Annotated in this window: 36 protein-coding genes (1 of these 36 running past the window's edge); 13 read left to right on the plus strand and 23 right to left on the minus strand. The window is 71.3% G+C overall.

The features are described from left to right. A protein-coding gene (locus tag AC5L36_RS30710) for a hypothetical protein (RefSeq protein WP_441219880.1) crosses the window boundary here: on the plus strand, positions 1-360 show its 3' portion. Its footprint begins 345 nt before the window's first position; 360 of the gene's 705 nt are visible here — the last part of the coding sequence; the start codon falls outside the window, past its left edge; it ends in the stop codon at positions 358-360. Here the strand turns inward: AC5L36_RS30710 and AC5L36_RS30715 are convergent. The 4 genes from AC5L36_RS30715 to AC5L36_RS30730 all read right to left on the minus strand — a co-directional run bounded on the left by AC5L36_RS30715 (position 333) and on the right by AC5L36_RS30730 (position 4,518). Continuing rightward, entirely contained in the window at positions 333-929 is a 597-nt protein-coding gene (locus AC5L36_RS30715; protein ID WP_441219881.1) for a GTP-binding protein, read from the minus strand. The two genes, AC5L36_RS30710 and AC5L36_RS30715, sit on opposite strands and share 28 nt — an antisense overlap. Next, positions 910-1,317, minus strand: a complete 408-nt coding sequence (locus tag AC5L36_RS30720) for a DUF742 domain-containing protein (RefSeq protein WP_441219986.1) — start codon at positions 1,315-1,317, stop codon at positions 910-912. Before AC5L36_RS30720 ends, AC5L36_RS30715 begins: the two co-directional genes overlap by 20 nt. 79 nt (positions 1,318-1,396) lie before the next feature. Next, positions 1,397-1,819: a roadblock/LC7 domain-containing protein gene (locus AC5L36_RS30725; RefSeq protein ID WP_441219882.1), complete on the minus strand. Its 423-nt coding sequence runs from the start codon at positions 1,817-1,819 to the stop codon at positions 1,397-1,399. Beyond that, positions 1,819-4,518 (minus strand): sensor histidine kinase, encoded by a 2,700-nt coding sequence (locus AC5L36_RS30730; RefSeq protein WP_441219883.1) that lies wholly within the window; start codon positions 4,516-4,518, stop codon positions 1,819-1,821. The genes AC5L36_RS30725 and AC5L36_RS30730 overlap by 1 nt, the downstream gene beginning before the upstream one ends. 174 nt (positions 4,519-4,692) lie before the next feature. On the opposite strand from AC5L36_RS30730, the gene AC5L36_RS30735 reads away from it, so the two are divergent. The 9 genes from AC5L36_RS30735 to AC5L36_RS30775 all read left to right on the plus strand — a co-directional run bounded on the left by AC5L36_RS30735 (position 4,693) and on the right by AC5L36_RS30775 (position 14,639). Beyond that, a complete protein-coding gene (locus tag AC5L36_RS30735) occupies positions 4,693-5,292 on the plus strand; it encodes a hypothetical protein (RefSeq protein ID WP_441219884.1) in 600 nt (199 codons plus the stop codon). Beyond that, complete coding sequence (locus AC5L36_RS30740) at positions 5,289-6,251, plus strand: hypothetical protein (protein WP_441219885.1); 963 nt, start codon at positions 5,289-5,291, stop codon at positions 6,249-6,251. The genes AC5L36_RS30735 and AC5L36_RS30740 overlap by 4 nt, the downstream gene beginning before the upstream one ends. 254 nt (positions 6,252-6,505) lie before the next feature. Further along, on the plus strand, positions 6,506-8,095 hold the full coding sequence (locus AC5L36_RS30745; protein ID WP_441219886.1) for a DUF4331 domain-containing protein: 1,590 nt from the start codon (positions 6,506-6,508) through the stop codon (positions 8,093-8,095). Between the two features lie 58 nt (positions 8,096-8,153). Further along, positions 8,154-9,443 carry a tetratricopeptide repeat protein gene (locus AC5L36_RS30750; RefSeq protein WP_441219887.1) on the plus strand — a complete coding sequence of 430 codons (1,290 nt, stop codon included), beginning with the start codon at positions 8,154-8,156 and terminating at the stop codon, positions 9,441-9,443. Continuing rightward, complete coding sequence (locus AC5L36_RS30755) at positions 9,440-10,816, plus strand: hypothetical protein (RefSeq protein WP_441219888.1); 1,377 nt, start codon at positions 9,440-9,442, stop codon at positions 10,814-10,816. The genes AC5L36_RS30750 and AC5L36_RS30755 overlap by 4 nt, the downstream gene beginning before the upstream one ends. 295 nt (positions 10,817-11,111) lie before the next feature. Further along, a complete protein-coding gene (locus tag AC5L36_RS30760) occupies positions 11,112-11,498 on the plus strand; it encodes a VOC family protein (RefSeq protein WP_441219889.1) in 387 nt (128 codons plus the stop codon). 48 nt (positions 11,499-11,546) lie between these two features. After that, positions 11,547-13,007: a flavin-containing monooxygenase gene (locus AC5L36_RS30765; RefSeq protein WP_441219890.1), complete on the plus strand. Its 1,461-nt coding sequence runs from the start codon at positions 11,547-11,549 to the stop codon at positions 13,005-13,007. Beyond that, complete coding sequence (locus AC5L36_RS30770) at positions 13,000-13,854, plus strand: SDR family oxidoreductase (RefSeq protein ID WP_441219891.1); 855 nt, start codon at positions 13,000-13,002, stop codon at positions 13,852-13,854. The genes AC5L36_RS30765 and AC5L36_RS30770 overlap by 8 nt, the downstream gene beginning before the upstream one ends. Continuing rightward, entirely contained in the window at positions 13,851-14,639 is a 789-nt protein-coding gene (locus AC5L36_RS30775; protein WP_441219892.1) for an alpha/beta fold hydrolase, read from the plus strand. The genes AC5L36_RS30770 and AC5L36_RS30775 overlap by 4 nt, the downstream gene beginning before the upstream one ends. Before the next feature lie 483 nt (positions 14,640-15,122). On the opposite strand, the gene AC5L36_RS30780 is transcribed toward AC5L36_RS30775, so the two are convergent. The 12 genes from AC5L36_RS30780 to AC5L36_RS30835 form a co-directional block, all read right to left on the minus strand. Next, positions 15,123-17,786 carry an EAL domain-containing protein gene (locus AC5L36_RS30780; RefSeq protein ID WP_441219893.1) on the minus strand — a complete coding sequence of 888 codons (2,664 nt, stop codon included), beginning with the start codon at positions 17,784-17,786 and terminating at the stop codon, positions 15,123-15,125. 122 nt (positions 17,787-17,908) lie between these two features. Continuing rightward, positions 17,909-19,678 (minus strand): glycoside hydrolase family 6 protein, encoded by a 1,770-nt coding sequence (locus tag AC5L36_RS30785; protein WP_441219894.1) that lies wholly within the window; start codon positions 19,676-19,678, stop codon positions 17,909-17,911. A gap of 1,333 nt (positions 19,679-21,011) precedes the next feature. Continuing rightward, a complete protein-coding gene (locus tag AC5L36_RS30790) occupies positions 21,012-21,800 on the minus strand; it encodes a class I SAM-dependent methyltransferase (protein ID WP_441219895.1) in 789 nt (262 codons plus the stop codon). A gap of 6 nt (positions 21,801-21,806) precedes the next feature. After that, the gene (locus AC5L36_RS30795) at positions 21,807-22,535 is read right to left on the minus strand and encodes an ABC transporter ATP-binding protein (protein ID WP_441219896.1); all 729 of its coding nucleotides are present in this window, start codon (positions 22,533-22,535) and stop codon (positions 21,807-21,809) included. After that, positions 22,535-23,251: an ABC transporter ATP-binding protein gene (locus AC5L36_RS30800; protein ID WP_441219897.1), complete on the minus strand. Its 717-nt coding sequence runs from the start codon at positions 23,249-23,251 to the stop codon at positions 22,535-22,537. Before AC5L36_RS30800 ends, AC5L36_RS30795 begins: the two co-directional genes overlap by 1 nt. Continuing rightward, positions 23,233-24,150 carry a branched-chain amino acid ABC transporter permease gene (locus tag AC5L36_RS30805; protein WP_441219898.1) on the minus strand — a complete coding sequence of 306 codons (918 nt, stop codon included), beginning with the start codon at positions 24,148-24,150 and terminating at the stop codon, positions 23,233-23,235. Before AC5L36_RS30805 ends, AC5L36_RS30800 begins: the two co-directional genes overlap by 19 nt. Then, on the minus strand, positions 24,147-25,013 hold the full coding sequence (locus AC5L36_RS30810) for a branched-chain amino acid ABC transporter permease (RefSeq protein ID WP_441219899.1): 867 nt from the start codon (positions 25,011-25,013) through the stop codon (positions 24,147-24,149). The genes AC5L36_RS30805 and AC5L36_RS30810 overlap by 4 nt, the downstream gene beginning before the upstream one ends. Positions 25,014-25,020: 7 nt before the next feature. Next, a complete protein-coding gene (locus tag AC5L36_RS30815) occupies positions 25,021-26,196 on the minus strand; it encodes an ABC transporter substrate-binding protein (protein ID WP_441219900.1) in 1,176 nt (391 codons plus the stop codon). Positions 26,197-26,219: 23 nt separating this feature from the next. Further along, positions 26,220-26,624 carry a roadblock/LC7 domain-containing protein gene (locus AC5L36_RS30820; RefSeq protein ID WP_441219901.1) on the minus strand — a complete coding sequence of 135 codons (405 nt, stop codon included), beginning with the start codon at positions 26,622-26,624 and terminating at the stop codon, positions 26,220-26,222. Continuing rightward, positions 26,621-29,212 (minus strand): sensor histidine kinase, encoded by a 2,592-nt coding sequence (locus AC5L36_RS30825; RefSeq protein WP_441219902.1) that lies wholly within the window; start codon positions 29,210-29,212, stop codon positions 26,621-26,623. Before AC5L36_RS30825 ends, AC5L36_RS30820 begins: the two co-directional genes overlap by 4 nt. Before the next feature lie 277 nt (positions 29,213-29,489). Next, positions 29,490-29,897 (minus strand): helix-turn-helix transcriptional regulator, encoded by a 408-nt coding sequence (locus AC5L36_RS30830; protein ID WP_441219903.1) that lies wholly within the window; start codon positions 29,895-29,897, stop codon positions 29,490-29,492. Positions 29,898-30,048: 151 nt separating this feature from the next. Continuing rightward, positions 30,049-31,317 (minus strand): cytochrome P450, encoded by a 1,269-nt coding sequence (locus AC5L36_RS30835; protein ID WP_441219904.1) that lies wholly within the window; start codon positions 31,315-31,317, stop codon positions 30,049-30,051. Between the two features lie 177 nt (positions 31,318-31,494). On the opposite strand from AC5L36_RS30835, the gene AC5L36_RS30840 reads away from it, so the two are divergent. After that, on the plus strand, positions 31,495-32,679 hold the full coding sequence (locus AC5L36_RS30840) for a hypothetical protein (protein WP_441219905.1): 1,185 nt from the start codon (positions 31,495-31,497) through the stop codon (positions 32,677-32,679). A gap of 18 nt (positions 32,680-32,697) precedes the next feature. Here AC5L36_RS30840 and AC5L36_RS30845 read toward each other — a convergent pair whose 3' ends face one another. Together AC5L36_RS30845 and AC5L36_RS30850 are read right to left on the minus strand one after the other, a co-directional pair. Then, the gene (locus AC5L36_RS30845) at positions 32,698-34,368 is read right to left on the minus strand and encodes an alpha-amylase family protein (protein ID WP_441219906.1); all 1,671 of its coding nucleotides are present in this window, start codon (positions 34,366-34,368) and stop codon (positions 32,698-32,700) included. Beyond that, positions 34,365-35,333, minus strand: a complete 969-nt coding sequence (locus AC5L36_RS30850; RefSeq protein ID WP_441219907.1) for a TIGR03885 family FMN-dependent LLM class oxidoreductase — start codon at positions 35,331-35,333, stop codon at positions 34,365-34,367. Before AC5L36_RS30850 ends, AC5L36_RS30845 begins: the two co-directional genes overlap by 4 nt. A gap of 97 nt (positions 35,334-35,430) precedes the next feature. Between AC5L36_RS30850 and pgi the strand changes: the two genes are divergently transcribed. Next, positions 35,431-37,077: a glucose-6-phosphate isomerase gene (gene pgi / locus AC5L36_RS30855; protein ID WP_441219908.1), complete on the plus strand. Its 1,647-nt coding sequence runs from the start codon at positions 35,431-35,433 to the stop codon at positions 37,075-37,077. Positions 37,078-37,187: 110 nt separating this feature from the next. Here pgi and AC5L36_RS30860 read toward each other — a convergent pair whose 3' ends face one another. The 5 genes from AC5L36_RS30860 to AC5L36_RS30880 form a co-directional block, all read right to left on the minus strand. Then, positions 37,188-38,429: an MFS transporter gene (locus AC5L36_RS30860; RefSeq protein WP_441219909.1), complete on the minus strand. Its 1,242-nt coding sequence runs from the start codon at positions 38,427-38,429 to the stop codon at positions 37,188-37,190. Between the two features lie 592 nt (positions 38,430-39,021). Then, positions 39,022-40,092 (minus strand): rhamnose ABC transporter substrate-binding protein, encoded by a 1,071-nt coding sequence (gene rhaS / locus AC5L36_RS30865; RefSeq protein WP_441219910.1) that lies wholly within the window; start codon positions 40,090-40,092, stop codon positions 39,022-39,024. Between the two features lie 40 nt (positions 40,093-40,132). Then, positions 40,133-41,119, minus strand: coding sequence for an ABC transporter permease (locus AC5L36_RS30870; protein ID WP_441219911.1), 987 nt, complete (start codon positions 41,117-41,119; stop codon positions 40,133-40,135). Further along, entirely contained in the window at positions 41,112-42,155 is a 1,044-nt protein-coding gene (locus tag AC5L36_RS30875) for an ABC transporter permease (protein ID WP_441219912.1), read from the minus strand. The genes AC5L36_RS30870 and AC5L36_RS30875 overlap by 8 nt, the downstream gene beginning before the upstream one ends. Next, positions 42,152-43,675: a sugar ABC transporter ATP-binding protein gene (locus tag AC5L36_RS30880; RefSeq protein WP_441219913.1), complete on the minus strand. Its 1,524-nt coding sequence runs from the start codon at positions 43,673-43,675 to the stop codon at positions 42,152-42,154. Before AC5L36_RS30880 ends, AC5L36_RS30875 begins: the two co-directional genes overlap by 4 nt. A gap of 210 nt (positions 43,676-43,885) precedes the next feature. Here AC5L36_RS30880 and AC5L36_RS30885 point away from each other — a divergent pair. Next, positions 43,886-44,099 (plus strand): LacI family DNA-binding transcriptional regulator (locus AC5L36_RS30885; protein WP_494909376.1); only part of this gene is annotated, 214 nt, incomplete at its 3' end.

Genomic DNA, 44,099 nt, shown 5'->3' on the forward strand with positions numbered 1-44,099 from the left:
TCCTGGCACGCGGTCATCTTCTTCGTCGCGTCCTCCGGCGTGAGCCGCACGGTGCTGGTGGCGTACGGCGCCAGCCTGCCCCTGCTCGTCCACTGTGGCGCGTACCTGCTGTGCCTGGGCTTCGCGCTGGTGGCGGGCGGCATCATGCGGCGGGTCGAGAGCCCGCTGACGCCGCGCGTACACAGTGGGAGCCTCGGCCTCACCGGGCTGCTGCTCGCGTCCGCGCACGCGGAGACGCCGGCCCACGCGCCGGTCGCGGTCACCGCGCTGGTCCTCGGTGCGACCTGCGTGGGAGAGCTGGCCTACCGCCGTCGCAGCCTCTCGCGACGGAGTCAGGCCGGCACGGGGTGGCCGTGGTAGCCGGCCACGTGCTCGACGAGCGCGATCAGCACCAGCTTGCCGGACTGCCGCTCGCGCACGTCGCAGAGCACCACCGGCACGTCACGGTCGAGGTCGAGCGCCTGCCGCACCGCGTCCGCGGTGTAGCGGCGGGCGCCGTCGAAGCAGTTGACGCCCACGACGAACGGGATGCCGTGCCGCTCGAAGTAGTCGACGGAGGGAAAGCTGTCGGCCAGCCGGCGGGTGTCGGCGAGCACCACGGCGCCGAGCGCGCCGTACGCCAGCTCGTCCCAGAGAAACCAGAAGCGGTCCTGCCCGGGTGTGCCGAAGAGGTACACCTGGAGATCCTCGTTGATGGTGATGCGACCGAAGTCCATCGCGACCGTGGTGGTGCGCTTGCCCTCGACGCCCGCCAGGTTGTCGGTGCCGATGCTGGCGTGGGTGATTACCTCCTCGGTGTGCAAAGGTCGGATCTCGCTCACCGCACCCACCAAAGTGGACTTGCCAGCGCCGAACCCGCCCGCGATGAGTATCTTCAGCGCGAGCGGGATCCGCCGATCGGCGTCGAGGTCAGAGTGCCCGTAGTCCATTCACCACCGCCTGGAGGACGTCGTCTTCGGGGAAGTGGGCCGCCGTGGACGGCTCGTGCATCGCGATGAGACCGGCCGCGAGGAGGTCGCCGAGCAGCACCCGGACGACCCCGAGGACCAGGTTGAGCCCGGCGGCCAGCTCGGCCACCGACACGGGATCCTCGGCCATCGCGAGGATCGCGCGGTGTTCGGGTTGCAGGTAGGCGGCGTCCGGCGAACCCGCGGCACCCGGTGCCGCGAGGACGAACGCCATCAGGTCGAACCCACCGGTCACCGGCCGCACCCGGCCACCGGTCACCGTGTACGGACGGACTACCGGCCCGGCATCTTCGTCGAGCCAGTCGTGCTGGGCCTCGGGGGCCGGCGACGTCCGATCCGAGGAGCGCAGCGGCGAGGACGGACGGAGGCGGCCGTCCCCGGGGCCAACGCGCGCGGCCCGCGCGTCAGCCGGCTCAGCCCCGGAGGCCTCACCCCGCATCGGAGGGCACCGTCGGGTGGCGCATGGGTGTGCTCATGTTTTGCCCCACCCGCGCGACCAGCATCGCCATCTCATATGCGATCAAGCCAATGTCCGAGTCGATGCCGGCCAGCAGCGCCAGGCACGCACCGCGCCCGGCGGCCGTGACGAAGAGGTACGCCCCCTCCATCTCGACCACGGTCTGCCGCACCGGCCCGGTCTCGAAGTGGCGGCTCGCACCCTTGGCCAGGCTCTGGAAGCCGGCGGCCATGGCGGAGAGGTGCTCGGCGTCTTCTCGGGTCAGGCCGTGCGACGAGCCCATCAGCAGCCCGTCGGCGGAGAGCACCACGGCGTGGTGCGCGGACGGCACCCGCTCGATGAGATCGTCGAGCAGCCAGTTGAGTCTGGCGGCCGGGCTGGTCGTCGACACCACTACTTGTCTCCTTCCGGCTCGGCGGGCGGCTCACCATTGTCGCCTGCCGGCCCGACGTCGTCCGCGGCCAGCTTGCCGTGCCCGTTGGCGTCCGCGGGTGGCTTGTCGCCGACCGGGAACGCCTCCGCGCCGGCGACTCCGGGCTTGCGGGTGGGCAGTCCGTCGCCGGTCTTGCGGCGCGGCAGCCCGCCGCCCGTGGACCTGCGGGCGGGAGGTCCCTCCGCACCGGCCCGCCGGGAGGGTGGGGCGTCGGTGGCCCGCTTGCGGCGGGGCAGGCCGTCGACCACCTCGGGCGCCTCGCCGGTGGCCGCCGCGGGCGGGGGGACGACCGCGCCCGGCGGTGGCGACGCGGTGCCCCGGGCGAGCGGCACGGGCCCGGCCGGAGCGTCTGCGCCACCCCTCCGCGCCAGCGGCACGGCACCGGGCGGCCGGCTCGGCGGTATCGCGTCGGCGTCGCGGCGGCCGCGGGCGGTGCCGGCCTGGAGGGCGGCCATGGTGGCGCGGGCCTGCTCGGCGGTGCGCGGCGGCGGCTCCGCGTCGGCCCGGTCGAGCGTGAGCGGGCCGGCCGGCTCGCCGCGCAGCTGCGGCGCCAGGCTCGCCTGGCGCACGCGCTTGGGCAGCCCATCCGGCCCCGCCGTGAGCGACGCGTCGGTGGGCTCCTCCGGCTCGATGACGGGAGCGGGCACCAGCACCGGGCGGGCCACCGCCTCCAGCGAGCGGCGCGGCCCCGAGTCGATGCTGGCGAGCGCTCGGGCCCGGCGCACCCGGCGGGTCTCGGCACCGGCCGGGCCGGCCGGCAGCGCGGCCGGCTCGTCGCGCGGGGTGACGAGGTCGGGCGGAACGAGCACGACGGCGGTGACCCCACCGTACGGCGAGCTGCGCAGCTGGATCTTCACACCGTGGCGCGCGCCGAGCTGGGCCACCACGAACAGGCCCAGCCGAGCGCTGTTGGCCGGATCGAAGTCGGGCGGCCGGCTCAGCTTGCGATTGGCCTCGCCGATCGCCTCTGGCGTCATGCCGAGCCCGCGGTCTTCGATCTCGACCGCGTACCCATTGGGCACCGAAGCGCCGGTGACCTGCACCTTCGTCTCCGGCGGCGAGTACGACGTCGCGTTTTCGATCAGCTCGGCGAGCAGGTGGATCAGGTCGCCGACCGCGCGGCCGGCGATGTCGGCGGGCTCGGCCTTGGTGATCGCGACCCGGGAGTAATCCTCCACTTCGGACACCGCACCGCGGATCACGTCCATCACGCCGACCGGGTTTCGCCAGCCGCGGCCCGGCGCGGAGCCGGCGAGGATGACGAGGTCTTCGGCGTGCCGCCGCATGCGGGTGGCGAGATGGTCGACGCGGAAGAGGTTTTCCAGCTCGTCCGGGTCGGTGCTCCGGCGCTCCATCGAGTCGAGCAGCGCCAGCTGGCGATGCAGGAGCGCCTGGCTGCGCCGGGCGATGTTGAGGAACACCTCGTTGAAGCCCTGCCGCAGCGTCGACTCGTCGACCGCGGCCTGCACGGCGGTGCGCTGCGCCTCGGTGAACGCCCGGCCGAGCTGGCCGATCTCGTCGCTGCCGTACTCCAGCGGGGGCGCCTCCTCGGCGACGTCGACCTCCTCGCCGCGCCGCAGCCGGGCGACAACCCCGGGCAGCCGCCGGTCGGCCAGGTCGATCGCGCTCTCCCGCAGGCTGCTGAGGCGCCGGATCAGCGACCGGCCCACGCGCAGGGAGATCAGCAGCGACAGGGCGATCGCGGCGAGGCCGAGGAGGCCGGCGAGCGCCAGGCGGAGCAGCACACCGACGGCGACCGGCGTGGCCCGCTCGGCGAGCGCGTCGGCGCTGGAGAGCTCGAACTCGCGCAGCTGGCGCACGGCCGGCTCGTACGCGCTCTGCCAGGACGCGGCGGTGATCGGCAGGGCCTGACCGTCGCGCCCCTGTGCGATCACGCGGTCTTCGAGCCCGCGGAGCCGGGTGAACGCCTCGCCCTCGGTCATCCGCTGGTAGGCGACCCGCTCGGCGTCCGGCAGCGCGGGCAGGGCCTGGGCGAACAGAAAGCGGTGGGCGCCGATGATCTGCACCAGCTGGGCATGCTCGCCGCCGGAGAACCTGCCGGCCGCGAACGCACCCGCCAGCAGCGCGTCGGACTGCCCGAGCACCTCGCGGGCCCGGCCCAACGCGGTGATCGCGCGGGCCTCGCGGTTGAGGTCGTCGTCGTCGACGTCCGCGATGATCTCGAAGACCCGGAACCCGCCGTCGATCACACCGCTGTACAGCCCGAGCGCGCCGGCCTGGTCCATTTCCCGCCGGTCGATGAAGCCGCGGCCGGTGGGCAGCAGGTCGAGCGAAGTGAAGAGCTGGTCGAGGTGGCTGCGGAGCCGGCCCTCGGCGGTGTCGTGCAGGTCGGGGCTGCCGGCCCGGCGGCGAAACTCGGCCACCGCGGCGTCGGTGCGATTGCGCTGCTCGCCGAGCGCCGGCAGCTCGCCCTTGCCGGCGAGGTAGACGAGTGAGAGCCGCCGCTCGCGCTGTAGCTCGGCCACCATGCTTTCGCCCGGCCTGCCCACCTCGTCGAGGAGCTTTTGCGCCCCGAGCAGGGCCAATGCGGGGCCGACCGTGAGCGTCGTGGTGAATATCCAGAGCGCCAAAAGGGCGGCGAGGGGCACGGTGACCAGGGCGATAATCTTCGCGCGGATCGACCAGTTGCCTGTATTCATGAGACCTCGCCCGACGGGGGTACGGTACGGCAGCCTTGGGCAGGATACATTGCCCCCGCAAGTATCAAGGTGCCCCTTCTCGCGCGAAATGAGCACCGAAGATCAACGCTAATCGCGCCGAGATTTTGCCGGCTCGGGGATTGTTGATCATGGTTGAGCGGGAACTACACACCCATGTCAGCCACGCAGATCGTTGTCACCCTCATCGTCGTGCTCGCGGTGCTGGCCGCCGCGGGTGCCGGCTGGATGTTGTACCGCCGGTGGTCGCTGCGTCACCGGTTCGGCCCCGAGTACGACCGCCTCGTCGCACAGCGCGAGGGCAGGTCGGCCGCCGAGCGCGAGCTGCGCGAGCGCGAGCGCCGGCACGCCGAACTGGACCGCAGGCCGCTCAGCCCCGAGTCCCGCGCCCGCTACGCCGCGGAGTGGGAAGAAATCCAGATCCGTTTCGTCGAGTCGCCGGTCGAGGCCGTGAGCGCCGCCGAGGACCTCGTGGGCCGCATGGCCACCGAGCGCGGCTACCCCGCGGGCGACTTCGAGGAGCAAGCCGCATACCTGTCCGTCGAGCACTCGCGCTCGCTCGACCACTACCGCCAGGCGCACTCGGTGCGCGAGGCCGTCGACCGCGGCGAGAGCGACACCGAGCAGCTGCGCGAGGCGCTCGTGCACTACCGCGAGATGGTCACCGAGCTGCTCGGCCGCGAGGCCGTGCCCACCGCTCGCCGGCCCGCCGAGGAGGCCGCGCCGACGGCCGACGGTTACGAGAACAACCGGTGAGAGAGGGACACACGATGGCCAACCAGCAGACCCCCGAGCGGGTCACCTCCGATCCGGTTCCCGTGCCGCCGCCCACCGACGAGGACCGCGACCGGGACGGCGTTGTCGACGAGGACCGCGACCGGGACGGCGTCGACGAGCACGACCGGAACGGCGTGGTCGACGACCGCGACCGGGACGACGCGCGGCGGGACGCGGCCGAGGACGTCACCGACCGGGTGCCCGAGGACGCGATCGACGACCGCGGCACGTTCGAAGACCCGGTGCTCACCGGCGAGCGAAACGACCCGGACGACCTGACCGCCGTCGACACCCGTTCGTCCCACTTCGACGAGCCGGCGCCGCAGGAGACCGCGTTCGGCGCGGCCACCGTCGGCGGTGCGGTCGCCGCGGCGGCGCAGGCGGGCCCGTCCCGCGAGGTCCGCGACACCGACCCCGGCGCCGAGGGCGCCGTCGATGACCGCGACTTCGGCACCGACCCCGACGCTGTTCGGGACGGCCGCGACGACCGCGACACGGACACGACCCGCGATGACCTCCGCGGCGACACGACCGCGCTCGACGCGGACCGTGCGGCCGAGGAGCGGGCCTACCAGGACACGGCGGAGCGGCCGGTCGACGGCGCGGCCGACCTCCCGGAGATCGCGCCGGCCGTGGACACCCCGGCGGCGCCCAGCGCGGCGCCCGCCGTCGAGGAGCCGGTCGCCGGGCTGTGGGGCGAGGGGACCGCCCAGGGCTACCGCGACCGGTGGCGCGAGGTGCAGCTCCGCTTCATCGATGACCCGGCCGGTGCCGCCCGCGAGGCGAACCAGCTGGTCGAGGAGGCCGTCGGTGCGCTCACCGCCGAGCTGTCCCGGCAGAAGGAGTCGCTCAGCGGCTGGTCCGGTGAGGACACCGAGGAGCTGCGTTCCGTCGTCCGCCGCCACCGCGACTTCCTGGACCGCCTGCTCGGGCTTTGACAACGCTATTCGCATCCCGCGGGCCCGCGGATTGCTCAATGCGAGCTATCTGACAGCGACCCGTCCGGCACACATCGGGGTTCCGAACGCCTGGCATCACCTCGCACCGGGCGGAAGGAACCCCGATGTCCATAAGCACCCTAATGAACCTTTTTCAACCTCACCTCTCGGTCCGCCGTGAGCGTAAGCGCCGCGCCGTCCAGGTTGAAAAAAGTTCAATCTCCACGCGGCGCGGCGCCGCCGCACTCGCGGCGATGGCCGTGCTCGGCGGCGCGGGGCTCTACGGCCTCGGGCCGAGCGGCGCCGTGGCCTCCAGCCACCGTGAGGCGCCACTGATCGCGGCCGACCCGGCCGTCGACAACACCGACCTGTACGCGTTCGTCAGCCCCGACCGGCCCGACTACGTCACCTTCGTGGCGAACTGGATCCCGTTCGAGGAGCCCAACGGCGGGCCGAACTTCTACCCGTTCGCGACCGACGCCACCTACAACATCAACGTCGACAGCGACGGCGACGCCAAGGCCGACGCCGTCTTCCGCTGGAAGTTCAAGACCGAGGACCGCCGCGGCACCAAGACGTTCCTCTACAACAACGGCCCGGTGACCTCGCTGGACGACGAGAACCTGCTGGTCCGCCAGACGTACACGATGGAGTCCTCGTTCGGCGGCAAGCCGTTCAAGACCCGGGTGACCCGCGGGCCGGTGGCGCCGTCCCGGGTCGGCCCGGCGTCCATGCCGGACTACGCCAAGCTGCGCGACCAGGCCTCGATCCAGCTGCCCGGCGGCTGGAAGATCTACGCCGGCCAGGCGGACGACCCGTTCTTCCTGGACCTGCGGGTCTTCGACCTGCTGTACGGCGGCGACCTGAGCGAGACCGGCCAGGACACGGTCGCCGGCTACAACGTCAACACGATCGTCCTCCAGGTGCCGTTCAAGGACGTGGCGCTCAACGGCGACGCGAAGCGCAACCCCAACATCGGCGTGTGGACCACCACCGACCGGCCGCGCGTGCGGCTCGCCGGCGGCGGCTCGTCGGGTGACCGCGTGCAGGTCTCCCGCCTCGGCAACCCGCTGGTCAACGAGGTTGTCGTGCCGGCCGGGCTCAAGGACGCGTTCAACGCCTCCCGCCCCGACCAGGACGCCAAGAACCCCACCATCGTCAAGCGGGTGACCAACCCCGAGGTGCCGATGCTGATCGAGAAGATCTACGGCATCCCGGCGCCGGCGACACCCCGCAACGACCTTGTCGAGATCTTCCTGACCGGTATCACCACCAAGGCCGGTGGGCCGATCAAGGCGGACCTCAACTCGCAGCTCAACAACAAGGACGTGAATCCGAAGCGGTTCGTGCCGTCCGAGCAGCTGCGGCTCAACCTGACCGTGCCCGTCACCGCGGAGCCCAACCGGCTCGGCGTGCTCGCCGGCGACCTCCAGGGCTTCCCGAACGGGCGGCGGCTAACCGACGACGTGCTGGACATCGAGATCCAGGCGCTCGAGGGCGCGGCGCAGACCGGCAAGATCGTGGACGCGCTGGCCGCCGGCGACAAGGTCGACGCCAACGACCAGCAGTTCAGCGACACGTTCCCGTACCTCGCGCTGCCCAACGGCGTCGGCGTCAACACCGGTGGCGACGGCGTGAAGCCGGCTGCCGCCGACGGGTCCTCTTCGGACGGTCCGGCCCTGACTCCGGCCGGGTTCGCCAGCAAGGCCGACGACGACATGCCCGCCACCATCGCGGCGGCGGCCGTCGGGGTCGCGGCGAGCGCGGGCCTCGGCCTGCTGGTCCTCGCCTGGCTGTGGCGCCGCCGGGTCCGCCTCGCGGACCAGCGCACCCAGCGGTTCTGACCCTCGTTCCGGACGCGCCGCCCCAGCGCGGCGCGCCCGCTCTCCCTGGAGGCTCCACATGCGACGGACAGTCCTCATCGGCGGCGCGGCGGCGCTCGCCGTCGCGGTGACCGGTGCGGCGGCCGTGTTCGGCCCCACCGGAAACACCCCGGCGACCGCGCCGGCCGCGGCCGCCGCACCTGCCGACCCGATTGTCCGCGCGCAGGAACGCGTCCGGCTCGTCCCGGGCGACTGGCGCGGCTGGGCGGCGCTCGCGGTCGCGTACGTCGAGCGCGGCCGCACCACCGGCGACCCCACCAACTACCCGCGCGCGGACGAGGCGGTCCGCCGGTCGCTGGCCGTACGCGCCACCGGCAACGGCGAGGCGCTCGTCGCGCAGGGCGCGCTGGCCAACGCCCGCCACGAGTTCGCCGCCGCCCGGCGCTTCGCCCTCGACGCCACGAAGATCAACGAACACGACGCGGACGCCTACGCGGTGCTCGCCGACGCGGAGACCCAGCTGGGCAACGTGGCCGCCGCGACCGCCGCGGTACAGCGCCAGCTCGACCTGCGGCCGGGCCTGTCCGCGTACGCCCGCGCCTCCTACGACCTTGAGCTGCGCGGCAAAGTCGCCGAGGCCACCGACCTGATGCGGCGGGCACTCGACGCGGCGTTCAGCCCCTCCGACATCGGCTTCTGCCGGGTGCAGCTCGGCGACCTCGCCTGGCACGCCGGCGACCTCCACGAGGCGACCCGCCAGTACGACGCCGGCCTCGCCGCCGACCCCACATCCGTGACGCTGCGGCGCGGCAAGGCACGCGCCGACTGGGCCGCCGGGCGGCGGGAGGCGGCCCTCGCCGGGTACGCCGACATCACCCACCGCGCGCCAACACCGTCCTATGTGCTCGAGTACGCCGACCTGCTCCGCGCCGCCGGCCGGGCCGCCGAGGCGGACGCCCAGCTCGATCTGGCCGTCGCGGGCCACCGCCTCTTCACCGCCGCGGGTGGCGTCGACGGGCTGACCGGCACCGCGCTCGCCCTGGCCGCCGGCGACCCCGCCACCGCGCTGAAGGAGGCGCGGGGCGAGTGGTCGCGCCGCAGCCACGCCGACGTCGCGGACAACCTCGCCTGGGCGCTGCACCACGCCGGGCGGGACGCCGAAGCCCTGCGGTACGCCCGCGCGGCGGTCCAGAGTGGAGCGAAGTCGGCCACGTACATGTACCACCTGGGTGTGATCGAGCTGGGTCTGGGCCGCACCGGCCCGGCAAAGGCCGACCTGGCCGCGGCGCTGCGCCTCAACCCCCACTTCTCGCCCACCGACGCGCCGCTGGCGCGCACCCTGCTCGCGGGACCGGAGGTCACCCGATGAAACGCCGCTGGCTGCTCGCGCTCGCCGCCGCACCGCTCGCTTTCCTGCTGCTGCCGGCCGCGCCGGCGAGTGCGCACCCGCTCGGCAACTTCTCCGTCAACCAGTACACCGGCCTGACCATGCACCCTGACCGGATCGACGCGACGGCGGTCGTCGACTTCGCCGAGATCCCGACGCTCCAGGCCACGGCGGAACCCACCTGCGCGGACCTCGCACTCTCCGCGGCCGTCGACGGCGAAGCTCTACAGTGGACTCTCAAGTCGAGCGACTTCGCCTACGTCGAGGGCAGCGGGGGCCTCAGGACGAGCCGCCTCACGTGTGAGCTGTCGGCCGCGGTCCGCTTGGAGACCGCGACGGTGACGGTGGAAAACCGGTACGCGCCGGACCGGATCGGCTGGCGCGAGATGACCGCCCGCGGCGAGGGCGTGCGGGTCGAGTCGTCACTGCCGGCCGAGAGCATCAGCGACGAGCTACGCACCTATCCCGCCGACCCGCTGTCGTCCGCGCCGGACGTACGCTCGGCCACCCTGCGGGTCACCCCCGGCGACGGCACGGCGGGCGCCGCACTGAGCCGCCCGGACGACGGCCTGCTCGCCGGCGTCACCGCGGGCGTGGAGCGGCGCTTCCAGGAGCTGGCCGGCGGCCGCCTCACCCCGACCGTCGGGCTGCTCGCCGTGCTGCTGGCACTGCTGCTCGGCGCCGGGCACGCGGCACTGCCCGGGCACGGCAAGACAGTGCTGGCCGCCTACGCCGCGGCCCAGCGCCGCCGGATCCGCGACGCGCTCGCGGTCGGCGCAACCGTGACGCTCACCCACACCGGCGGCGTGCTGGTGGTCGGCCTGCTGCTGGCCACGTCCAGCACGCTCGCCGGGGACCGCCTGCTCGGCTACCTCGGCATCGTGAGCGGGGCCATCGTGGTCGCGGTGGGGATCGGCATGTTCGTCCGCCGCCGCAAGGGCGCACACCATCACCATCACCACCACGGCCACACGCACTCGCACGATCACGACCATGGGGACGGGCATCACCACCACCATCACCACGGCGGCTCAGGGCGGCTCGGTCTCGCCGGCATCGGCATCGCCGGGGGCCTGGTGCCCAGCCCGTCCGCGATCGTGGTCCTGCTGGCCGCGATCGGGCTGGGGCGCACGGCGTTCGGCGTGGTGCTCGTGCTGGCGTACGGCGTCGGCATGGCCGCGACCCTCACCGCGGTGGGCCTGGCGCTGGTCGCCGCCCAACGCCGCCTCGGCCGCCTGCCCAAGCTCCCCGCGCTCGCCCAGCGCTTCTCGAAGCTGGCTCCGGCCGGCACCGCCACGCTGGTCATGATGGTCGGCGCCGGCGTAGCCGCCCGCGCCGCCGCAGGCGTCTTCTAGAAACCTCCGGCGACAACCGCTTCGACCGCCACGGCCACGAAACCCCGTTCGAAGGACAGAGATCCGAGCTACCGCGATGCCCGTCGTGGTCCAGACCGCTGCTCCCGCGGCCTCACCCGTCCGCTGCTGGTCGCGCCCACCCCGCCGGCGTACCACTACGACCGCATCATCGAGCAGGGCTTCTACGGCTGGCTCGGCGACGTGCGGATCGTCGACCGACCGGTGCCAGTGAGCTCATTCCTCAACGCGTTAGCACCGCACGGGCTTAGAGTCGGCCACGAGGGAGGTACGCACCATGAGCGGAAAGATCGTTCACTTCGAAATGCCCGCCGACGACATGGAGCGGGCGCAGACCTTCTACCGGGACGCCTTCGGCTGGCAGCTCACCCCCGTGCCGGAGATGTCGTACACGATGGTGGTCACCACACCGAGCGACGAGCAGGGCATGCCCATCGAGCCGGGCGCCATCAACGGCGGGCTCACCCCGCGCCAGTCCCCCGTCTCCGCGCCGACGCTCACGATCGGCGTGGACAGTGTCGACGAAGCGCTGGCGACGGTGGAAAGGCACGGCGGCAAGGTGGTGGCCGGCACGATGGCGGTCGGCGACATGGGGTTCGTCGGCTACTTCAGCGACACCGAGGGCAACGTCGTCGGGCTCTGGCAGAACGCCGCGCCGGCCTGATCGAAAGCCGCCCTTCCCCGGGGCGTTACCCGATGGTAACTTCCGAGAATGGCGGGTCCACAGCACCATCGGATCGCGGTGATCGGGGCGGGTTTCAGCGGCCTCGGCGCCGCGATCCGGCTCAAGCAGCGGGGATATGACGACTTCGTGGTGCTCGACCGGGGCACCGAGGTGGGCGGCACCTGGCGCGACAACACCTACCCCGGCTGCGCCTGCGACGTTCCCTCGCACCTCTACTCGTACTCTTTCGATCTCAATCCGGAGTGGAGCCGCAGCTTCTCCCCGCAGCCGGAGATCTGGGACTACCTGCGCCGCCGCGTCGCCGTGTACGGCCTGGACCGGCACCTGCGCCTGGCGACCGAGGTGCACACCGCGGCCTGGGACGGCGGCCGGTGGATGGTCGAGACGTCCACGGGCACGTACAGCGCGGACATCCTCATCTCCGCCACGGGCGCGCTCTGTGAGCCGGCGCAGCCGAAGCTGCCCGGGCTGGAGACGTTCACCGGCGAGGTCTTCCACTCGGCTCAGTGGAACCACGACCTCGACCTCACCGGCCGCCGCGTGGCGGTGGTGGGCACCGGCGCGTCCGCGATCCAGTTCGTGCCGGCGATCGCGCCGGACGTGGAGCGGCTGCACGTCTTCCAGCGCACCGCGCCGTGGGTGATGCCGAAGACCGACCGGCCGATCAGCCGGCTGGAGCGGCGCGTGTTCCGGGCGGTGCCGGGTACCCAGCGGCTGGCCCGCGCGGGCATCTACTGGCTCCGGGAGTTCTGGCAGGGCACCGCGTTTCTCCAGCCGGTCATGATGCGGCTCGGCCAGCGGATGGCCCGGGCCCACCTGCGCAAGCAGGTGCCCGACCCGGAGCTGCGCGCCAAGCTCACCCCGCGATACCGGATGGGCTGCAAGCGGGTCCTGCTCTCCAACGACTACTACCCCGCGCTGACCCGGTCCAATGTGGAGGTCGTCACCGACGCCGTCACCGAGGTGCGCCCCGACGCGGTGGTCGCCGCCGACGGCACCGTGCGCGAGGTCGACACGATCATCTTCGGCACCGGGTTTCACGTCACCGACAACCCGATCGCCCAGAAGATCCGCGGCCGCGACGGGCGCACGCTCGCCGAGGTGTGGCAGGGCTCGCCGAAGGCATACCTGGGCACGACCGTCGCCGGCTTTCCCAACCTCTTCCTGCTGCTCGGCCCGGGCACCGGCACCGGGCACACGTCGGTGGTCTTCATGATGGAGTGCCAGCTCGCGTACGTGCTGGACGCCCTGCGCCACCTCGACCGCACCGGCGCCGCCGCGATCGAGCCGACGCCGGCCGCACAGCGCGGGTTCATCTCCACTGTGGACAAGAAGATGGTCGGCACGGTGTGGCAGACCGGCTGCAAGAGCTGGTACCAGGACGCCACCGGCCGCGTCGCCGCGATCTGGCCGGGCTACACCTGGTCGTACCGGCTGCGCACCAGGCGCTTCGATCCCGCCGACTACGAGGTGGTGGCCAATGCTTGACGGCAAGGTCGTGTTCATCACCGGCGCCGCCCGGGGCATCGGCGCGCACACCGCACGGCTGGCGGCGGCCCGCGGCGCGACGGTAGTGCTCGCCGGACTGGAGCCCGAGCGCCTCGCCGCCGTCGCGGCCGAGACCGGCGGCGCCTGGTTCGAGGCCGACGTGACCGACCAGTCGTCGCTCAACCGCGCGGCCGCCGGGACGGTCGAGCGGTACGGGCGCATCGACGCGGTCGTGGCCAACGCCGGCATCTTCCCGCGCGGCACGATCGCGGCCGGCGACATCGAGGCGATGACACACACCGTGCAGGTCAATCTCGTCGGCGTGATGCGCACGGTCGCGGCGACGGTCGACCACCTCATCGCCAGCCACGGGTACTGCCTGCTCGTCTCGTCGGCCGCCGCGTTCACCGCGCTGCCCGGCATGGCGGCGTACTGCGCGTCGAAGGCGGGCGTGGAGCAGTTCGGCAACGCGATCCGGCTGGAGCTGCGGCACCGCGGCGTCCGGGTCGGCACGGCGCACATGTCGTTCGTCGACACCGACATGGTCCGCGACGTGCAGGAGGACATGCCCGAGTTTCGCGAGACGCTGCACAAGCTGCCGTGGCCGCTCGGCACGCTCACCTCCGTGGAGACGTGCGCGCGGGCGTTCGTCGACGCGATCGAGCGGCGCCGGCGCAAGGTGTACGTGCCGCGCGCGATCGGCGCGGTGCAGGCGATCCGCTCGGTGATGCTCAGCCCGCTCAGCGACGCGATCGTCGGGCACAGCGCCCGCACCGGCGTGCCCCGGATGGAGGAGCAGGTCCGCGCGCTGGGACGCGCCTTCGGCCGGCACGGCGGTGGCCGATGATCGTGTACGAACGGCGCGGCGCCGGTGAGCCGCTCGTGCTGCTGCACGGCATCGGCCACCACTGGCAAGCCTGGCTGCCGGTACTCGACCGGCTCGCCGAGGCACACGACGTGATCGCGGTCGACCTGCCCGGCTTCGGCGGATCCCCGATGCCGGCCGAGGGCCCGCCGCGCGACATGGCCAAGGCCGTCGACGGCGTCGCGACCTTCCTGACCGACCTCGGCCTCGACCGGCCGCACGTGGCCGGCAACAGCCTCGGCGGCGCGATAGCGCTCGAGCTGGCCAACGCCGGCCTTGTCTCGTCGGTGACCGCGCTCTCCCCCGCCGGCTTCTGGAACCGCCGCGAACTGCGCTGGGCGATCGGCACGCTGACCGCCCACCGGTGGGGCACCCGGCTGCCCGAGCCGTTCATGCGCACCGCGTTCCGGTACGGCGCCTTCCGCGCGCTCTGCTTCGGCATGATCTGCGCCCGCCCCGGCCGCATCACGCCCGAGGTGGCCCTCTCCGACGCGCTGGCGCTCCGCGACGGCCACGCCTTCCGCGCGGTGGCCAGGGCCGGCCGGGCATACGCCTACCAGGGCGCTCCGCCCGTGCCGGTGACCATCGCCTGGGGCACGCGCGACAAGATCCTGCCCTACCGACAGGCCGCCCGCGCGAAGGCGGCACTGCCCGAGGCCCGCCACGTCGACCTGCCCGGCTGCGGCCACGTGCCGATGAGCGACAACCCGGACCTCGTCGCCTCGGTGATCCTCACGACCACAGGCGCCACCCGCTCGACTCCTTGACCTTGGATTTGCCCGCGCTCTCTGTCCGCTTTCGAAATCCAATTTCGAAAATGAGCTACCGCGATGCCCGTCGTGGTCCAGACCGCTGCTCCCGCGGCCTCTCCCATCCGCCGCTGGTCACGCCCAGCCCGGCGGCTGCGCCGGGCCCTACGGGCCCCGGCTGGGTAGGTGCGCGTGGGATGCATTTGCTCTGCTTCCCTGGAGTGGCCACCCCCATCGGCCCGCCGCCAGCAAGGGGAGGGCGTCGTGCGTGGGAGCGGTCTAGAGACCTTTCGGGTTCAGGGTGACGCTGTTGTGGTGTGTCTCAAGCTTGGGTTGCCCGGGTCCTCACGTCGCCGCCGACCCGGCAACAGACATTGTCGGCGAATCCCCTCCCGGGAAGGGGTGACCGTGACCAACCGCGAAGGGTGAGGCTGCGGGAGCAGCGGTCTGGACCACGACGGGCGTCGCGGTAGCTCAAATCTCTGAAGATTTGGGGAGGGGTCACGAGATGAGGCGCTCGGCATCCTCGGCGGGCACCGGCTCGGAGAAGAGGTGGCCTTGGCCGTAGGCGCAGCCGAGCCGCAGCAAGTGGTCGCGCTGCTCCTCGGTCTCCACGCTCTCGGCGATGAGTTGGAGGCCGAGGTTGCTGCCCATCAGCACGATCGTGTGCACGAGCGCGCTGCTCTTGGCGTCGACGCCGAGCCGGGCCACGAAGGAGCGGTCGATCTTCAGGGCGTCGATCGGTAGGCGGTGCAACGCCTCCAGCGACGAGTAGCCGGTGCCGAAGTCGTCGATGTGTAGCTCGCAGCCCAGGTTGTGCAGGTCTTCGAGCATCTTGCGGGCCAGCCCGACGTTGTTCATGATCACGCCTTCGGTGATCTCGAACGCCAGGCAGCGGGGGTGCAGGCGGGACACGCGCAGCGCCTCCGCCACGTCGTCGACAAGGCCGCCCTGCCAGAACTGGCGGTTGGAGACGTTGACGCTGATCCGCAGGTCTTCGCGCCCGGGGGTGCGCTGCCAGGCGGCCAGCTGCCGGCACGACTCGGCGATCACCCAGCGGCCGATCGGGATGACGAGTCCGGTCTCCTCGGCCACCGCGAGGAAGTATTCGGGCAGCACCAGGCCGCGGGTGGGGTGCCGCCAGCGGATCAGCGCCTCGAACGCGCGGGTGCGGCCGCCGACGAGCTGCGCGATCGGCTGGTAGTGCACCTCCAGCTCGCCCCGCTCGATGGCCCGGCGCAGCTCGGTCTCGATCTGGAGGCGCACGACGGCCTTGGCGTGCATGGCCACGTCGAAAAGCGCGTGCGAGCCCTTGCGCTGCGACTTGGACCAGTACATCGCGATGTCCGCGTCGCGCACGAGGTCTTCGGGGTCCGCGTACCTCGGGCCGCCCAGCGTGATGCCGATCGAGGCGGTCACCACGACTTCCTGCCCTTGCAGGCGGAACGGGGGCGCCAGCGCGGCGTGCAGGCGCTCGGCGACCTGCGTCGGCGTGTACGGGTCGGCGACGCCGTCGAGCAGGATCAAGAACTCGTCGCCGCCGAACCGGGCCGCGGTGTCCCGCTCGCGCAGGCTGTGCGAGATCCGGTTGGCCACCTGGATCAGCAGCGCGTCGCCGGCCGCGTGCCCGAGGCTGTCGTTGACCACCTTGAAGCCGTCGAGGTCGACGAAGAGGACGGCGCACTCCTCGCCGTCGCGCATCGCTTCGCGGAGGCGTTCCAGGAAGAGGGTGCGGTTGGGCAGGTGGGTGAGGTGGTCGTACTGGGCGGCCACCCGCAGCCGCTCCTCCTGCTCGCGGAGTGTGGCAAGCACCTGCTGGTAGTCGAGGGCGACGGTGAGCAGCGCGGCCCAGTGATTGATCGGCTCGCGCCCGGTGCCGGTGCGGGTCTCGACCGCGTCGACGACCGCGAGCAGCCCCCAGTCGCTGCCGTCGACCTTGACCGGGACCACGAACGTGACCGCGTCGCCGTCCTGCCGCGCCACGTCGAGCAGGTCGGGCGGCGGGAACTCGCTCACCGGGATCACCAGCGGCTGGGCGGTGCTCGGCTTGTCGCGCGTGTACACGCCGACCAGGTCGAGCGGCGGGTCGGTGCGGGAGGGGTCGGTCCAGAGCCCGAGGCTGCCGGCCCGCGCGCTGGTGCGGCCGAGCCAGCTCAGCCGGCGCGGGTCCTCCTCGTGCGCGCGGAGCAGGTCCATGCTCACCACGTACTGCTTGCTGAGGATGCCCTGTAGGTGGGTGCGCTCGCGGAAGTGCGCCCGCCCCTCGGCCTCCATCCGGGCCAGCGGCGGCAGAGTGGGCGCCTCGCCGGTGTCGTGGCGCCGGCAGCCGCACGACTCGCGGACGACGAGCGAGGTGCTCACGTACTGCCGGCCGCGCGGCACCGCCTCACCGCGGATGCGGCGCACCAGCAGGTCGGCCGCGGTCCGCCCGATGGTGTCGACCGGGTGGTTGACGGTGGTGAGGCGGGGCAGGCTGTACTGCGCGCCACGCACGTCGTCGAAGCCGACCACGGCCAGGTCTTCCGGCACCCGGTAGCCGGCGGCGATCAGGCCCTGCATGAGGCCGATCGCGTTCGCGTCGGTGCCGGTGATGACCGCGGTGGCGGGCATGCCGGCGCCGATCACCACGCGGGCGGCCTCCTCGCCGCTGGACATCTGGTTGTCCTCGATCGGGAAGAGCAGCCCCGGGTCGGGCTCGATGCCATGCGTGCGGAGCGCCTCGCGGTACGCCTCGTACCGCTGGCGGATGTCCTTCGCGCCGAGGTAGCCGGCGAACGCGATCCGCTCGTGGCCGTGCGCGACGAGATGGGCCACCGCTTCGCGGATGCCGCTGCCGTTGTCCGGCACCACCACCGGGCAGTCCAGCTCCGGCACTTCGTGGCTCACGATCACGACCGGCTTGCCGGCCTCCTGGACGGCCGCGAGGTAGCCCGGGTGCACCGCGTTGATGATCACGATGAACCCGGAGACGCGCCGCCACGCCACCGGATAGGAGAGGTCGGAGGGCTCCACCTCGGTCTGGTCGGTGCCGGCGTCAAGCGTCTGCACGGCGACGACGCTCGCGCCCTCGACCGCGGCGGAGCGCGCGATGCCACGCAGCAGCCCGCCGAAATACCAGCCGCCGAGGAAGGGCGTCAACACGCCCAGGGTCAGATCTCCCGACACCTGCGAGGCTACGCCGATCTTGCGCGCGCCGTCCGGCAATCGGGAATGACCACGGGGCCCGGGCGTTTCGCCCGGACCCCGCAGCCTCTTCATGTCTTCCTTACCTTGTACTCACTGTCGCCTTACAGGGGCGGGTAGGCGTTCTGCATCAGCTGCGAGAACTGAGCGGCGAACCAGGCACCGGAGATCGGAGCGCCGGAGAGCGCGCCGCTCATGCTGTTGCCGTTACGGGCGTTGCCGGCGTAGTTCGGGTCGCACATCTGGTCGAAGCCCTTGCCCTCGTTGTTCGGGATCAGGGTGCTCGAACCGTCCGACTCACCCGGAGGCTTGACCCACACGTAGGCGTCGATGCCAGCCGGGCCGGGGTTGGCCCGCGGACGCTCGCCGAGGCCGGCGCCGCTCTGGTTGCACCAGTTGCCCTTGTGGATACGGCGGTCGATCTTCGAACCGTTGATCTGCTCGTCGAGCGTGCCCGTGGTACGCGGGCCGGTCGGGCGGGCCGAGCCGCCCCAGCCGTTGCGGGACGTGTCGATGATCATGCCGATGTTGGACGAGAAGCCGGCCTGGACAAGCCGCGTGCGGAACGCCTGGGCGAAGCTCAGCTCGTCGTTGTACCGGTTCCAGTCGATCCACTTGGACTGGCGGTTCTGCTCGGTAACCGTGATGTACGGCTCCGACAGGGCCGAGTAGTTGGCCGTGTTGACGATGAAGCCGGTCACGTTGGCGATGTTGCTGCCCTGGGCGCGGGCGGCGGTGGCGAGCAGCTCGGCGGTCGGGCCGAAGTTGTCGTCCCAGCCGATCCAGCCGTGGTGCGCGGCGTCGATGTAGTTGTACACGTTCGGGATCGCGCCAAGCTTGGCCAGCGCGTATCCGACACCGTTCACGTAGTTGCCGTTGGACTTCATCGTGTTGCACATCGCGGTCTCGGTCGGCCGGCCGGACACGTTCGTGATCAGGTTCGGCAGCGAGTCGATCTCGATGATGTTGATGATCCGCAGGCTGCGGAACCGCGCGTCGTTCTGGTACGCGGCGATCGGGTCGATGTACGCCGTCTTGTACCGGTCGATCTCGGTCGGGCCGAGCTCACCGTTGGACGCCAGCGCGGCACAGTCGCGGCCGGGCAGGTTGTAGATCACGAACTGGATGTAGTTCGCGCCCTGCTGGACCGCTGCGAGCAGGTGGTCCTCGACGCCCATCGGGCCGTTCGAGCTGCTGCCGCTGGTGCCCTCGATCGCGGCGATGCGGTCGATCCACACCGCGGTCGGGTTGTTGGAGACCCGGCTACCGCCGGAGACGCTCTCCGCCTTGGCCTTCCACTCCGGGTTGACGTAGCCACGGCCAACGTACGGGTTGTCGACACGCGTCCCGGGCGGACCCGTCGTGGGGTTCGTGGTCGGCGGGGTGGTCGTCGGGTTCGTGGTCGGGTTGCCCGTCGGGTTACCGGTCGTCGGGTTGGTCGTCACCGGCGAGCCGGTGCAGACGGTGCCGTTGACCGAGAACGAGGTCGGCGCCGAGTTGGTGCCGTTCCAGTTGCCGATGAAGCCGAGGCTGAGCGAGCCGCCGTTGGCGACGTTGCCGTTCCACCCCTCGTTGGCCACGGTCACATTGCTGCCGCTCTGCGAGAAGCGGCCGCCCCAGCCCTGCTGCACGGTCTGGCCGTTGGCGAACGAAAACGTCAGGCTCCACGAGGTCCAGGCGTCGCCGACGTTGCGTACGGCGATGTCGCCCTGGAACCCTGGGGTCCACTGGTTTGTGACCCTGTAGGTCACGCTGCAACCCGCGGCGGCGCTGGCTGGCAAAGCCTGGATCACCGAGAGGCCGCCCAAGCCAAGCACAGCGACCGCGCCAATGGCGAGGCGCTGTTTCCGGGTACGACTCGAGACGAGTCTCATTCCTGTTACTCCTACATCGTCGCGCGGCAACCAGAGCGGATAGCTCTGGCCCGGCGGGCCGCGGGCGTCGCGGACGCGCGCGCCGCAGGCACGCCTTAGGGTTAGCTCGCCGGCCCGGAAGGCAAGCTGGAGATGGTGAGATCCCGCCCAGCCTGAAGGCTGGGGGAAGTGGTCCGCCGTGCGGAACGGCTGGAGACCGGCCCGCGTGCCCTGGCGAAGCTCACTCGCATCGGCTCCCCCGAATGCGTAGAGCGAGTCTTGCATGGGAGGGCTCCCATGCACAAGAAGCTCCGCAAGAAAGCGATTCCTACCTGGCTTTCCGGTACCAAGACAGATCGGACGCATCGGCGCGACTCGATGCCCTAGCTGCCCGTGGACCCGTCGCCGGGCCTCCACACCGACCCTCCGCGGAGGTCGGCGGCCCGCGGAGCGAGCCGAGCTCCCCCGCTCCGCCGCCAGGTCCGCGGTCCAAGCCCTCGGCGACCGCAGGGCGGCAACGCCGCATAAGCGAATGCGACGGCGAGGCTTGAGATCTAGGCGACTTTGGGTTGATATGGCGCCCTAACTCTCCCGGGATCGTTGGCCGGTATTTCCAGTGCCTGTGTGTCACCGTCCGACTGGCCCTTGATCGGCGCCGAGGACTCAACGCCCCTGGAGGGGTCCAGATGACCACGATCCACAAGCTGGCCGCCGATCACCCTTCGATCCCTGAATCCCTTATCTGGACAGAGATTTGAGCTACCGCGACGTCCGTCGTGGTCCGGACCCCTGCACGGGGCCCCCGGGGAAACGTGGAGCGCCGCGGAGCGTTTTCTTGGGGTGCATTTCCCGCGGCCTCACCGTCCGCTTTTGGTCGCGCTCTGCGCGCAGCCGGCCGGGAGGAAGAGGGCGATCCTGGAAAGCCACGGGGGTTTCGTCGCCGCGAGTAACCGCTGCGACGGTGTGAGCGGCGCAAGATTCGAGATCTAGGACAGTTAGGGCGCTATATCAACCCTAAACGTCCTAGATCTCGAAGGCCCGATCCCGGACTGGTCACGGCGCGTCACGGTGGCGGAGGTACGGTCGCGAAGACTCCTGCGGGGGCTTGTCCCGCGGACCTGGCAGTGGACGGCCGGGAGTTTCGGCGAGCGCTGCGAGCCGCCGGCCGGGAACGGTGCCCGCGGGAAAGCACCCCAAGAAAACGCTCCGCCGCGCTCCACGTTTCCCCGGGGACCCCGCGCACACGGCCCGCCGCTGACGCGGACGCGGACAAATCCGCGCAAGAAGCCGGTCTTGATTGGGGCGCGGCGCGGGGGCCGGAGGGTGGCAGCCCGCGCGCCGCGAACGACAAGAGCTAGAGGGACTTACGGCCGCGGGTGGAGACGAACTGGTAGGAGAGCGACGCGAACGCCGGGTCCCGCGACAGCTGCCGGAACGCGCGCAGCTGGTCCAGCGAGATCCCCGACGCCAGCAGCCGCGGCTCCAGGGTGCGGGAGTTGAGGTCGTGCAGGGCGGCGCCGGACGAGCCGCCGGTCCAGCTCTGTGAGTGGGTGATGGTGTCGATGTCGGTGAGGCCGGCCAGCGCCATCTCGGTGTGCACGTCCTGGGCCCACGCCAGGTCGGCGCCGCGGTCGCGCAGGCAACCCAGGATCGCCTCCATGACCTGCCCGAAGAGCTTGGCCGCGTCATCGGTCGGCGCGGTCAGCACGCGCAGCGGCGCCGTGCAGTCGAACTCCTCGACCACCAGCCAGCCGCCGGGAGCCAGCGCGTTGACCAGCTCGGTCAGCACCTTGCGGCGTTCCGGCAGGTGGAGCAGGAGCAGGCGGGCGTGGATCAGGTCGTACGGGCCGCCCGCCGGGGCCGGCTCGGTGCGGGCGTCGTGGCGCACCACGGTGAGGTTGCCACCGGAGGTTATGTGGGACGGGTCGATGTCGGAGGCGACCACCTGGCCCTCGGGTCCGACGGCGCTGGCCATCAGCCGGGCGACCGAGCCGCCGCCGGCGCCGACCTCCCAGCAGGTCGCACCGGCGCGCATGAGCGGGCGGAGGCGGGCGCCCGTCAGCGGGTCGAGGAATGCCTCCAGCGTGGCGAGTTGGGCGTCGGCCTCTGGTGCGTGGTTGTCGAACGAGTAGCCGGTGGGCACGATCGGTCAGCTCCCTTGCGGTAGTGGCTGGTCGATGCTGAGCATCGATTGGACGGTCGTGGGGTCCGCGCGTACCCGCGCGGTTGGCGCGTCGTAGATCACGCGCCCGTAATCCAGGACTGCGATCCGGTCCGCCACCTCGATCGCGTGGTCGAGCCGCTGCTCGACGAGCAGCAGGCCCAGTCCGGCCTTGGCCAGGCCGGTGACGAGGCCGCGTACCCGTGCGGCCAGGTCCAGTGCGAGCCCCTCCGAGGGCTCGTCGAGCAACAGCACCCGGGGCTGTGTGAGCAGCGCGCGGGCGATCGCGAGCATCTGCTGCTCGCCGCCGGAGAGCTGGTCGCCCCGGTGGTCGAGCCGCTCGCCCAGGCGAGGCAGCAGCTCCAGCACGCCTCTGACGGTCCACATCGGACCTTCTTGGTGGCGGGCCGCCAGCTTCAGGTGTTCGGCCACGGTGAGGCTGGGGAAGACCCGCCGTCCCTGCGGGACGATGCCCACCCCGGCCCGCGCCACCTGATGCGCGGGCCGGCCCGCCAGGTCCGCGCCGCAGATCTCCACCACGCCGGAGTACGGGCGCAGCAGGCCGGCGATCGCGTGTACCAGCGTGGTCTTGCCGGCGCCGTTGCGCCCGACGAGCGCCTGCACCGTGCCCGCCTCGACGCAGAGCCCGACGCCATGCAACACCCGCCCGCCGTGGTAGCCGGCGTAGAGGTCGTCGACGCGCAGAGCGACGGCCATTACGCCACCGCCCCGCTGTACGCCTGCCGCACCGCGTGCGACACCCGGATCTCGTCCGGCGTGCCGGTGACCACGTACTGGCCGTCGCGCAGCACGGTAACCACGTCGGCGAGCGCGTACACGAGGTCGAGCCGGTGCTCGACCAGCAGTACGGTCACGTCTTCGGGCAGGTCGCCGAGCACCGCGCCGAGCCGTTCGAACTCCACAGCGGACAGTCCCGCCGCGGGCTCGTCGAGCAGGAGCAGCCGCGGCTCGCCGGCCAGCGCCATGGCGATCTCCAGCTGCCGCCGCTGGCCGTGCGAGAGGCGTTCGGCCTGTACTCCCGCGTGGTCGGCCAGGCCGAGCCGGTCGAGCAGCTCGATGGCCGGGCGGCGGGAGCGCTTGACCCCGCCCCGCCGCCGGGACGCCGCCACGGCCACGTTGTCCAATGTGGTCAGTGATGGCCACACCGCCGGACGTTGGTGGATCCGGCCGATCCCCAGCCGCGCCCGCCGCGCCGGCCCGTAGCCGGTGATGTCCTGCCCGTCGAAGCGGATCCGCCCGCCGCTGGGCCGGATCGCGCCGGCCACCAGGTCGAGCAGTGTGGTCTTGCCGGCGCCGTTCGGCCCGATGACCGCCCGGCGCTCGCCCGGTACGAGGCGCATGTCGAGCCGGTCCACCGCGACCAGCGAGCCGTACCGCCGGGTGAGTGCCTCCGTTACGAGAATGTCCGCCATAGAACCCCCTTCGCCGCACGGTCCCGCCGACCGATACGGCGCCAGTCGAATCCCGCCACCCCGCGTGGCAGGAGGTAGGCCGTCAGCACGAACAGCGCGCCGAGGAGCAGCGGCGCGTGTCCGGGCAGCAGGCCGGAGAGCCAGTCGCGGGCGGCGAAGACGAGCGCCGTGCCCGCGACCGCGCCGAGCATCGACCCGGCGCCACCGATCACCACCCCCAGCAGGAGCAGGGCGGCGACATCGAACCCGAAGTCGGCCGGCGAGACGTACTGCTGGGTGGTGACCAGGAGTGCCCCGCCCGCGCCGGCGATCGCGCCCGCCGCCACGTACGCCCCGGTCAGGTACGCCGTCACCGGATGACCGCTGGCCCGCATCCGCGCCTCGTCGTCGCGGCTGGCCCGCAGGAGCAGCCCAGCCGGCGAGCGGAGTGCGAGCAGCACGAGGGCGAGGATCACGACGACCACCGCGAGGGCGTAGAGGTAACGCGCCCGGTCGGTGTCGAGCGTGGTGGTCGCGATAAGCCCGTCGGTGCCGCCGGTCACCGACTTCCAGCGGCCGGCCACGATGATCGCCAGCTCGCCGATCGCCAGCGTGATCATGAGTACGTACACGCCCCGCGCGTACACCACCAGCGGCGCGGTGAGCAGCGCGAAGCCGGCGCCGGCGCCGATCGCGGCGACGAGTTGCACCGGCCCGTCGAGTTGGGCGGCCGTGTACGCGCCGGCGGCGAACGGGGCCGTCTGCCCGAGCGTGGGCAGCCCGGTGACGCCGGTCAGCAGCGCCACGCTCACCGCTACCAGCCCGAGCACGAGGATCCGTGCCACCGTGGCCGTCGTGTAGTCGTCGACGAACCACGGCACCGCCACCGCGACGGCGCCCAAGACCGCAAGTAGTTTCACGCCATGCTCCAACGCCGCAGGAGGCCTCGCGCGCGGGCGGCGAGGATCAGGGCCATGGCCGCGTACAAGAGGAAAGGAGCGGCCGTCGGAAGCAGAGCGACCCCGAGGGTCTGTATCTCTCCCACCGCGAGTGCCGCGAGCAGCGTGCCCCCGACGGAGTTGAGGCCGCCGAGCACGACCACGACAAGAGATAGAAGGAGCACGGTCGCGGCCGTCGACGGCCCCGGGCCGATGATCGGCGCGCCGAGCACACCGGCGAGCCCGGCGAGTGCGCCCGACACCGCGAGCACGCCGACCCGCACGCGGGTGGGGTCGACGCCGAGGCAGGCCACCATCTGCGGGTCGTCGACCGCGGCCCGCACCAGCATGCCGGCGCGGGTGCGGGTCACGGTCAGGTAGAGGCCGACCGCGATCGCCGCGGCGACCACGATGAAGACCAGCCGGTACGCGGCGTAGGGGTGGCCGGCCAGGTCGATCGGGCGGTCCAGCGCCACCGGCACGCGCACCGGCAGGTCCTCCGGGCCGAACGCGCTGACCAGCAGGCTCCCGCCGGCCAGCGCGAGCCCGAAGGTCAGCAGCGCCTGGGTGAGGTGGTCGCCCCGCTTCACCGGTGTGAGCAGGCCGGCCAATGCCGTGCCCGCGGCTGTGGAGGCGACCACCCCGGCGACCAGCGCCAGCGGCACCGCGGCCCAGCCTCCGTCAGCCAGCCATGCCGCCATGTAGGCGCCGATCGCGTACAGGGTGCCGTGGGCCAGGTTGAGGATCCCGGCGACGCCGAAGCTCAACACCAGCCCCGCGGCGACCACGAAAAGCAGCAGACCGTACGCGACGCCGTCGAGCGCCGGAATCAGGTACGGCTCCACTGTGGACTCACTCGCCGACGGTCGCGAGGTCGCCGACGACCGTGTTGGACAATGCCCGGCCGTCGGGGCGGACCTGCCGCAGGTACCACTTCTGCACCGGCGAGTGGGTCTTCTTGGAGAACTGCCAGGCGCCGCGCGGGCTCTCGATCTGGCCCAGCCCGGCGATCGCGTTGTTGATGCTCTCCGCGGTCGGATTGGCGCCCGCCGCACCGATCGCCTTGTCCAGCACCGCGGCCGCGTCGAACGAGGCCATCGCGTACGTGGTCGGCGGGCCGTCGTGGTCGGCCTTCCACGCGGCGACGAACTCGCGGTTTTGCGCGTTGTCGAGGTCGGGCGAGTAGTTGAGCACCGAGAAGACGTTGCGGGCCGAGTCACCCTGCGCGTTGAGCACGCCGCCTTCGGTCAGGAAGCCGGCCGCGTACAGGGGCAGGTCCTTGACCTCCGACTGGGCGTACTGCTTGACGAAGTCGATCGCCGCCCCGCCCGCGTAGAACGTGTAGACCGCCGAGGCGCCGGAGGCCTTGATCTGCGCGAAGTAGGGGGTGAAGTTCTTCGTCGCCGGGAACGGCGTGAACCGCGCCTTGCCGTCCGGGTTGGCGAGCTCGCCGCCGGCCTTGGCGTACGCGTCGGTGAAGCCCTTGAGCTGGTCCCAGCCGCCCTGGTAGTCGGGGCCGATCGCGTAGACCTTGCCCTTGACGTTGTCGCGCACGTACTGGGCGATGGCCGCGCCGGTCTCCTGGGAGAGGTACGAGGTGTGCCAGGTGTGGCTGATGTCGTCGATCTTCGGCCGCGCGTTGGCGCCGATGAACGGGATCTTCGCCTGGGCCAGCACCGGCTGGATCGCCGCCGCGGAGCCACCGCCGACGACGCCGGTGAGCGCGACGACCTTGTCCTGCTTGACGAGCTTGGTGGCGGCGGGCACCGCGGTCGGCGCGCCGTCGCCCTCGTCGGCCACGACGAGCTCGACCGGGTGGCCGCCCAGCTTGCCGCCGTGCATGTTGAGGTAGAGCTGGAAGCCGTCGCGCATGTCCGTGCCGATCGCCTGGTACGTGCCGGACAGCGAAGCGAGCAAGCCGATCTTGAGCGAGCCGGTGGCGGCACCGCTCTCGTTGCTGCAAGCTGTCGCGCCGGTCGCCGCCAGGCCGAGGGCAATCAGCGCGGCGGTCATCTTGTGGGTACGCATCGAGGTGTACTCCGGGGGTCGGTTCAGCGGGAGTGGGAAAGGGCGGAGCGAGCCGCCGGGGTGAGCGCGTCGCCGATGCGGTTGGCCAGTTCCGTCATCTCGTACGACACCTTCCCGACGTCACAGTTGGGCGTGGCCAGCACGAGCAGCGAAGCGCCGTCGTTGAAGGCCATGGAGAACATGAAGCCGCCCTCGAGCTGGGTGACGTTGGAGATCACCGCGCCCGCGTCGAAAAAGGCGGCGGCGCCGCGCAGGAGGCTGACGAGGCCGCTGCCGGTGGCCGCGAGCTGGTCGGCCCGGTCCGGCGGCAGTGCGCGCGTGGCCGCCACCATGAGCCCATCGGCCGAGATGGCGATGGCATGGCTCACGTCCGGTGCGCGCTCGGCGAAGCTGTCCAGCATCCAGCCGAGGTCTCGTTGGTTGGTCACGAAGGCTCTCCTGTCGCGTCGTTGTTGGTGGCGTTGGCCAGGGGGCGGCGGCCCGCGACACCGCGGGCGTACGCGGACATGGCGGACGCGACCTGCGCGGGGTCGCGCTGCTCGGGCCGGCCCTGGTCGCCGCTGGGCGGCACCGCGCCGGGGATCAGGTGTGCCTGCGGCTTGCGGATCGGCAGGCCGGTGCGGGTGGTGCCGGCCACCTTCGGGGTTTCGAGCTGAGACGCCGCGCGCCAACCGTCGTCACCGGGCGTGCTCCAGTTGGCCACGGCCGGTGGGACCGGGGACTCGGCGACCGGCGCGGGCGCGGGCTGGGCTGGCGCTTCGCTCTGCTCCAACCTGACCGCGTGGTCGTGATCCGCCCGGAACCAGCTGTTGACCTGCTCGAAGATGATCAGCTCCTGGGTCTGGTCGATCTCCCGCACGGGTGCACGGCCCTGGATCGGGAGGGGTTCCGGCGGTGCGGGCGGCGGTGTGGCCGGCGGCCGTGCCGGTAGTCCGCCGTTCGCGCCGTAGATACCGCCGTTGGTGCCTTGCTGACCGCCGCCGTTGACCGGGGGCAGTGGCCCGGCGTGCGGCGTGCGTGGCAGCGGGATCTGCATGCCGGCCGGCGCGGGGCTGACCGGGATCGGGCCGTCCATGCGGATGGCGGCCTCCATCGGGCTCCCGAAGAGCGGCGCGTGGCCGGCGCTGGGCAGCTCCTGGTCCTCGGGCACCGGGCGGATCAGGTTGCCCGGCAACGCGACCTCGGCGATCGTGCCGAGCCGCGGGCCGGGACGCAGCTCCACCGTCGCGCCGAGGCGGATGGCGAGCTGGCCGACCACGACGAGACCCATGGCCCGCACGGCGGCGACGTCGATCGCCGGGGGCCGGGAGAGCACGTGGTTGAGCTGGGCCAGCCGCTCCTTGGGCAAGCCGACACCCTCGTCGCTGATCTGCACGATGACCCGGTCGCCGAGGCTCCGGGCGGTCACCCAGGTCTCGCTCTCCGGCGGGGCGTACGTCGTCGCGTTGTCCATCAGCTCGGCGAGCAGGTGCACGACCTCGTCGACCGCGTCCCGGGAGACCGCGACGTCGGTGTCGACCACGCCGAGGCGCACCCGCTCGTAGTGCTCGATCTGGGAGAGCGCGGCTTGCAACATCTTCGACAGCGGCACGTCGTCCTGCCGCATGCGGCCGACGCCGACGCCACCGAGCACCAAAAGGCTGGCGTTGATCCGCGCCATCCGGGTGGCCAGGTTGTCCAATGTGTACAGCCGCTGGAGCCGCTCGGGATCGGTCTCGTCCTGTTCGACGAGGTCGACCTGGGCCAGCACCGAGTCCACCAGGCGCTGCTCGCGGCGGCTGAGGTGGATGAAGATCTTCGCGGTGTTGGCCCGCATGACGGCCTGCTCGGCGGCGGTGCGGACAGCCGCCCGGTGCACGGCGGTGAACGCCTCGCCCACCTCGCCGATCTCGTCGCCGCTGCCCCGCTCCATGCTCGTGGTGACCTGCGCGGCCAGCATCTCGGGATGCACGGACGCGTCGGGCCGGCGCAGCTCCTCGACCATCGCGGGCAGCTCGTCGAAGGCCACCGCGTTCGCCTCGTCGCGCAACCGCCGCAAGCGGTGCGTGATCTGGCGGGCGACCGCCCACGTGACGAGCACGGTGAGGGCGAGCGCCACGGCCATCGCGGCCGCCTCGAGGATCGCGTTGCGCCGCTCGTCCACCCGCGCCGCGTCGATCCGGTCGAAGACGGCGCTGTCGACGCGCTGCTGCACCTCGAACAGCCGGCGGGCCCAGGACTGGGTCGCGGCGATCCAGTCGGCGGTAGGCACCCGCAGCTTGCTGCCCGGCTCGGCGCGCGAGACCTGGTCCTGTAGCCGCTGGAGCCCGACGATCTCCTGGCCGCTGCCCGCCTGCTCCCACCAGACCCGCCACTCGGGGCTGGCGAGGCTGAGGAAGGCGAGGCTGTTTTCGGTGAAGCCGGTACGCGAGGCGGTGATGTCCTGCTGCATCGCGGGCGTCAGCTGCCCGGCGGCGAGGGCGCGCATGACCGCGACCTGCTGCTGCCCCACGGCCTCGCCGGCCTTGGAGAGCGCTGACGACGCACGGATCTGGTCGGCGATCTCCGCCGACTCGACGCCCTGCGCGGTCGCCTCGCGGTAGGCCAGCAGGTCCGCGACGATGATGCGGTAGCTGAAGGTCATTGCGGAGACCGAGGCGTTCGCCGCGGTGCGCACCTGCGCCCGCAGCGGTCCAAGGTCGTCGATGGATCCGTCGATCCGCTGAAGGACGGCCGCGGTGCTCGACGGCACGGACGGCACGAGGGCCCGCTGCCGCCGGTACTCGGCGACCGCCTTGTCCGTCTCCGCCGTCTGCTTCGCGTACGCGTCCTCCTGGCGGGTGCCCCCGGTGGCCAGAAGATCGGCCGCGGAGACCCGCTCACGCTGCAACTGGTAAGCCAGGGCGCCCGCGTCGGCGCCAAGGCGCGCGAGGACACCGAGGTCACTGGCCCGCTCGGCTTGCTGGACGCTGCCCGCTAGCGCCAGGCCGGCGAAGCCGACGACAGCGACAAGGGGCGCGGCAACGATGATGCGCATGCGAGAGGCGATCTTCCAGCCCCGCTGCCGAGGGCCCGGTCGGGCCGCATGGGCATTCTTCCCGGACGCCAAGATTTCACTCCCACGGGTGGTCGGCACAGTTCCATGTGCACGTTGCAGGTAGCAATTCCCATCCGATCGCACACGTGGTGCGACAAACAGGGTTGCCCGAGGTACGAAAAACTGGTACCTGCATCTGTACCGCCCGGAGAGGATCAACCACTCTCCGTAGCAAAGCCTGATCCACCCGCTCCACCGGCAACCGGCAGTTGGCAGGTCAGCGGCGCCGGCTCCGGCTCAGGGCGCGGTCGATGACCGAACGCAGGTCGTCGATCTCGACGACGACCTCCGTGGGGCCGAGCATGGCTCCGTTGTCGACGATCATCGCGACGATGTCGTCGGCCGGCGTGCGGGGGCGGGGCGCCGGCCGCTCGCGCGGCCCGCGCCGGCCGTCGGCGGCGATCTGCTCGCGGGCCACGTCTGGCCAGAGGGAGGCGAGCAACCCGCCGGTGCCGAGCACCTCGTCGCAGCGCACGGCGAGCTCGAGGCTGCCGTAGCGCCGGCCGGACTCGACCGCGGCAACGGTCTCCCGGCTGAAGCGGACGCGGTCGGCGAGCGCGCGCTGGGTCAGCCCGTTACGGGTGCGCCAACGCCGCAGCTCCCGCCGAAACCGGCGACTGGCCATGGGATCAGGGGCAGCATCGGATGGCGCACGGTCCATGTGCTCACCTTCGAGTCAACCCGGCCTATCGGAAAAACCCGCCGCTCCCATTCTGACGGGCCGGCCGAGCCGTGGAAACCCACTCCAAAAGATCGACTCGGATAGTAATCGTCGATCAAGCCGCCCGCTGAGTGGCGTCGTCCAGCTGGGCGAAGGTGTCAACGAGGACCGGCAATGCGTTGTGCGCCCGGAAACCCACATTTGGCTTGAAGGAACTGATGTGCTCGGGCGCCAGCCGCAGGCCCGGAACCGCGGCGGTCAGCTGGGTGAGCGCCACCTGCGCCTCCAGCCGGGCCAGTGCGGCGCCGATGCAGAAATGCGGTCCGTAACCGAACGACAGGTGGTCGCGGACGTCGGCGCGGTGCGGGTCGAAGACGTCGGGGTGCGCGAAGGTCGACGAGTCGCGGTTGGCGGCGCCGAGCAGCAGTAGGCACCGCGAGCCCGCCGGGATCGTGGTTTCGCCGATGGCGACGTCACGCGTGGTAACCCGCAGCCAGCCGTCGATCGCCGGGCCAAAGCGCAGCGTCTCCTCGACGAACGCCTGCACGCCGGCCGGGTTTTCCACCAGCCGCTCCCACCGGGTGGGCACCGAAAGCGCGTTGTCGAGGCTGTGCGCGATCAGGCCGGACGTGGTCTCGTGCCCCGCCACCAGCAGGTTGAACGCGAAGCTGGCGACCTCGTTTTCGGTCAGCACCTCGTCGTCGCCACCGCGGTAGCGCAGCGCCCGGCTGATGAAGTCTTCGCCCGAGTCGCCGTCTTGGAGGCGGAGGGTCACGAGCTTTTGGCAGTAGCGCCAGAAGTCGAGCAGGCCCTGCGCCAGGCGCACCTGCTCGGCCGGCTCGGGCTGCCCCCACACCAGCGCGATCTGCCCGTCGGACCAGCTCTTGATCGCCGGTACGTCCTCGGGTGGCACCCCGAGGAGGTCGACGATGACGAGCAGGGGCAGCTCGGCCGCGAACTCGGGAACGAGATCGACGACGGTGCCCCGCCGGGCGACAAGGCGGGACACCAGCTCGTCGACGCGCCGGCGCACGATCGCGCCGTAGTGCTCGTTGACGCGTGCCGCGGTGTTGGGGAACGTCGCCCGCAGCGCGCGGCGAGTGCGCGTATGCGTCGGCGCGTCGGCCGCCGCGGTGGTCGGCGGCGCGTCGATCTCCATGACGATCGCCAGCGCCTCCGGACACATGTCATAAATGGGCATTAAGGTCAACGCGTTACTGAATGCTTCACTGTCGCCCAGCGCGTTGCGCACGTCTGCGTGTTTGGTGATCAGCCAGAGGCCGAGATCGTCGGCGAAATGTACCCGCTCGGGCCCGTCGAGCAGATCCCGCCAAATAGCGGCGGGGTCGGTGAGATACGAGCCAGAGAACGGCCTGAGCTCCATGCCTGCCTCCTCGGGACTTCTACCGTGCGATACGACGGAGGCGTTAGTCAATAGCCATTCCTGATACGCAATTCCGGGTTCACCGCGTCTCAATAGATGCAAGTTGCGTAATGCACATGAGCGCCGTTTGTGCGGGCGACTAATAGCGCGATTGACACCCTGGCATAAGGTACATGTGTGACGCGGCGTTGGTTGGCCGCGGTGGCCGCGCTCCTGCTCCTCGGCACCGCGGCGTGCGGGGGCACGACGGCGGCGGGGGGCATACCCGACGGGGTGATGCTCCAGCCGGACGACATCGACGGCGGCTCCGCCATCTCCGCGGCGCCCGACCAGAGCACACACCCGCTGCCGCCGGCGCCGTGCGAGCCGCTGCCGTCCGGGCCGCCGGTCGAGTCCCGCACGGTCGCCTTTCAGGCCGGGCGCCACAAGGTGTTCGAGTACGTCGCCCGCGGCCAGCTCTGGGCGCTGACCGCGGTGCGCGAGGCGATCGCCCAGTGCCCGGACGCGTACCGCGTCGCCGCGACGGACCTCGGCTACCGGGACACCGTGCTGATCAGCCACGACAGCGCCGCCTACTACATCGGCACGACCGGCGACTACTTCGTCGCGGTACTCGTCGTCGACGACATGACGCTCGCCGCCGACTACGGGCAGCGGGCGATGGCGCGGGCCGGGGCGAAACGCGAGCCAGGTGTCGAGATGCGGACGCCGACGGAGCCGCCGCGCTGGGTCAGCTACGCGGCCGAGGTCACCGGGCTGCGCATGGGCAAGAACGACCGGACCCTGCTGATCGACGTGCTCGTGCCGGAGTGCTCGCGCGACCGGAAGGTCACCTACCTCGACGAGTCGGTCAAGGGCGCGGTGCACGCCAACGTGGTGTACGAGGTGCGGGAGCCGAACGCCTGCCTGACCAAGATCCCGGCGACCGTCACGCTCACCACCAAGGCGCCGCTCGGCGACCGCGAGATCGTGCTCAACAGCGACAGCATCGCCTGGGGTCGCACCACGACCGGCTACCGGCGCTGCACGGGTGCCTTCGGCTGCGCCACCCCACCGGCCGACCACTGCGCACAAGGCTGGCTCGACGTGGTCCGAGGCGGCATGGACGTGCCGAAGCACAGCTCCTACAACTTCGAGCACTGCGACCAGACCTGGCTCATCGTCAGCGTGAACGAGACCGCCGGCGAGTGTGGCCCGGTCGAAGGCCAACGCCCCGGCTGCGCGGCCGAGCCCCGGGTGCAGCGGTGGTTCCTGCGCTTCGAGACCGGCTGGCAGGTGCGGACCGCCACCCGCGAGGCGGGCTGCCCCGCGGGGCTCGACATCCCCACCCGCCTCTGCGAAGGGCTCCCCGCACCGCGCTAGGCCCTGTCGAAACAGGGCCTAGGGCACGAAGACCTCGCCGGGCTTGACGACGCGCAGCCAGCGGCAGCCGTAGCGGCCGAGGCTGAGCCGCACCTCGCCGTCCTCGACGGGTGTGGTGCCGTCGCTGAGCAGGTCGACGAGGCGGTCGCCGGGCTCGAGGCGGTCGAGGCGCAGCGTCACGTCGACCGGCTCGTCCGCGAAGTTGTGCGCCGCCACCACCGTGCCGCCGTCCTGGTCGGCGCGGTGGGCCAGCACCGATTCGGCGTCGTGCTCCAGCACCTCGTATCGGCCCCAGGCCAGCTCCGGGCACTGCCGGTAGCGGCGGATCAGCAGCTTCATCCAGGACAGCAGCGAGTCCGGGTCGCGCAGCTGGGACACCACGTTCACCTTCTCCGGGCCGAACTCGCCTTGCACCATCGGCGCGGGAAGCTTTTCCGGATCGGCCGTCGAGAAGCCGCCGTTGTCGTCGTCGGACCACTGCATCGGGGTACGCACGGCGTTGCGCCCCTCCACGCTCAACTCCTCGGCCATGCCGATCTCCTCGCCGTAGAAGAGCACCGGCGTGCCGGGCATCGAGAAGAGGAGGCTGTACACGAGGCGGATGCGGTCCATGTCACCGTCCAACATGGAGGGTAGGCGGCGGCGCAGGCCGCGGTCGTAGAGCTGCATCCGCTTCTCCGGGCCGAACGCCTCGAAGACCTCCTGCCGCTCCTCCTCGCTCAGCTTGTCGAGCGTCAGCTCGTCGTGGTTGCGGACGAACGTCGCCCAGTGCGTGTCCTTCGGCTGCTCCGGCCGTTCGCGGAGCGCCTCGGCGAGCGGGGCGGCCTTTCCACGGGCCAGCGACAGGTACAGCCGCTGCATGCCGATGAAGTCGAAGCACATCGTGAGCTCGTCGCCGTCTTCGTCGCCGAAGAAGCGCATCGTGTCCGGGTACGGCAGGTTGACCTCGCCGAGGATTACCGCCTCGCCGTTGCGCCGGTTCAGGAAGGCGCGCAGGTCGCGCAGGTACTCGTGCGGGTCGGGCAGGTCCTCCGCGTCTAGCGCTCCCCCGGTCTCCAGCAGGAACGGCACCGCGTCCACCCGGAAGCCGGACAGTCCCAAGTGGAGCCAGTAGCCGAGCACGCGGGCGATCTCGTCGCGCACGGCGGGGTTCGCGACGTTGAGATCCGGCTGGTGCTTGTAGAAGCGGTGCAGGTAGTACTGGCCGGCCTTCTCGTCGTACTCCCAGAGGCTCTTCTCCTGGTCAGGGAAGACGACGCCCTTTGGGCCGTCGGCGGGCGGCTCGTCGCGCCACACGTACCAGTCGCGGTGCGGCGAGTCAGGGCTGGACCGCGCGCTCTGAAACCACGGGTGCTTGTCGGAGGTGTGGTTGACGACGAGGTCGGCGATCACGCGGATGCCCCGGTCTCGGGCGACCCGGAGAAACTCGACGAGCTCGCCGTTCGTGCCGAGGCGCGGGTCGACGCCGTAGAAGTCGGTGATGTCGTAGCCGTCGTCGCGGTCCGGCGTCGGGTAGAAGGGCATGAGCCAGATGCACGTCACGCCCATCTCGTCGAGGTAGCCGACCCGCTGTGCGAGGCCGTTGAAGTCGCCGCACCCGTCACCGTCGCCGTCGAAGAACGTCTCGACGTCGAGGCAGTAGATGACCGCGTTCTTCCACCACAGGTCGGCGGCGTGGCTCATCCTCATGACACACCTCCACGCAGCTGCGGCAGCACCTTGCCGCCGAACACCTCCAGGAACTCGTCCTGCTCCTGCCCCACGTGGTGCACCATGATCTCGTCGAACCCGAGGTCCGCGTACTCCTGGAGCCAGGCCGCGTGGCGCGCCGGGTCCGCGGAGATCCGCACCACGTCGTGCATGGCCTCCGGTGGCACGTGTTTGGCCGCCTCCTCGAAGTGCTCGACGAGCTCCAGGTCCCAGCAGACCGGCGGCGCGAAGACGTTGGTACGCCACTGGTCGTGCGCGATCCGCAACGCCTCGTCCTCGTCGGCCGCGTAGCTGATGTGCACCTGAAGGCGCAACGGTCCGCGGCCACCCGCCTCGCGGTACGCGTCGATCATGCGGCGCAGATGCTCGTGCGGCGCGCCGACGGTGATGAGCCCGTCGGCCCACTCCGCGCACCATCGCGCGGTCTCGACGCTGACCGCGGCGCCGACCAGGGCGGGTGTCTCGGTGGGCCGGGTCCACAGCTTCGCCCGGTCGACCGTGACAAGGCCGTCGTGGGTCACCTCGGCGCCGGCCAGCAGCGCCCGGATCACGTCGACGCACTCGCGCAGGCGGGCGTTGCGGACCTCTTTGCGGGGCCAGGCCTCGCCGGTGATGTGTTCGTTGCTGTACTCGCCGGTGCCGAGCGCGGCCCAGAAGCGTCCCGGATACATCGACGCCAGCGTGCCGATGGCCTGGGCGATGATCGCCGGGTGGTAGCGCTGGCCGGGTGCGGTCACGACGCCGAAGGGCAGCCGCGTGGCCTGGAGCGCGGCGCCCAGCCACGACCAGGCGAAGCCGGACTCGCCCTGGCGCTCGCTCCACGGCGAGAAATGGTCGGAGGACATCGCCGCGTCGAAGCCGGCCCGCTCGGCCCGAACGGCCGCGGCGAGCAGGCTTCCGGGGTCGATCTGCTCGTGCGAGGCGTGGAAGCCGTAGAGGGTCATGAGCACAACGTGCCCTTATCCGCGCCGTCTTACACCGGTCGTTCATCGGTGGCGGCTAAGGTCGGGTGGGTCCGTACCGAAAAGCCGGGAGTGAGCGATGCCTGACACAGTCCGCCTCAACGAGCTACCCGAGTGGGCCGCGCTGGCCAAGCACCGCGCGGAGCTGGGCGGGACGCACCTGCGGGAGCTGTTCGGGGTCGACCCGGGGCGCGCCGACCGGCTCACCGTGCGGGTCGGTGACCTCTTCCTCGACTACTCGAAGCACCTGGTCACCGACGAGACGCTGGGGCTGCTCCGCGACCTGGCCGCGGCGCGGGACGTCGCCGGGCTTCGCGACGCGATGTTCCGGGGCGAGAAGATCAACGTCACCGAGCGTCGTGCCGTGCTGCACACCGCGCTGCGCGCGCCGCGCGACGCGGTGATCGAGGTCGACGGCGAAAACGTCGTGCCGGCCGTGCACGCCGTCCTGGACAAGATGGCCCGCTTCGCCGACTCGGTCCGCTCCGGCGCCTGGACCGGTGCGACCGGCAAGCGCATCCGCACGGTCGTCAACATCGGCATCGGCGGCTCCGACCTCGGGCCGGCGATGGCCTACGAGGCGCTCCGCCCGTACACCGCGCGGGCGCTCGACTTCCGCTTCGTGTCCAATGTCGACGGTGCCGACCTGCACGAGGCCACCCGCGACCTCGATCCGGCCGAGACGCTGTTCATCGTGGCCTCGAAGACTTTCACGACGATCGAGACCATCACCAACGCCACCTCCGCGCGCGAGTGGCTCGTCGACGGGCTGGGCGGCGACAAGACCGCCGTCGCCAAGCACTTCGTGGCCCTCTCGACCAACGCGTCCGAGGTGGCCGACTTCGGCATCGACACCGAAAACATGTTCGAGTTCTGGGACTGGGTGGGCGGCCGCTACTCGTACGACTCGGCGATCGGCCTCTCCTTGATGATCGCGATCGGACCGGAGCGCTTCCGCGAGATGCTCGACGGCTTCCACCTCGTCGACGAGCACTTCCGCAACGCGCCGCCGGAGGCCAACGCGCCGATGGTGCTCGGCCTGCTCGGCGTCTGGTACGGCGCGTTCTTCGACGCCCAGTCGCACGCGGTCCTGCCTTACAGCCACTACATGTCGAAGTTCGCGGCGTACCTTCAGCAGCTCGACATGGAGTCCAACGGCAAGTACGTCGACCGGCAAGGCCAGCCGGTGGCCTGGCAGACCGGCCCGGTGGTGTGGGGCACGCCCGGCACCAACGGCCAGCACGCCTACTACCAGCTGCTGCACCAGGGCACGAAGACGATCCCGGCCGACCTGATCGGCTTCGCCCGTCCGGTCGCCGAGCTCGGCCCGCGGCTGGCCGCACAGCACGACCTGCTGATGGCCAACCTCTTCGCGCAGGGGCAGGCGCTCGCGTTCGGCAAGACCGCCGAGGAGGTACGCGCCGAGGGGGTGGCCGAGGAGCAGGTGCCGCACCGCACGTTCCCCGGCAACCACCCGACGACCACGATCCTCGCCACCGAGCTGTCGCCGTCGGTGCTCGGGCAGCTCGTCGCGCTGTACGAGCACAAGGTCTTCGTGCAGGGCGCGATCTGGGACATCGACTCGTTCGACCAGTGGGGTGTCGAGCTGGGCAAGGTGCTCGCCAAGCGGGTCGAGCCGGCGCTCACCGAAGGCGCGGACGTGCCCGGCCTCGACGCGTCGACGGCCCACCTCGTCGCCAAGTACCGCGAGCTACGCGGCCGGTAGCCGGGATTGGTCGCTAGTGCGGTGGCCACAAACGTTGGCCGGCTTCGCCGGACCGGGTGAGCGGCGGCCGAAGGCCACCGCTCACCCGTTGAAGGTTTGTGGCCACCGCACTAGGCGGTTACCAGCACCGGCGTCAGCGTTCCGGCGGCGCGCGTCCGGCCGCGTTCCGCCCACCGGAGCGCCGGCGCCATCCCGAGGCCGGCGGCGAGGAAGAGGCCGCCCAGCACCAGCCAGCCGGGCGTGCCCCAGCCGATCAGCAGCGTGGTCATCACGACCGGCCCGAGCATGCGGGCGATCTGCGGGCCCATGCCGAAGAATCCCTGGTACTGCCCCTGCTTGTCGGCCGGCGCCAGCCCGAACCCGAGCTCCCAGGCGGCCGCGCCCTGCATCATCTCGCCGAGCACCTGCACCGCCGCGGCGATGAGCAGCACCACCACCGTCGCCAAGGCGCCGATGCGGCCGGCGGAGAGGGCGTACACGCCGCAGGCGGCGAGCAGCACCCAGCCGGCCCGGCCGGTGATCCGGGCGGCGATGCGCAGACTCGTCACCCGCTGCGCCACCCGCACCTGGAAGAGCACCACGCTCAGCATGTTGACGATCAGGAGGCCGGCGGCCATCGCTTTGGGCGCGTCGGTGCGCTCTACGATCCACAGTGGAAGGCCGAGGCTGAGCAGCGGCATGTTGAGGTACATGACCGCGTTGAGCAGCGTGATCACCGCGTATGGCCGGTCGCGCAGCACGGCCAGTCGCGGCCCGGCGTCCGGAGCGACCGGCGCGGGCGGCACCTCGGGGAGCCGGCGCAGCACGAGCGCGGCGGCGAGGAAGCTCACGGCGTCCATCGCGAAGACCGCCAGGTAGGCACCGCGGGTGTCGAACGTCAGGGCCAGGCCGCCCAGCCCGGCGCCGACGGCGAGGCCGGCGTTGAGCGTCGACTGGAGGTGCGCCCGCACCCTGGTGCGCTCGCCAGCCTCCACGAGACCCGCCAGCAACGCGCCGCGGGCCGAGGTGAGGCCGCCCTGGCAGCACGCGTACAGGCAGGCGACGAGCAGGAAGAGCGGAAACGAGCGGACCGCCAGGAAGCTCGTCAGCGTGCCCGCGGTGACGACGGCGAGCACCACGGCGGTGCGGCGCGGGCCGAACCGGTCGGCGACGTACCCGAGCGGCACGCCGGCCAGCATGCCGGTGGCCCAGGCGAGGGTGAGCGCGACGCCGACCTGGGTCGCGGAAAGCCCGACCACGCGGGTGAAGAAGAGCGCCGAGCAGGCGTAGAACGCGCCGTCGCCGAGCGAGTTGGCCATCTGGGCGAGCGCCAGGGTGCGGGGTGAGCCGGCGGGCGGGAAGAACCGAGACATGAGATCAACGTAAGACCGGCGATTGGCTCACTGAAGCGCCAATCCTGGCCAATCCAATTGGGCCAATATTTCGCCCGTTACCTCGGACGACGGCCGCCGTCGTGGTGTGTCGCAAGCTTGAGTTGCCCGGGTCCCGCGTCAGCGCGGACCGCTGCTCCCGCCGGAGACCGCGCGGGTCGGCGGCGAGCTGGCGCTCGCCGAGTTCCCCGACCCCCGCTGCCAGGTCCGCGCCGCAAGCCCGCGGGGCGGGACCGTGTCGGAAGGGGTGTCCGAGGGTCGTTGCGGCTGCCGCCGCACCGGTTGTGACACAGCGTTACCAGCCCAGGGTCGGGACGCTGGCCACCCTCGCCACCGGCCTGGCAACGGACATGGTGGACAAATCGTCACCCCGCAAGGGGTGAGCGTGACCAGTCGCGAAGGGTGAGGCCGCGGGAGCAGCGGTCCGGACCACGACGGACATCGCGGTAGCCCAGATCTCGTTTTGAATCTTGGTTTCGAGGCCGCGGCGCACTCGCACCGGCCCGAAACAAAGCCCTCCGGTGCCGGCGCTGCCCCGCACATGGCCTCGCCGGCACCGGAGGAGTCTCATCCTCTAGAAGTTGAACTGGTCGATGTTGGAGGCGTCGAAGACGGTGGGCGGGCCGAGCACGACAACGCCGTCGGCGCCGATGGTGTACTCGCCGAGCTTGCCGGCGGTGAACTTCTCGCCTTCCTTGCCGGTGATCATGCCGGAGGCGAGGGCGGCGCCGGCGTAGGCGGCCAGGTAGCCCAGGTCGGCCGGGCTCCACAGGGCGAAGTTCTTGACCGTGCCGTCCTTGACGAACTCGCGCATCTGGTTGGGCGTACCGAGGCCGGTCAGCGCGACCTTGCCCTTGTACTGCGAGCCGGACAGGTAGCGGGCGGCCGCCGCGACGCCGACGGTGGTGGGCGAGATGATGCCCTTCAGGTCGGGGTAGGACGACAGCAGACCCTGGGTCTCCTGGAACGACTTCTGATCCTGGTCATCGCCGTACACCGTGGTGACCAGCTCGATCTTCGAGTACTCGGGCTTCTTCAGCTCGGTCTTCATCAGCTCGATCCAGGCGTTCTGGTTGGTCGCGTTCGCCGTCGCGGACAGGATCGCGATCTTCCCCGCCCCACCGATCTGGTCGGAGATGAGCTTGACCTGGTTTTCCGCGATGCCCTGCGCGGTCACCTGGTTGACGAACAGGTCACGGCAGTCCTTGTTGGTGTCCGAGTCGAACGTGACGACCTTCGCACCACCCTGCCGGGCCTGGTTGACCGCGCCGCAGATCGCGTTCGGGTCGTTGGCCGAGATCGCGATCACGTCGGAGCCCTGCTGGGTCAACGTGTTGATGTAGGAGACCTGGGAAGAGGCACTGGCCTCGGAAGGGCCGACCTCCTTGTACTCGCCCTTGAACTCCTCGACCGCGGCCTTTCCACCGCCGTCCGAGACGGTGAAGTACGGGTTGTTGACCTGCTTGGGCAGGAAGGCGACGCTCAGACCTTCCTTTATCTTTCCGGACGCACCCGCACTGGCGTTACCGCCGGCGGCCGGTGTGTCGCCGTCGTCGCTGGCGCAGGCCACCGCGCTCAGCATCAGCGCCGACAGCGCGACGGCGGAAGCCCCTAGGCGCATGCGTCGGGTCCGCATACCTCTCATGGCTTGTCCTTCCTCGACATATCAGAAACAGGGCTCGGCCCTAACCGCCGGCGGCGGGGGATACGGCTGGTCGTCGGCGCCGCAGCCGAGCGCGGATCATGCTGGCCGCGTTGGGTCCGACGACGGAGACGATGAGTAGCGCGCCGGTGACGATGGTGAGAGTGTCGGCCGGCACGTCGGCGAGCTGGAGCGCGTTGCGCAGGGTGATGAGCAGCAGCACGCCGGCCATCACGCCGATCAGGGTGCCGCGGCCGCCGAAGATGGAGACCCCGCCGAGCAGGACCGCGGCGACGACGGACAGTTCGAGTCCGGCGCCGTTGTCGGCGCGGGCGGACGCGTAGCGCATGGTCCAGAAGAACCCGGCCAGCGCGGCGACGGTGGCGGTGAGGACGAACAGCCAGAACTTGGTCTTCGCCACCGAGATCCCGGAGAAGGTGGCCGCCTGGTCGTTGTTGCCCATGGCGAACAGGGCCCGCCCGATCGGGGTGGCGTGCAGGATCACGCCGAACACGACGGCGAGGCCGAGCACGACGAGGGCGACCCAGGGGACGGTGGTCCCGGGGAGGGCTTCGATCATGTTGCCGGTCCAGGAGAACGGGAAGTCCGCGACCGCTTTGTCGCCGAGCACGACGTAGGCGAGTCCTCTGTAGAGGGCCAGGGTGCCGATCGTGACCGCCAGCGACGGGAGGCCGAAACCGGTGACGAACAACCCGTTGAGCGCCCCGCACACGACACCGAGCAGCAGGATGAGCGGCAGGATAAGCGGAAGGGGGACACCGGCGGCCCACAGCTGGCCCATGACCGCGCTGGACAAGCCGAGGACGCTGGCCACGGAGAGGTCGATCTCGCCGGTGATGATCACGTAGGTCATCGGCAGCGCGATGAGCGCGATCGGGACGACGTCCAGGAGCAGGAAGCCCCAGAACCGCGAGCTGGCGAAACCGTCCACTGTGGCCGCCGATACGACCACGACGATCGCGAGGACGACGATGACGAGCACGTCCCAGCTGCCCAGTCGTCTAAGCACCGCGGGCCCTCCTTCCCCGCAGTCGTTGCGCTATCCGCGCGGTCAGCGCCCGGTCGAGTCCGATCGCGGCCAGGATGAGGGCACCGACGACCGCCTGCTGCCAGAACGGGTCGATGCGCAGCACCGGCAGGGCGGACCCGATCGTGCTCAGTAGCAGCGCACCCAACGCGGCGCCGTAGACCGAGCCGCTGCCGCCGAAGATGGCCACCCCGCCGACCACGACGGCGGCGACGACGTTGAGCTCGATGCCGTTACCGGCCGCGGCGTCCAACGTGCCGAACCTTGCCGCGTAGAGCACTCCGGCCAGGCCGGCCAAGGCGCCGGAGACGGCCATCGCGGTGAAGACCCGCCAGCCGACCGGGATCCCGGACAGCCGGGCGGCGGCCGGGTCGGAGCCGATGGCGTACATCTCCCGCCCGGACCGGTACGAGCGCAGGTAGAAGCCGGCGATCAGCAGCACGGCGATCGCGAACAACGCCAGGACCGGAACGCCGAGCAGGGTCTGTGTGCCCATCCGTTTGAACCCGGATGGCATGTCCGCGGCGTTGATCTGCTGCCCGGCCGCCCACGAGTAGTCGATCCCCCGGAAGACGTAGAGGGTGCCCAACGTGACCACCAGGGCCGGGACCCGGGCGATAGCGATCAGGGCGCCGTTGACGATCCCGCACAACAGGCCCAGGCCCACGCCGGCGAGGATCGCCAGGACGATCGGCGCGTCCGGCATCGCCAGAAACAGCTTGCCCGTGGCGAAAGCGGACAGGCCGAGGACCGAGCCGACGGACAGGTCGACGTTGCGGGTGATCACCACCATCGCCTGCCCGACCGCCAGAACGACCAGGATGGTGGCGCCGAGCATCAGGTCCTTGCGGGACTGGGCGTTGAGGAAGCGCGGGTTGTAGATCGTGGTCACCGCGATCAGCAACACCAGCGCCAGGCCGATACCCAGCTCGCGGACCACGAACAGGCGGCGTGCCCCACGCACGTCACCGCGGGCTCTCGTCGGCGGGGGCGCGGCCGCACGTGTCGCCGCCGTCACGCCGCACCACCCTGGCTCTGTCCCGTGGCTGCCAGCATCACCGACTCCTCGTCGGCCCGCTCGCGGGCGATCTGCTCGACCAGACGGCCCTCGTGCATGACCAGCACTCGATCCGCCATCCCCAACACCTCGGGCAGCTCGCTGGAGACCATCAACACCGCCACACCCTCGGCGGCGAGCTGCGACATCAGCCGGTGCACCTCCGCTTTCGTGCCCACGTCGATGCCGCGGGTCGGCTCGTCGACGATCAGCACCTTCGGCTGGGTGGACAGCCATTTGGCGAGGACGACCTTCTGCTGGTTGCCACCGGACAATGTGGACACCGGGTCGGACAGGTGGCCGGCCTTGACCTGAAGCCGCTGGGTCCACTTGTGCGCGGCCTCCCGCTCGGTGCGTGGGCCGAGCAGGCCGAGGCGGGAAAGCGACCAACGGCGGGTCAGGGTGGCGTTGCGCTCGATGGACAGCTCCATCACCAGGCCCTGCTGGCGGCGGTCTTCCGGCACCAGGGCGAGGCCGGCGGCCATCGCGGCGGCCGGTTTGCCGCGTGGCAGGTGCTGGCCGGCGACGACCACCTCGCCGGAGTCGTAGCGGTCGACTCCGAAAACGGCGCGGACCACCTCGCTGCGGCCGGCGCCGACCAGGCCGGCCAGCGCGACGATCTCCCCCGCCCGGACATCGAAGCTGACGCCGTCGAAGACACCCGCCCGGGTCAGCCCGCGGACCTCCAGCACCACGTCGCCGGCGTCGGTGTCCTGCTTGGGATACAGCTGGGAAACCTCCCGGCCGACCATCCGCCGGACCACCTGCCCGACGGTCAGGTCGGCCGTCGGGTCGGTGGAGACCCAGCGGCCGTCCCGCATCACCGTCACCCGCTCGCACAGGGCGAACACCTCGTCGAAACGGTGCGAGATGAACAGCACCGCGGCGCCCGCCTCGCGCAGCGATCGGACCACCGCGAACAGGCGCTCCACCTCGACGCCGGACAGCGCGGCGGTCGGCTCGTCCATCACCAGCACGCGGGCGTCGAACGACAGCGCTTTGGCGATCTCGACCAGCTGCTGGTCGGCGATCGAAAGACCGCGGGCCGGACGGTCCGGGTCCATCCGCACACCGAGCCGGGCGAACAACTCCACCGTGCGCTCCCGCATCGCGGCGGCGTCGATCCGGCGCAGGCCGCGCAGCGGCTGACGGCCCATGAAGATGTTTTCCGCCACCGACAAGTCCGGGAACAGCGTCGGCTCCTGGTAGATCACCGCGATCCCCGCCGCGCGGGCATCGGCCGGGCCGCTCAGCGACAACGGCTGGCCGTCCAGCGTCATGCCACCCTCGTCCGGGGCGTGCACACCGGCCAGGACCTTCACCAGCGTGGACTTGCCCGCCCCGTTTTCACCTACCAGAGCGTGCACCTCACCCGCACGCAACTCCAGCTGACCGTCCGCCAACGCGTGGACGGCGCCGAACGACTTGCGCACCCCGGACAGGGTGAGCAGCGCCGCAGGGTGATCGGGACGTTCGGGCACGACACGCCTCCCCGGCATCAGGTCAAGATGACCGGATTTTGTGAAACGTTTCATGAACTTGTGGGGTAGACGTTAAGGGCTCGTTTCGGGGTCGGTCAAGGGTTTCAAGCCGGTTACCGAATCGTTAGGCAGGTAAGGGCTTTCCCGGAGGCCGCTATCCTGAGGCATTCTTGACACGATTCAGTTAGGCTGACGCGAGGGAGAGTGACGGTGTCGGAGATCCCGCTGGTCAGCATCCGAGACGTGGCCAACCACGCTGGAGTCTCCGTTGGCACCGTCTCCAACGTGCTCAACCGCCCCGACATCGTGGCCAACGCGACGCGCGCCCGCGTGCTGGCGGCGATCAGCGAGCTGGGCTTCGTGCCCAACGACGCCGCCCGCCAACTGCGCCGCGGCCGCGGCCGCACCCTCGGCCTGGTCGTCC

This window comes from Phytohabitans sp. LZ39 (assembly GCF_059359075.1).

Excerpts from the sequence above, each read along its gene's own strand:
- AC5L36_RS30715 (WP_441219881.1), bottom strand. The coding sequence starts at position 929 with ATGGACTACGGGCACTCTGACCTCGACGCCGATCGGCGGATCCCGCTC.
- AC5L36_RS30730 (WP_441219883.1), bottom strand. The coding sequence starts at position 4,518 with ATGAATACAGGCAACTGGTCGATCCGCGCGAAGATTATCGCCCTGGTC.
- AC5L36_RS30735 (WP_441219884.1), top strand. The coding sequence starts at position 4,693 with ATGTCAGCCACGCAGATCGTTGTCACCCTCATCGTCGTGCTCGCGGTG.
- AC5L36_RS30745 (WP_441219886.1), top strand. The coding sequence starts at position 6,506 with ATGGCCGTGCTCGGCGGCGCGGGGCTCTACGGCCTCGGGCCGAGCGGC.
- AC5L36_RS30750 (WP_441219887.1), top strand. The coding sequence starts at position 8,154 with ATGCGACGGACAGTCCTCATCGGCGGCGCGGCGGCGCTCGCCGTCGCG.
- AC5L36_RS30755 (WP_441219888.1), top strand. The coding sequence starts at position 9,440 with ATGAAACGCCGCTGGCTGCTCGCGCTCGCCGCCGCACCGCTCGCTTTC.
- AC5L36_RS30760 (WP_441219889.1), top strand. The coding sequence starts at position 11,112 with ATGAGCGGAAAGATCGTTCACTTCGAAATGCCCGCCGACGACATGGAG.
- AC5L36_RS30765 (WP_441219890.1), top strand. The coding sequence starts at position 11,547 with ATGGCGGGTCCACAGCACCATCGGATCGCGGTGATCGGGGCGGGTTTC.
- AC5L36_RS30770 (WP_441219891.1), top strand. The coding sequence starts at position 13,000 with ATGCTTGACGGCAAGGTCGTGTTCATCACCGGCGCCGCCCGGGGCATC.
- AC5L36_RS30775 (WP_441219892.1), top strand. The coding sequence starts at position 13,851 with ATGATCGTGTACGAACGGCGCGGCGCCGGTGAGCCGCTCGTGCTGCTG.
- AC5L36_RS30785 (WP_441219894.1), bottom strand. The coding sequence starts at position 19,678 with ATGAGACTCGTCTCGAGTCGTACCCGGAAACAGCGCCTCGCCATTGGC.
- AC5L36_RS30795 (WP_441219896.1), bottom strand. The coding sequence starts at position 22,535 with ATGGCCGTCGCTCTGCGCGTCGACGACCTCTACGCCGGCTACCACGGC.
- AC5L36_RS30800 (WP_441219897.1), bottom strand. The coding sequence starts at position 23,251 with ATGGCGGACATTCTCGTAACGGAGGCACTCACCCGGCGGTACGGCTCG.
- AC5L36_RS30815 (WP_441219900.1), bottom strand. The coding sequence starts at position 26,196 with ATGCGTACCCACAAGATGACCGCCGCGCTGATTGCCCTCGGCCTGGCG.
- AC5L36_RS30825 (WP_441219902.1), bottom strand. The coding sequence starts at position 29,212 with ATGCGCATCATCGTTGCCGCGCCCCTTGTCGCTGTCGTCGGCTTCGCC.
- AC5L36_RS30830 (WP_441219903.1), bottom strand. The coding sequence starts at position 29,897 with ATGGCCAGTCGCCGGTTTCGGCGGGAGCTGCGGCGTTGGCGCACCCGT.
- AC5L36_RS30835 (WP_441219904.1), bottom strand. The coding sequence starts at position 31,317 with ATGGAGCTCAGGCCGTTCTCTGGCTCGTATCTCACCGACCCCGCCGCT.
- AC5L36_RS30845 (WP_441219906.1), bottom strand. The coding sequence starts at position 34,368 with ATGAGGATGAGCCACGCCGCCGACCTGTGGTGGAAGAACGCGGTCATC.
- AC5L36_RS30850 (WP_441219907.1), bottom strand. The coding sequence starts at position 35,333 with ATGACCCTCTACGGCTTCCACGCCTCGCACGAGCAGATCGACCCCGGA.
- pgi (WP_441219908.1), top strand. The coding sequence starts at position 35,431 with ATGCCTGACACAGTCCGCCTCAACGAGCTACCCGAGTGGGCCGCGCTG.
- AC5L36_RS30860 (WP_441219909.1), bottom strand. The coding sequence starts at position 38,429 with ATGTCTCGGTTCTTCCCGCCCGCCGGCTCACCCCGCACCCTGGCGCTC.
- rhaS (WP_441219910.1), bottom strand. The coding sequence starts at position 40,092 with ATGAGAGGTATGCGGACCCGACGCATGCGCCTAGGGGCTTCCGCCGTC.